Annotated in this window: 50 protein-coding genes and 1 pseudogene (2 of these 51 cut by a window edge); 23 read left to right on the top strand and 28 right to left on the bottom strand. The window is 69.9% G+C overall.

Annotation, left to right across the window (positions count from 1 at the left end; all coding sequences use genetic code 11):
• The 3 genes from OG709_RS28360 to OG709_RS28350 form a co-directional block, all read right to left on the bottom strand.
• Positions 1–5,695: the 5' portion of an SDR family NAD(P)-dependent oxidoreductase gene (locus OG709_RS28360; RefSeq protein ID WP_329168059.1), read on the bottom strand. The gene continues 3,779 nt to the left of window position 1, outside the view; only the first 5,695 of its 9,474 coding nucleotides appear in the window; it begins with the start codon at positions 5,693–5,695; the stop codon falls past the left edge of the window.
• A 114-nt stretch (positions 5,696–5,809) separates the two neighbouring features.
• Positions 5,810–6,895, bottom strand: coding sequence for an arylcarboxylate reductase (locus tag OG709_RS28355; RefSeq protein WP_329168058.1), 1,086 nt, complete (start codon positions 6,893–6,895; stop codon positions 5,810–5,812).
• A 152-nt stretch (positions 6,896–7,047) separates the two neighbouring features.
• Positions 7,048–8,703, bottom strand: a complete 1,656-nt coding sequence (locus OG709_RS28350) for a beta-N-acetylhexosaminidase (protein WP_250304676.1) — start codon at positions 8,701–8,703, stop codon at positions 7,048–7,050.
• 143 nt (positions 8,704–8,846) lie between these two features.
• Between OG709_RS28350 and OG709_RS28345 the strand changes: the two genes are divergently transcribed.
• The 5 genes from OG709_RS28345 to OG709_RS28325 are packed head-to-tail and all read left to right on the top strand — an operon-like array spanning position 8,847 to position 14,779.
• Complete coding sequence (locus tag OG709_RS28345) at positions 8,847–10,139, top strand: macrolide family glycosyltransferase (RefSeq protein ID WP_250304677.1); 1,293 nt, start codon at positions 8,847–8,849, stop codon at positions 10,137–10,139.
• On the top strand, positions 10,136–11,017 hold the full coding sequence (rfbA, locus tag OG709_RS28340) for a glucose-1-phosphate thymidylyltransferase RfbA (protein ID WP_266640334.1): 882 nt from the start codon (positions 10,136–10,138) through the stop codon (positions 11,015–11,017). The genes OG709_RS28345 and rfbA overlap by 4 nt, the downstream gene beginning before the upstream one ends.
• Positions 11,014–12,234 carry a macrolide family glycosyltransferase gene (locus tag OG709_RS28335; protein ID WP_329168055.1) on the top strand — a complete coding sequence of 407 codons (1,221 nt, stop codon included), beginning with the start codon at positions 11,014–11,016 and terminating at the stop codon, positions 12,232–12,234. Before rfbA ends, OG709_RS28335 begins: the two co-directional genes overlap by 4 nt.
• Positions 12,231–13,451, top strand: a complete 1,221-nt coding sequence (locus OG709_RS28330) for a macrolide family glycosyltransferase (RefSeq protein WP_329168054.1) — start codon at positions 12,231–12,233, stop codon at positions 13,449–13,451. The genes OG709_RS28335 and OG709_RS28330 overlap by 4 nt, the downstream gene beginning before the upstream one ends.
• Complete coding sequence (locus OG709_RS28325; RefSeq protein WP_329168052.1) at positions 13,448–14,779, top strand: cytochrome P450; 1,332 nt, start codon at positions 13,448–13,450, stop codon at positions 14,777–14,779. Before OG709_RS28330 ends, OG709_RS28325 begins: the two co-directional genes overlap by 4 nt.
• Before the next feature lie 72 nt (positions 14,780–14,851).
• Here OG709_RS28325 and rfbB read toward each other — a convergent pair whose 3' ends face one another.
• The 5 genes from rfbB to mqnE are packed head-to-tail and all read right to left on the bottom strand — an operon-like array spanning position 14,852 to position 19,498.
• Positions 14,852–15,814: a dTDP-glucose 4,6-dehydratase gene (gene rfbB / locus OG709_RS28320; protein ID WP_329168050.1), complete on the bottom strand. Its 963-nt coding sequence runs from the start codon at positions 15,812–15,814 to the stop codon at positions 14,852–14,854.
• A 15-nt stretch (positions 15,815–15,829) separates the two neighbouring features.
• Positions 15,830–17,026 (bottom strand): cyclic dehypoxanthinyl futalosine synthase, encoded by a 1,197-nt coding sequence (gene mqnC, locus OG709_RS28315; protein ID WP_250304682.1) that lies wholly within the window; start codon positions 17,024–17,026, stop codon positions 15,830–15,832.
• Between the two features lie 56 nt (positions 17,027–17,082).
• Positions 17,083–17,988 carry a menaquinone biosynthetic enzyme MqnA/MqnD family protein gene (locus tag OG709_RS28310; protein ID WP_250304683.1) on the bottom strand — a complete coding sequence of 302 codons (906 nt, stop codon included), beginning with the start codon at positions 17,986–17,988 and terminating at the stop codon, positions 17,083–17,085.
• On the bottom strand, positions 17,988–18,281 hold the full coding sequence (locus tag OG709_RS28305) for a ferredoxin (protein WP_250304684.1): 294 nt from the start codon (positions 18,279–18,281) through the stop codon (positions 17,988–17,990). Before OG709_RS28305 ends, OG709_RS28310 begins: the two co-directional genes overlap by 1 nt.
• Before the next feature lie 53 nt (positions 18,282–18,334).
• Positions 18,335–19,498, bottom strand: coding sequence for an aminofutalosine synthase MqnE (mqnE, locus tag OG709_RS28300; protein ID WP_250304685.1), 1,164 nt, complete (start codon positions 19,496–19,498; stop codon positions 18,335–18,337).
• Between the two features lie 322 nt (positions 19,499–19,820).
• On the opposite strand from mqnE, the gene OG709_RS28295 reads away from it, so the two are divergent.
• The 6 genes from OG709_RS28295 to OG709_RS28270 all read left to right on the top strand — a co-directional run bounded on the left by OG709_RS28295 (position 19,821) and on the right by OG709_RS28270 (position 25,744).
• On the top strand, positions 19,821–20,249 hold the full coding sequence (locus OG709_RS28295) for a DUF6069 family protein (RefSeq protein WP_250304686.1): 429 nt from the start codon (positions 19,821–19,823) through the stop codon (positions 20,247–20,249).
• Between the two features lie 4 nt (positions 20,250–20,253).
• Complete coding sequence (locus OG709_RS28290) at positions 20,254–20,730, top strand: hypothetical protein (RefSeq protein WP_329168047.1); 477 nt, start codon at positions 20,254–20,256, stop codon at positions 20,728–20,730.
• Between the two features lie 224 nt (positions 20,731–20,954).
• Positions 20,955–22,691 (top strand): thiamine pyrophosphate-binding protein, encoded by a 1,737-nt coding sequence (locus OG709_RS28285; RefSeq protein ID WP_329168045.1) that lies wholly within the window; start codon positions 20,955–20,957, stop codon positions 22,689–22,691.
• The gene (locus OG709_RS28280; protein WP_250304689.1) at positions 22,663–23,340 is read left to right on the top strand and encodes an SRPBCC family protein; all 678 of its coding nucleotides are present in this window, start codon (positions 22,663–22,665) and stop codon (positions 23,338–23,340) included. The genes OG709_RS28285 and OG709_RS28280 overlap by 29 nt, the downstream gene beginning before the upstream one ends.
• Positions 23,337–24,335, top strand: coding sequence for a 3-oxoacyl-[acyl-carrier-protein] synthase III C-terminal domain-containing protein (locus OG709_RS28275; protein WP_250304690.1), 999 nt, complete (start codon positions 23,337–23,339; stop codon positions 24,333–24,335). Before OG709_RS28280 ends, OG709_RS28275 begins: the two co-directional genes overlap by 4 nt.
• A 53-nt stretch (positions 24,336–24,388) precedes the next feature.
• Positions 24,389–25,744, top strand: a complete 1,356-nt coding sequence (locus tag OG709_RS28270) for an aminotransferase family protein (protein WP_250304691.1) — start codon at positions 24,389–24,391, stop codon at positions 25,742–25,744.
• Between the two features lie 117 nt (positions 25,745–25,861).
• Here the strand turns inward: OG709_RS28270 and OG709_RS28265 are convergent, their stop codons facing one another.
• From OG709_RS28265 to OG709_RS28255, 3 genes are all read right to left on the bottom strand, one after another.
• Positions 25,862–26,581, bottom strand: coding sequence for a 4'-phosphopantetheinyl transferase family protein (locus tag OG709_RS28265; RefSeq protein ID WP_329168043.1), 720 nt, complete (start codon positions 26,579–26,581; stop codon positions 25,862–25,864).
• Between the two features lie 12 nt (positions 26,582–26,593).
• Positions 26,594–27,421: a metallophosphoesterase family protein gene (locus tag OG709_RS28260; RefSeq protein WP_266640343.1), complete on the bottom strand. Its 828-nt coding sequence runs from the start codon at positions 27,419–27,421 to the stop codon at positions 26,594–26,596.
• Positions 27,422–27,560: 139 nt separating this feature from the next.
• Positions 27,561–28,241, bottom strand: a complete 681-nt coding sequence (locus tag OG709_RS28255) for a DUF4232 domain-containing protein (RefSeq protein WP_266640344.1) — start codon at positions 28,239–28,241, stop codon at positions 27,561–27,563.
• A 215-nt stretch (positions 28,242–28,456) separates the two neighbouring features.
• Between OG709_RS28255 and OG709_RS28250 the strand changes: the two genes are divergently transcribed.
• Both OG709_RS28250 and OG709_RS28245 read left to right on the top strand, forming a co-directional pair.
• The gene (locus OG709_RS28250; RefSeq protein WP_266640346.1) at positions 28,457–30,019 is read left to right on the top strand and encodes an acyl-CoA carboxylase subunit beta; all 1,563 of its coding nucleotides are present in this window, start codon (positions 28,457–28,459) and stop codon (positions 30,017–30,019) included.
• 35 nt (positions 30,020–30,054) lie between these two features.
• Complete coding sequence (locus OG709_RS28245; RefSeq protein ID WP_250304696.1) at positions 30,055–30,270, top strand: DUF5988 family protein; 216 nt, start codon at positions 30,055–30,057, stop codon at positions 30,268–30,270.
• Between the two features lie 503 nt (positions 30,271–30,773).
• On the opposite strand, the pseudogene OG709_RS28235 reads toward OG709_RS28245, so the two are convergent.
• A pseudogene (locus tag OG709_RS28235) lies at positions 30,774–30,986 on the bottom strand (metallophosphoesterase); the annotation flags it as partial.
• Between the two features lie 414 nt (positions 30,987–31,400).
• Here OG709_RS28235 and OG709_RS28230 point away from each other — a divergent pair.
• Together OG709_RS28230 and OG709_RS28225 are read left to right on the top strand one after the other, a co-directional pair.
• Positions 31,401–32,360, top strand: coding sequence for a sensor histidine kinase (locus OG709_RS28230; RefSeq protein ID WP_326693835.1), 960 nt, complete (start codon positions 31,401–31,403; stop codon positions 32,358–32,360).
• The gene (locus OG709_RS28225) at positions 32,344–33,021 is read left to right on the top strand and encodes a response regulator transcription factor (RefSeq protein ID WP_329168040.1); all 678 of its coding nucleotides are present in this window, start codon (positions 32,344–32,346) and stop codon (positions 33,019–33,021) included. Before OG709_RS28230 ends, OG709_RS28225 begins: the two co-directional genes overlap by 17 nt.
• 53 nt (positions 33,022–33,074) lie before the next feature.
• Here OG709_RS28225 and OG709_RS28220 read toward each other — a convergent pair whose 3' ends face one another.
• From OG709_RS28220 to OG709_RS28205, 4 genes are all read right to left on the bottom strand, one after another.
• Entirely contained in the window at positions 33,075–34,805 is a 1,731-nt protein-coding gene (locus tag OG709_RS28220) for an endonuclease/exonuclease/phosphatase family protein (protein WP_250304698.1), read from the bottom strand.
• 72 nt (positions 34,806–34,877) lie between these two features.
• On the bottom strand, positions 34,878–35,993 hold the full coding sequence (locus tag OG709_RS28215; RefSeq protein WP_284349455.1) for a transglycosylase family protein: 1,116 nt from the start codon (positions 35,991–35,993) through the stop codon (positions 34,878–34,880).
• Positions 35,994–36,166: 173 nt separating this feature from the next.
• Positions 36,167–37,531, bottom strand: a complete 1,365-nt coding sequence (locus OG709_RS28210; protein WP_329168037.1) for an FG-GAP repeat domain-containing protein — start codon at positions 37,529–37,531, stop codon at positions 36,167–36,169.
• Positions 37,532–37,940: 409 nt separating this feature from the next.
• Complete coding sequence (locus OG709_RS28205; protein ID WP_250304702.1) at positions 37,941–38,135, bottom strand: cupin-like domain-containing protein; 195 nt, start codon at positions 38,133–38,135, stop codon at positions 37,941–37,943.
• A 220-nt stretch (positions 38,136–38,355) separates the two neighbouring features.
• Between OG709_RS28205 and OG709_RS28200 the strand changes: the two genes are divergently transcribed.
• Together OG709_RS28200 and OG709_RS28195 are read left to right on the top strand one after the other, a co-directional pair.
• A complete protein-coding gene (locus OG709_RS28200; protein WP_329168036.1) occupies positions 38,356–39,729 on the top strand; it encodes a hypothetical protein in 1,374 nt (457 codons plus the stop codon).
• Between the two features lie 223 nt (positions 39,730–39,952).
• Positions 39,953–42,190, top strand: a complete 2,238-nt coding sequence (locus OG709_RS28195) for a LamG-like jellyroll fold domain-containing protein (RefSeq protein WP_401278001.1) — start codon at positions 39,953–39,955, stop codon at positions 42,188–42,190.
• A gap of 43 nt (positions 42,191–42,233) precedes the next feature.
• Here OG709_RS28195 and OG709_RS28190 read toward each other — a convergent pair whose 3' ends face one another.
• The 3 genes from OG709_RS28190 to OG709_RS28180 form a co-directional block, all read right to left on the bottom strand.
• Positions 42,234–43,157 (bottom strand): MBL fold metallo-hydrolase, encoded by a 924-nt coding sequence (locus OG709_RS28190; protein WP_329168034.1) that lies wholly within the window; start codon positions 43,155–43,157, stop codon positions 42,234–42,236.
• Between the two features lie 160 nt (positions 43,158–43,317).
• Entirely contained in the window at positions 43,318–44,445 is a 1,128-nt protein-coding gene (locus OG709_RS28185) for a hypothetical protein (protein WP_266640354.1), read from the bottom strand.
• Positions 44,446–44,698: 253 nt separating this feature from the next.
• Positions 44,699–45,289, bottom strand: coding sequence for a cysteine hydrolase family protein (locus OG709_RS28180; RefSeq protein WP_329168032.1), 591 nt, complete (start codon positions 45,287–45,289; stop codon positions 44,699–44,701).
• Positions 45,290–45,449: 160 nt separating this feature from the next.
• On the opposite strand from OG709_RS28180, the gene OG709_RS28175 reads away from it, so the two are divergent.
• Positions 45,450–46,442 (top strand): GlxA family transcriptional regulator, encoded by a 993-nt coding sequence (locus tag OG709_RS28175; protein ID WP_250304708.1) that lies wholly within the window; start codon positions 45,450–45,452, stop codon positions 46,440–46,442.
• 81 nt (positions 46,443–46,523) lie between these two features.
• Here the strand turns inward: OG709_RS28175 and OG709_RS28170 are convergent, their stop codons facing one another.
• The 4 genes from OG709_RS28170 to OG709_RS28155 all read right to left on the bottom strand — a co-directional run bounded on the left by OG709_RS28170 (position 46,524) and on the right by OG709_RS28155 (position 48,113).
• Entirely contained in the window at positions 46,524–46,733 is a 210-nt protein-coding gene (locus OG709_RS28170) for a DUF397 domain-containing protein (protein ID WP_266640356.1), read from the bottom strand.
• A gap of 94 nt (positions 46,734–46,827) precedes the next feature.
• Complete coding sequence (locus OG709_RS28165) at positions 46,828–47,037, bottom strand: DUF397 domain-containing protein (protein WP_266640357.1); 210 nt, start codon at positions 47,035–47,037, stop codon at positions 46,828–46,830.
• A 39-nt stretch (positions 47,038–47,076) separates the two neighbouring features.
• On the bottom strand, positions 47,077–47,289 hold the full coding sequence (locus OG709_RS28160; RefSeq protein ID WP_266640358.1) for a DUF397 domain-containing protein: 213 nt from the start codon (positions 47,287–47,289) through the stop codon (positions 47,077–47,079).
• Positions 47,271–48,113, bottom strand: a complete 843-nt coding sequence (locus OG709_RS28155; protein ID WP_250304711.1) for a helix-turn-helix domain-containing protein — start codon at positions 48,111–48,113, stop codon at positions 47,271–47,273. The genes OG709_RS28160 and OG709_RS28155 overlap by 19 nt, the downstream gene beginning before the upstream one ends.
• Before the next feature lie 175 nt (positions 48,114–48,288).
• Here OG709_RS28155 and OG709_RS28150 point away from each other — a divergent pair, with 175 nt between their 5' ends.
• Positions 48,289–48,648: a hypothetical protein gene (locus OG709_RS28150; protein ID WP_329168031.1), complete on the top strand. Its 360-nt coding sequence runs from the start codon at positions 48,289–48,291 to the stop codon at positions 48,646–48,648.
• Positions 48,645–48,932, top strand: a complete 288-nt coding sequence (locus OG709_RS28145; protein WP_323136661.1) for a hypothetical protein — start codon at positions 48,645–48,647, stop codon at positions 48,930–48,932. The genes OG709_RS28150 and OG709_RS28145 overlap by 4 nt, the downstream gene beginning before the upstream one ends.
• Positions 48,933–49,127: 195 nt before the next feature.
• On the opposite strand, the gene OG709_RS28140 is transcribed toward OG709_RS28145, so the two are convergent.
• The 5 genes from OG709_RS28140 to OG709_RS28120 all read right to left on the bottom strand — a co-directional run bounded on the left by OG709_RS28140 (position 49,128) and on the right by OG709_RS28120 (position 52,984).
• Entirely contained in the window at positions 49,128–49,928 is an 801-nt protein-coding gene (locus OG709_RS28140) for a serine protease (RefSeq protein ID WP_329168030.1), read from the bottom strand.
• Positions 49,929–50,032: 104 nt separating this feature from the next.
• On the bottom strand, positions 50,033–50,935 hold the full coding sequence (locus tag OG709_RS28135; protein ID WP_250304714.1) for an SDR family NAD(P)-dependent oxidoreductase: 903 nt from the start codon (positions 50,933–50,935) through the stop codon (positions 50,033–50,035).
• On the bottom strand, positions 50,935–51,438 hold the full coding sequence (locus OG709_RS28130; protein WP_250304715.1) for a carboxymuconolactone decarboxylase family protein: 504 nt from the start codon (positions 51,436–51,438) through the stop codon (positions 50,935–50,937). Before OG709_RS28130 ends, OG709_RS28135 begins: the two co-directional genes overlap by 1 nt.
• On the bottom strand, positions 51,435–52,643 hold the full coding sequence (locus OG709_RS28125) for a cytochrome P450 (protein WP_329168027.1): 1,209 nt from the start codon (positions 52,641–52,643) through the stop codon (positions 51,435–51,437). Before OG709_RS28125 ends, OG709_RS28130 begins: the two co-directional genes overlap by 4 nt.
• Positions 52,644–52,789: 146 nt before the next feature.
• Positions 52,790–52,984, bottom strand: a complete 195-nt coding sequence (locus OG709_RS28120; protein WP_250304717.1) for a ferredoxin — start codon at positions 52,982–52,984, stop codon at positions 52,790–52,792.
• Between the two features lie 167 nt (positions 52,985–53,151).
• On the opposite strand from OG709_RS28120, the gene OG709_RS28115 reads away from it, so the two are divergent.
• The 3 genes from OG709_RS28115 to OG709_RS28105 all read left to right on the top strand — a co-directional run.
• Complete coding sequence (locus tag OG709_RS28115; protein WP_329168025.1) at positions 53,152–53,802, top strand: TetR/AcrR family transcriptional regulator; 651 nt, start codon at positions 53,152–53,154, stop codon at positions 53,800–53,802.
• Positions 53,803–54,090: 288 nt separating this feature from the next.
• Positions 54,091–57,015, top strand: coding sequence for a LamG domain-containing protein (locus tag OG709_RS28110; protein ID WP_329168023.1), 2,925 nt, complete (start codon positions 54,091–54,093; stop codon positions 57,013–57,015).
• Between the two features lie 76 nt (positions 57,016–57,091).
• A protein-coding gene (locus OG709_RS28105) for a GH92 family glycosyl hydrolase (RefSeq protein WP_329168021.1) crosses the window boundary here: on the top strand, positions 57,092–57,671 show its 5' end (the start). 2,216 nt of this gene lie beyond the right edge of the window; only the first 580 of its 2,796 coding nucleotides appear in the window; it begins with the start codon at positions 57,092–57,094; the stop codon falls past the right edge of the window.

The following is a 57,671-nucleotide window of genomic DNA, read 5'->3' as shown; positions in this document are numbered from 1 at the left end:
CGTCGGCCAGGGCGGGCAGCTGCGCCGACGTCCGGCGCTGGGCCGCGACGAAGCGGAGCTCCCCGGCGGGCTCCACGTCGGACAGGCAGTCCTGGGCCGCCGCGGTGAGCGGGCCGTCGGGGCCGATTTCCAGGAAGGTGCGTACGCCGTCCTCGTAGAGGCTGCGGACGCCGTCGGCGAACCGGACCTCCTGGCGGACGTGCCGGACCCAGTGGTCGGCGGAGCAGATGTCGTCGCCGTCGACGAACCGGCCGGTCACGTTCGACACGATCGGGATGCGCGGCGGACGGTAGGTCAGGCCGTCGGCGACCTTGCGGAAGTCGGCGAGCATCGGCTCCATGCGGGCGGAGTGGAAGGCGTGCGAGACGCGCAGCTCCTTGACCGCACGCCCGGCCCCGGTGAACCGGGCGGCCAGCGACAGCACGGCGTCCCGGTCACCGGCGAGGACCACGGCGCGGGGGCCGTTGACGGCGGCGATGTCCACGCCCGCGCCGAGCAACGGCCGGATCTCCGCCTCGGTGGCCCGGACCGGGACCATGACACCGCCTGCGGGCAGCGCCTGGATGAGCCGTCCGCGCGCGGCCACCAGGGTGGCGGCGTCCGCCAGGGTGAGCACGCCCGCGACATGGGCGGCCGTCAGTTCGCCGACCGAGTGCCCGCAGACCGCGTCGGGGCGCAGGCCCCACGAGGTCAGCAGCCGGAACAGCGCCACCTCGTGCGCGAACAGTGCGGGCTGGGTGTACGCGGTCAGGTCCAGGAGTCCGGACCCGTCGGCGATCACCTCGCGCAGCGGCCGGTCCAGATGGCGGTCCAGCGCGGCGCACACCTCGTCGAAAGCGGCGGCGTAGGCGGGCTGCGCACCGCACAACTCGCCCCCCATGCCGGGGTGTTGGGCGCCCTGCCCGGTGAAGAGCACGGCGAGGCGACCGGCGTGCGCCCGGCCCGTGCGTATCCGGCTGAAGTCCCCGCCGACGACGGCGGCCCGGTACTCCAGCCCGGCCCGCCCGGTGGCCAGGGAGAACGCGGCGTCCCACGGGTCGAGTCCGGCCGCTGCCTCGCGTACCCGCTCCACCTGGGCGTGCAGCGCGGGCTCGCTCCTCGCGGACAGCACCCACGGCACGGCGGTGGGACGGGTCCGGGCCGGACGCGGGGCGGACCGCGCCGGGTCGGTGCGCGGCGCCTGTTCCAGGACGAGGTGGGCGTTGGTCCCGCTGACTCCGAACGAGGACACGGCGGCCCGGCGGGGACGCCCGGTCTCCGGCCAGGGCGTCGACTCGGTCAGCAGCCGTACGGACCCGGCCGACCAGTCCACGTGCCCGGTGGGCTGCTCGACGTGCAGGGTTCTCGGCAGCATCCCGTGGCGTATCGCCATGACCGTCTTGATCACGCCTGCGACCCCGGCGGCGGCCTGGGTGTGACCGATGTTGGACTTCAGGGACCCCAGCCACAGCGGGCGGTCGGCGGGGCGGCCCTGACCGTACGTGGCCAGCAGGGCCTGCGCCTCGATGGGGTCGCCCAGGGTGGTGCCGGTGCCGTGTCCCTCGACCGCGTCCACCTCGCCCGGGGTGAGCCGGGCCGCCGCCAGGGCCTGGCGGACGACCCGCTGCTGGGAGGGGCCGTTGGGTGCGGTCAGCCCGTTGCTCGCACCGTCCTGGTTCACCGCGCTCCCCCGGATGACGGCCAGCACCGGATGTCCGTTGCGGCGGGCGTCGGACAGCCGTTCCAGCAGGATCAGGCCCACGCCTTCGCCGAAGGCGGTGCCGTCGGCGGTGGAGGAGAACGCCTTGCAGCGGCCGGTCGGCGAGAGGGCGCGCTGGCGGCTGAACTCCACGAAGGGCGACGGGGTGGACATCACCGTCACCCCGCCGGCCAGCGCGAGCGAGCACTCGCCGGAGCGCAGCGAGCGGGCCGCCAGGTGCAGCGCCACCAGCGAGGAGGAACAGGCGGTGTCCACGGTGATCGCGGGCCCCTCCAGGCCGAAACTGTAGGAGATGCGGCCCGAGGCGACGCTGCCCGCGCTGCCGTTGCCGAGGTAGCCCTCGACCCCTTCGGGGATCCGCCGGTGCAGCCGGGTGCCGTACTCGCCGAACATCACTCCGGCGAACACCCCGGTCCTGCTGCCCTTCAGCGAGGTGGGGTCGATCCCGGCGCGTTCGAAGGTCTCCCAGGAGCATTCGAGCAGCAGCCGCTGCTGCGGGTCCATGGCCAGGGCCTCGCGGGGGCTGATCCCGAAGTGCGCGGCGTCGAACCGGTCCGCGTCGTGCAGGAATCCGCCCGCCGGCGCGTAGCTGCGGCCCGCCCGGTCGGGGTCCGCGTCGAAGAGGTTCTCGGTGTCCCAGCCCCGGTCCTCGGGGAACGCGCCCATCACGTCGGACTCCGCCATCACGAGACGCCAGAGGTCCTCGGCGGACGAGACCCCGCCGGGGAAGCGGCAGCCCATCGCGACGACGGCCACCGGCTCGTCGGCCTCCGCGGCTGCCTGCCCCGACGCCCGGCTGTCGTCGGCCGGTGGCGCTTCGTGGCCGAAGAGTTCCGTCAGCAGGTGCCCGGCGACCGCGGCGGGGGTCGGGAAGTCGAAGGCGAGGGTCGCGGGCAGCCGCACACCGACCGCGGAGGCGAGCCGGTCCCGCAGCCGGACGGCGGTCAGCGAGTCGAGGCCCAGATCCTTGAAGGCGGTGTCGGTCGTGACGTCGTGCAGGTCCTGCGGGCCCCGGACCGGCCCCAGGACGGCCGTGATCTCGGACCGCACCAGCTCCAGCAGGATCCGCTCGCGCTCGGCCCGCGACGACTCGGCCAGACGTCGCGCGAGGAGTTCCGCATCGGGGCCCGCGGCGTCCTGGCGCGGAGCGACCAGGGCGCGCAACAGACCAGGAACCGGGCCGGTTTCGGTGCCAGGGCGGGTGCCGGTGCCGGTCAGGTCCAGCCGGGCGGCCACCAGCGCGGCGTCGGCGCCCGTGAGCGCCCGGTCGAACAGCGCCGCGCCCTGCTGCGTCGACAGCGACACCCGGTCGGCCCGCGCGGCCCACGGCCCCCAGGCCACCGAGACCGCGGGCAGACCACGGGCCCGCCGCTGCTGGGCCAGCGCGTCGAGGTACGCCGTGACGGGCGCGTGTTCGCTCTCCTCCGCGCTGCCCGGCTGCGCGGCGGCGGAGGCGTACACGAGGTGTGCCTCCGGCGCTTGAGTCAGCATCAGTTCGTGGAGCTGGGCCGCGGCGGCCATCCGGGAGGGCAGGGATCCTGGTCCGGTGGCCGCGTCCACCTGGACCACGGCGGTCAGCGGCCGGTCGAGGCTGCCGAACAGTGCGGCCAGGGCGTTCCGGTCGGCCGGGTCGCACTCCGCCACGGTGGCCCCGGCGCCGAGTTCGGCCAGTTCGGAGCGGAACCGCTCGACGGACAACTCCGCCCCGGATCCCGCGGGTTCGGCGGGTTCGGCCGGGCCGTGGCCGGTCAGCAGCAGGTGCCGTGCTCCGTACGCGGTGACGAGGTGCCTGGCCAGATCCGCACCCGGGGCAGTGGTCCACCCGGCGACCCACACCAGCCCCTCGGGATCGAGTACGGCGGCATCGCCGGCCTCACCCTCCCGGGCCGGGACCCGGGCCAGGCGTGGCACGAGCACCGCACCCGCGCGGAGGGCGAACTGCGGTTCCCGGGCTCCGGAGACCTCGGCCGCCTCGACCGCCTCGACCGCCCGGCGGGCGTCGAACCCGGAATCGGAACCGGAACCGGAACCCGCATCGAGGTCGGGGCCGGGTTCGGCATCGACATCCGCAGCCACATCCGTGTCCGGGTCGAGGTCGACCAGTACGATCCGGCCCGGATGTTCGGCCTGGACGGACCGCAGCAGGCCCTGGACCGGCGCATGCGCCACATCGCGCGGCTCCGCGCCCGGAGCCGCCGCCACCGCACCCCGAGTGACGACCAACAGCCGTGCGGGCAGCGGGTGTTCACCGGCCAGCCAGTCGGTCACCCGGGAGCGCACCCGCTCCGTCGCCTCGTAGGGACCGGTCGCCGGATCCGGCGGACAGGCCAGTACGTCGAAGCCGGGCAGCGCCTCACCGTCGCCCCCGCCGCCGTCCGCGCCCTCGTCCCGGGCCGTCGGCACCGGAACCCACTCGGTGCGCAGCAGCGCGTCGTGGTGGCTCACCCCGCCCAGGCGCACCCGGGCCGGGAGGTCGAGCAGCGACTGGCGCACGACCTTGCCGATCGCGGTCCGCGGGATGCGGTCGACCTCGTAGACCTCCGCGGGCACCTTGAAGTACGAGAGCCGTGCCCGGCAGGTGGCGAGCAGCCGGTCCGGGTCGACTCCGCCGGGGCCCGGCACCACGAAGGCGACCGGTACCTCACCGAGCAGTTCGTGGGGCTTGCCGACGACCGCGGCCTCGACGACGCCCGGCACCTCGGACACCACGTCCTCGACCTCGCGGGGGTGGATGTTCTCGCCGCCGCGGATGATCAGCTCCTTGATGCGGCCGGTGATGGTGAGGTAGCCGTCGTCGTCCCGGCGGGCCAGGTCCCCCGTGCGGTACCAGCCGTCGGCGAGCACCTCGGCGGTGGCCTCGGGCCTGCCGTGGTAGCCGAGCATCAGGGCCGGGCTGTCGACCCAGATCTCCCCCTCCCGGCCCTCGGCGGCCTCGGCGCCGGTCCGCGGGTCGGTGAGCCGTACGGTGAGCCCCGGTACGGGCAGCCCGCAGGAGCCCGCGATCCGCGGCCCGGTCGGCGAGTTGGTGGTAATCGGGCCGCCGGTCTCGGTGCTGCCGTAGCTGTCGAGCAGCCGTACGCCCAGCGCCTCCTCGAAGGAGTGGTGCAGCGCGGCCGAGCAGCCCGATCCGGCGACCATGCAGACCCGCAGCGCCGATGTGCCGAGGACCGTGCCGCGGGCCGATTCGAGTATGTGCTGGTAGAGGGTGGGGACACCGCAGACGAAGGTGGACTGTTCCTCGCGGAGCGCCGTCACGATCTCGTCGACCGCCAGGCCGTCCATGATGCGCGCGGTGGCACCCACGGCGACCACCCCGAGCACGCAGAGGTTGTGCGCCACGGTGTGGGAGAGCGGCAGCGGCCACAGCACCCGGTCGGACTCGTCGAGGCCGAGCACCGGCGCGTAACAGGCCGCGACGCCCCACATGGACTTGCGGTGGGTGGAGAGCACTCCCTTGGGGGTGCCGGTGGTGCCCGAGGTGTAGAGCATCCAGGCGGTGTCGTCCAACTGGGCGTCATCGCGGGGCGGTTGGGGCGCATCGGTGGCCATCAGCGTGTCGAAGCGGGCGACACCGTCGGGCAGCGGCCCGTCCCCGGTGACCACCACCCGCAGCCGCTCGTGGCGTGGCAGTACCCGGAGCACCTGGTCCAGATGGGCGGGGTCGGTGACGAGGACCACCGCCCCGCTGTCGGTGAGCAGATGCTCCAGCTCCGCGTCGGTGGCGTGCGGATTGAGCGGCACGCCGATGGCGCTCGACCGGGCGACGGCCAGGTAACTCTCCACCATTTCGAGGCAGTTGCCGAGGAGCAGGGCCGCGCACCGGCCGCGCTCCAGGCCCAGCCCGGCCAGCTGCCCGGCGAGCCGTCCGGTGCGCTGGTGGAGTTCCGCGTAGGTGACACCGCGCCGGTCGTCCCGGAAGGCCGTCTTGTCACCGAGCCGGGCGGCGTGCTCCGCGATCAGTTCGTGCAGCGGTCGGATCAGCTCGGTGCGCAACATGCCGCCATGCCTCTCGGGAGGGTTTCGAGGTGAGGCGGGTGCGTCGGCACCGCCCGACCGCTGAACTGCCCGGCGGCGGGCGCCGGCCGGTGCTGCCGTACGAGGACCGGTGGCTCAGTACAGGCCCTCGGGCTTGTCGGCGGTGACCTGGAGGGGCTGCACGTTGGCCACCCCGTCGCAGGGCCACTGGTCCGAGGTCCGGAACCGGATCGCCTGGTCGCGCTCCAGGACGTTGGGCAGGAAGAGGTCCTCGTGCAGCACCATCAGCCGCACCCGGCCCACCTCGCCGTACTCCACGACCCGGGTGGGGTCGGTCTTGTCGACGACGGTCATCGTGGTGTGCGGGAAGTTCGGCACGTAGGGCAGGGTCGCGCCGCCGTCGGGTGACGGCAGGCCGTTGCCGTTGCCGAAGGTGTTGCCGTACGTGGTCCCGATGACCCCGCCGGGCATGGCGTCGGCGAACTTCCGGTAGGCGTCCGGGGTGAACTGGGTGCCGCCCAGGTAGACGCCGGAGAGCTTGGCCATCAGGTCGGGCCTGCGGTTGATCAGGGCCTGCACGGTGGCGGGGGTGGTCCGCAGGTAGTCCACCGGGCGGGTGTCCATGATGTCGACGATCTGCTCGATGACATGGCCGATGTACTCGTCCATCTCCAGGAGGCGCCCACCCCGGATGAGGTGCTTGATCCATCGCGGGTCGAGGTCGATCGAGTACACCGTGGAGCCGTACATGTCGGCCAGGTGGTCCGCCTCCTCGCCCACCAGGTGCGGGCCGCTGGGGCAGGCGTCGACCCAGACGCCGCCGGGCCTGAACCCGGCCATCTGCCGTCCGAGGTGGCGCCAGGCGGCCCAGTGCCGGCTCATCGCCTCGGTGTAGAAGGCACGGCACGGCTTGCCCGTCGTGCCGCCCGACTCCCAGACCCGCCCGGCCAGTGGGCGGGCCACGCTCGCCGGTACGAAGTCGGCGGGGTCACCGTCGCGCAGGACCGCCAGGTCGAAGTGGTCGAACTGCGCCAGCTCCTCGTAGCGGGTGATCGCCAGGGGGTCGAAGTCGAGTTCGGTCCGCTTCTTCAGCCAGTAGGCGGACCCGTCCTCCGGGTCGAAGTGCCGCCGCAGCACGTGCCGCGTCCATGCGTCGAGGTCCTGGGCCAGCCAGCCATCGGTCAGCCCCTTCAGCTCATCCGTACTCAACTTCACCGACATGGCCGCAGTATCGGCCGGATCGTAGTGAGGAAGTCCCTAGGACCTGGTCCCCGGGACCTGTCCGGCACGGGGCGCCGGTCACGCGGGGAGGCCCCGGCGGCACACGCCGGGGCCTCCCTCGGCAGAGCGGCCACCGGGCCGCCCCGCATCGCTCAACTGCCGGACGGCCAGGGGATCTCGGGCGCGATGTAGTAGTTCACCCGGGCCTCCCGCAGCCGGGGTCCCTGGGCGGCGAGACGCGTCTTGAAGCTGTCCCAGTTGTGGCTCGACTCGGGCGACCAGCCGATCTCCGCGATGGAGAGGAGTCTCGGGAACGCGAGGTTCTCCAGCTGGTCCATACCGAAGACGGTCTCCGTCCACAACGGGGCTTCCACTCCGGCGATCGCCGACTCGGGCAGCCCCTTGAGCACCGTCTTCGGATCCCAGTTGTACGAGTCCGGCACATCGGTCGTACCGGCCCAGGTGTTGCCGACGGGGTACTCGGGCTTCTCCGCGTTGTACTTCATGTCGATGTACGCGTGGTCGGACGGGGCCATGACGACCTTCGCGCCGCCCTTGGCCGCGGCGATCACCTCGTCGTCGCCGATCCCGACGCCCCAGAGCTCGGTCGTCGTGGTCGCCGGGTCCAGGCCGACCGCCGACTCCTGCCAGCCGTACACCTTCTTGCCGTACTTCTGGACGAGGGGTCCGACCTTGTTGTAATAGGTCTTCAGCTCGGCGGCCGACCGGTTCTGCGTCTCGTCACCGCCGATGCCGATGTACGGCCCCGGGGTCATCTCCGCGACCTCCTTGATCACCTGGTCCATGAAGGTGTAGGTGATCGGCTTGTCGACGCAGAGCAGGCCCTCGTCGCTCTTGAGGAAGCCGGTGTACAACTCCCGCGCCTTGCCGTCGCAGTTCAGCTCGGCGTACGAGGCCAGCGCCGCCTGCTGGTGGTCGGAGCCCTCGATCTCGGGAATCACGGTGACGCCGCGCGACCAGGCGTACCCGACGATGTCCTTGTACTGGGCCTTGGTGTAGTAGCCCTTCGATATGCCGCCGACCCCGGTGCTGCCGCCGATCTTGGTGAGATTCGGCCAGGAGTCGATCTGGATGCGCCAGCCCTGGTCGTCGACCAGGTGCAGATGCAGGTAATTGATCTTGTAGCGCGCGAGGTCGTCGATGTACCGCTTCACCCCGGTGTCGGGCATGAAGTTCCGCGCGACGTCGAGCATCGCCCCGCGGAAGCCGTAACGCGGCTGGTCCTTGATCGTGCCGCCCTGGATCCGCCAGGGTCCGCCGACGGGCTTCGGGCTCTCCAGCTTCGCGGGCAGCAGCTGCCGCAGTGTCTCGATGCCGTTGAACAGGCCCTCGCGCTTGTTCGCCCGGATCGTCACGGCCTTGGACGTGACGTCCAGCTGGTAACCCTCGGCGCCCTTCACCGAGTCGGCACCGCCCAGCACCAGCGCGACGCCGGTCGGCGTGGTGGAGGACGGCACACTGCGCACCGGCAGGGCGTACCCGGTCGGCTTGCGCAGCAGCCCCGCGAGGAAGTCCGCGGCGTCCTTCGCGTCGGCGGAACCGGCGGTCGCCTGGATCGCGGCGCCCGGCGAGAGGGTGTACGCCACACCCGGCTTGGTCTGCACGCTGGCCGGCTGGGGTACCACCCGGGTCAGCGGCACTGCGCCGCTCGCCGCCGGAGTGGAGGACGTGCTGCCCCACGCCGCCGCGGTGGAGACACCGACCGTGACGACCATCGCCACGGCGATGACCGAGGTCTTCGTGCGTCTGCTGAGGGGCCGTCCGGGCAGCCTTCCACTTACATTCATCTCGGACCGTGTCTCTCTCGCGAAGCTGGTCGGATTAGTAATGACTCTGTCAAAGACCACCTTCGCCGCTATGGACTAGCGGGAGCCCTAGTCTTCCCAACTCCGCTGTCGCGCTGGGCAATTCGCGGGTGCATACTCGCGCCGTGAATGGACAATCAGGTCTGAATCCCGCGCCTCACCCGCCCAGACACGTCGCCGTCCTCACCTTCCCCGCGTACGCGCACATCGCGCCCACGCTGCCGATGCTGGCCGAACTGGTCCGGCGCGGGAACCGGGTGACCTGCTTCGTCACCGAGCGTTTCGCCGACATGGTCCGCGCCGTCGGGGCGGAGGCCGTCGTGTACGCCTCCCGGTTCCCGTGGGCCGACGGACCGACCGGGTCCGCCGTGGAGAACATCCTGGAGTTCTTCGAGGAGTCGCTCGCCCCCCTGCAGGCGGTGGTGGACCGGTTCGGCGAAAGACACCCCGATCTCATCGCCCACGACCTCGCGGCGTCCGAGACCGGCCGGATCCTGGCCCGCGCCTGGGACGTCCCCGTCGTACAGCTCTGCCCGACCATCGCGTCGAGCCCCGGGTTCTCCATGTCCGACCGCCAGAGCCAGGAGGTCACCGGCCCGCCGCCGGAGCCGGTCGACCCGCAGGACCCCCTGATCACCGAATTCGTCGCCCGCCGGGACAAGCTGCTCACCTCTTGCGGGCTGGACCAGGTCCCGATCGACGGCTTCGGCGCCGAGCACGGCGACAACATCGTCTTCCTGCCGAAGGAATTCCAGATCGCCCCGGAGACGTTCGACGACCGGTTCGCCTTCGTCGGGCCGTGCCTGGCCGACGAGCCGGACGAGGCGGCCTCCACCAGCTGGTCGCCGCCCGCCGACGGACGGCCGGTGCTGCTGCTCTCGCTCGGCAGCTCCTACACCCCCGACCAGGGCAGCTTCCTGCGCTCCTGCGTCGAGGCGCTGGCCGGCTCACCGTGGCACATCGTGATGACCCTCGGCCACCGCGTCACCCTCGACGAGCTGGGCCCGCTGCCCGGCAACGTGGAGGCGCACCAGTGGCTGCGCCACCCCGAAGTGCTGCGGCACGCCACGGCGTTCATCACGCACGCCGGGATGGGCAGCGTCATGGAGTCGCTCTTCTTCGGCGTGCCCATGGTGCTCGTGCCGTTCCACATCGACCAGCGGGTCATCTCCGCCCAGGTGGCGGACCTCGACCTGGGCCGCGTCCTGTACCGGGAGGCGACCGGCCCGGACGCGCTGCGTGCGGCGGTCGACGAGGTCGCCACCAGTGCGCGGATCCGTGCCGCGGTCTCCCGGATGCGCCGGGACGTGCGCGAGGCGGGTGGTGCGGTGCGCGGCGCCGACGCGGCCGAGGCTCTGATGCGCCGTCCCCGACCGGCCGACCACCCAGCCCCGCCTACGGAAGTGACTCACCCATGAAGGGCATCATCCTCGCCGGGGGCGCCGGAACGCGCCTGCACCCCGTGACGCTGGCCGTCTCCAAACAGCTGCTGCCCATCTACGACAAGCCCATGATCTACTACCCGCTGTCGGTGCTGATGCTCGCCGACATCCGGGACATCCTGATCATCTCCACGCCCGAGGACCAGCCGCTCTTCCAGCGGCTGCTCGGCGACGGCTCGGAACTCGGGCTGAATCTGAGCTACGCCGTCCAGCCGGAGCCCGGCGGGCTGCCCGAGGCGTTCATCATCGGCGCGGACCATGTCGGCGACGACTCGATCGCGCTGATCCTCGGCGACAACATCTTCTACGGGCCCGGCCTCTCCGGCTTCCTCCACGACAGCCGGCAGACCCTGGACGGCTGTGTGCTGTTCGGCTACCGCGTCTCCGACCCGGAGCGGTACGGCGTGGGCGAGGTCGACGACGACGGGCGGCTGGTCGCCATCGAGGAGAAGCCCGCCCACCCGCGTACCGACCGGGCCATCACCGGTCTGTACTTCTTCGACAACACCGCCCTGGACATCGCGAAGAACCTCACCCCGTCGGCGCGCGGCGAGCTGGAGATCACCGATGTCATCCGGCCCTACCAGCGGGAGGGCCGGGCGAAGGTGATCGACCTCGGGCGCGGCTTCGCCTGGCTGGACACCGGGACCCACGACTCGCTGCTCGACGCGGGCCAGTACGTCCAGGTGCTGGAGCGGCGGCAGGGCGTCCGTATCGCCTGCATCGAGGAGATCGCGCTGCGACGCGGCTTCATCGACGCGGAGGCCTGCTACCGGCGCGGGGCCGCGCTGCCCAAGTCGGGCTACGGGCAGTACGTCATGGAGATCGCCACGACCGAAACGGAGCGCCGATGACCACCGGCCGCCACATCGCCTTCTTCAACTATCCGGCCCACGGCCACGTCAACCCGACCCTGCCGGTCGTCGCCGAACTCGTCCGCCGCGGCCACCGGGTGTCGTACGTGGTCGCCTCGCACTTCGCCGACGTCGTCGCGGCGACCGGGGCCGACGTCATCCCCTACGAATCGCTCGTCCCCAAGTCGTGGAACACCGTGGCCATCCCGTCGGAGATCACCGGTGACGACATGGCCCAGGCGGGCCTGGTGCACCTCTCGGAGGTCTTCACGCCGCTCGCCGAGGCGGAACGCCGTCTCGGCGCCGACCGGCCGGACCTGATGGTGTACGACTCGTTCGGCTACGCCACCGGCCGTCTGCTCGCGCGCAAGTGGGACCTGCCCACCGCGCTGACCGCGACCACCTTCGTGTCCAGCAACACGTTCTCCCCGTACGCCGCACTGGCCGCGTCCATGTCCCCGCCGGATCCGGACCATCCGGCGCTGCGGCAGGCGCAGGAGAAGATGCGCGGGACGCTGGACGCCCACGGGCTCACCGGTCTGTCGAACGAGGACTTCGCCGGGGCCGCCGAGGAACAGACCCTGGTGTTCGTGCCCCCCGAGTTCCAGCCCGGCATCGAGACGTTCGACGACCGGCACGTCTTCGTCGGCCCGTGCATCGGCGACCGTGCCGGGCAGGGCACGTGGCAGCCGCCGTCGGACGGCAGGCCGGTGGTGCTGGTCGCGCTCGGCAGCTTCGGGTACGAGAACCAGGCGGCGTTCTACCGGGACGCCCTCGCGGCGCTGGCCGACCAGCCGATGCACGTCGTCATGTCGCTCGGCGGCCTGGTCACACCGGACGACCTGGGCCCGCTCCCGCCGCACGTCGAGGCGCGGCCGTGGGTGCCGCAGCTGGCCGTGCTCGCGCACGCGTCGGCGTTCGTCTCGCACGCCGGGATGGGCAGCACCATGGAGTCGCTGTACTACGGCGTACCGCCGGTCGTCGTCCCGCGCACCGGCGAACAGGACCTGGTCGCAGCCCGGTTGACCGAGCTGGGGCTCGGCCGCTCCCTCACCCCGGACGCGCTGACGGCGGACCGGCTGCGGGACGCGGTGCTCGGTCTGGCCGAGGACGCCGCGGCCCGGCAGCGGGTGAAGGACCTGTCCGCGAGCATCGCGGGCCGGGGCGGGCCGGCGCTCGCCGCCGACACCGTCGAGGCCCGGCTGGCCGCCTCATGACCGGGCCGCGCAGACATCTGGCGTTCCTGCCCTATCCGGCGTACGGGCACATGATGCCGGTGCTGCCGGTGGTGGCCGAACTCGTCGCGCGGGGGCACCGGGTGACCTGTTTCGCCACCGAGGACTTCGAGGAGCGGGTGCGCGCCACGGGCGCCGAGGTGCGCCCGTACGATCCGCCGCTCTCCTCGGACCCGCCGCCGGAGAACATCGACGCCGACGAGTGCGCCCGCGCCCCGCTCAAGCTGCTCGACGCGAGCACCGCGGTGCTGCCGACGATCGAGTCGTGCTTTTCCGGGGGGCCGCCGGACGCCGTCGTGTACGACACGACGCTCTGGCTGACCGGACGGCTGCTGGCCGCCCGCTGGCAGCGGCCGAGCATCCAGCTGTCCCCCACCTTCATCTCCAACGAGCACTTCGACCTGTCCGCGCAGCACCAGGAGTACGCCGGTCGGGTCGATCCCGCGCACCCGGCCATCGTCGAGTTCGCGGCCCGGCTGACGGAGACCGTCGGCAGCAGTGGGCTGCGGGACGAGCAGAAGGCCGAACTGTTCTACGGGCGGCGGGAGTTCACCCTGGCGTTCCTGCCCCGTGAGTTCCAGTTCGCGGGTGCGACCTTCGACGAACGGCACGCCTTCGTCGGACCGACCTGCGACGGGCGGCAGGAGGACGGCTGGCAGCCGCCCGCGAGCGGCGCTCCGGTGCTGCTGGTCTCCCTGGGCACCACGGTCAACAACCGGCCCGACTTCTTCCGCCACTGCGCGAAGGCCTTCGCCGACCTGCCCTGGCACGTCGTGCTGGCGCTCGGTGACCGGGTCGCCCCCGGGGAACTGGGTGAGCTACCGCCGAACGTGGAGGCGCACCGGTGGGTCCCGATGGGTGCGGTCCTCGCCCACGCCTCGGTCTTCCTCTGCCAGTCCGGGATGGGCAGCATCATGGAGTCGCTGTACGCCGGGGTGCCGATGGTGGTCGTCCCGCACCACCCCGAGCAGCACGTCAACGCCCGGCGGCTGACCGAACTGGGCCTGGCCGAGGTGGTGCAGCGCGACGAGGTGTCCCCGGAGGCGCTGCGGGACGCGGTCGCGCGGGTCGCGGGTGACAGCGGAATGCGGGAGCGCGTACGGGACATGCGGCAGCACGTCAGGGCGGCGGGCGGGGCGCGCAGGGCGGCCGATGTGATCGAGGAGCGGCTGCGCACCGCTTCCTTGGAGGTCCGGTGAGCGAGCCGCGTACGCACCCGGAGGGCGACCGCACGCAGGGGGCGGTGCCCGGATCGGGGCCGGTGCCACGGCAGGTATCACCGCCGGTGTCGCCGCCCGTGTCGCCGCCCGTGTCGCCGCCCGTGTCGCTGCCCGTGGAGCGGGCCTGTCCCTTCGACCCGCCGGCGGAGTACGCCGCGCTGCGGGAGCGCTGCCCGGTCGCGCCGCTGGAGCTGACGGTGGGCCCCGGCGAGGGCTCCGGCTGGCTGGTCACCCGGCTCGCCGACGCGCGGGCCGTGCTCAGCGACGCCCGGTTCAGCCATCGCAACGAGCTGATCGGCCTGCCGATCCCGCCGCCGTTCCCGATGACCGCGTACACACCGCCACCCGCGGCGCCCGGCGCCTTCATCAAGATGGACCAGCCCGACCACTCGTACTACCGGCGCTTCCTGACCCGCAGGTTCACCGTGCGCGGGATCGCCGGACTCACCCCGATGATCACCGGGATCGTCCGGGAACAGCTGGACGCGATGGCGAGGGTCGAAGGCCCGGTGGACCTCGTCGGCACGTTCGCCGAACCGGTGGCCGTCCGCGTGATGTGCGGGATGCTCGGCATACCGGATGCCGCCCGGGAGCGGTTGAGCACGCACATGGCGGTGCTGTCGCGCATGACGTACACGGTGGAGGAGCTGATCGCGTCCTGCACCGACATCGCCGAGGTGCTCCAGGAGCTCGTCGAGTCGAAACGGTCCGGATCCGGACCGGATCTGCTGAGCGAGCTGGCCCGGGACGGCAGGCTGACCGTCGAGGAACAGACCAATCTCGCCTGGGCGTTGATCGGCGGCGGATTCGACACCACCGCGAACATGCTCGCCCTCGGCACCTTCGCGCTGCTCACCCACCCGGAACAGCTCGCCGCGCTGCGGGCCCGGCCCGAGCTGATCGACAACGCGGTCGAGGAGCTGCTGCGCCACCTGACCATCTCGCACCTCGGGGCCAGCCGGGCCGCGCTGGAGGACGTGGAGCTGAACGGGGCGCGGATCAGGGCGGGCGACACGGTGGTGGTGGCACTGCCCGCGGCCAACCGGGATCCCGCGCACTTCCCCGACCCCGACCGACTCGACATCACCGGGGACCCGCAGGGGCATGTGGCCTTCGGGCACGGCGTGCACCAGTGCATCGGCCAGAACCTCGCCCGCGCCGTGCTGCGCATCGCCTATCCCGCGCTCTTCGACCGTTTCCCCTCGCTGCGCCTGGCGAAGGCGGCCGGGGACGTGCCGATGCGCGCGGACATGCTGCACTACGGCGTGCACGAGCTGCTGGTCGGCTGGGACAGGAACGACGCATAGGGGTGTGCCGAAGGGCGGCTGCCGGATGCTTCCGGCAGCCGCCCTTCGGCGTACCCCTATGACTCCGTGACGTCAGCCGGCGTCCGGCGCCCACCAGGACGGGTGGTCGCGGTACCAGCGCACGGTGGACTCAAGACCGGCGGCGAACTCGTACGCCGGAGTGAAACCGAGCTTGGTGATCTTCCCCAGGTCCAGCGCGTACCGCAGGTCGTGGCCCTTGCGGTCGGCGACGTACCGGATCAGTCCCGGGTCGGCGCCGCAGAGTTCGACGAGCCGGTCGGCGATCGAGGCGTTGGTCACCTCGACGCCGCTGCCGATGTTGTAGATCTCGCCCGGACGGCCGTCGGTGAGGACCAGTTGCAGCGCCGCGCAGTGGTCGGCGACGTGCAGCCACTCGCGTACGTTGGCCCCGTCGCCGTACAGCCCGACCGGCCGTCCGCGCAGCAGGTTGGTGATGAACAGCGGGATGAGCTTCTCGGTGTTCTGGTACGGGCCGTAGTTGTTGGAGCAGCGGGTGATCCGCACGTCCAGGCCGTGGGTGCGCCAGGCGGCCCTGGCGACCAGGTCGCTGCCCGCCTTCGACGCCGAGTAGGGCGAGTTGGGCAGCAGCGGCTCGTTCTCGTCCCAGCAGCCGGAGTCGATCGAGCCGTACACCTCGTCGGTGGAGACGCACAGCACCGTACGGACCCCGGCCGTCAGGCAGCTGTCCAGGAGCTGCTGGGTGCCCAGCACGTTGGTGGAGGCGAACGGCACCGCGCCGACCAGTGACCGGTCCACGTGGGACTCCGCCGCGAAGTGCACCACGGCGTCGTGGCCCGGCAGCACCGAGGCGAGCAGGTCCGCGTCCCGGATGTCGCCCCGGACGAACGTCAGCCGTTCCTGGTCCATCGGCAGGTTCGCCATGTTGCCCGCGTAGGTGAGCAGGTCGACGACCGTCACTTCGGCGTCCTCGTACCCGGCGTACTCGCCGGCCAGCATCGCCCGCACGTAGTGCGATCCGATGAAGCCCGCGCCGCCGGTCACACATACCTTCATGTCGACCGTGTCCCCTCAGCCGACCGGCAGGACCTTGAGATTCCGGCGGGGTGCGCCGGAGTCCGCGGTCGACGACAGGTGCGAGACGACCCGCTCGTCGACCGGGTCGTTGGCCGGGTCGTCGTGCACCCGGAGGATCTCGTACGAGGTGTTGCGCTGGGCCGGTACGCGGTCGGAGCCGCGGATGAGGTCGATCAGCTCGGGCAGGTTGGAGCGGTGCTTGGCACCGGCCGACGAGACGACGTTCTCCTCCAGCATCACCGAGCCGAGGTCGTCGGCGCCGTAGTGCAGGGTCAGCTGACCGAGTTCCTTTCCGGTGGTCAGCCAGGAGCCCTGGATGTGGGCGACGTTGTCGAAGAACAGCCGGGCGATGGCGATCATGCGCAGGTACTCCAGCGACGTCGCCTGCGTCTGACCCTTCAGGTGGTTGTTCTCCGGCTGGTAGGTGTACGGGATGAACGCGCGGAAGCCGCCCGTCCGGTCCTGCACGTCGCGGATCATCCGCAGGTGCTCGATGCGCTCGGCGTTGGTCTCGCCGGTGCCCATCAGCATCGTCGTGGTGGACTCGACGCCCAGCCCGTGCGCGGTCTCCATGATCTCCAGCCAGCGCTCGCCGGACTCCTTGAGCGGCGCGATGGCGGTGCGCGCGCGGGCCGGGAGCAGCTCCGCGCCCGCGCCCGCGAACGAGTCGAGACCGGCGTCCCGGATCCGGCCGATCGCCTCGGCGGTCGACACCCCGGAGATCTTCGACATGTGCGCGACCTCGGAGGCGCCGAGGGAGTGGATCACGAGCTGCGGGTAGGCCTTCTTGATCGCGGAGAAGGTGCGCTCGTAGTACTCGACGCCGTAGTCCGGGTGGTGGCCGCCCTGGAACATGATCTGCGTGCCGCCGAGTTCGACGGTCTCGCCGCAGCGGCGCAGGATGTCGTCGAGATCGCGCTCCCAGCCCGCGTCGGACTTCGGCGGGGCGTAGAAGGCACAGAACTTGCACGCCGTCACGCAGACGTTGGTGTAGTTGATGTTCCGCTCGATGATGTACGTCGCGAGGTGCCCGCTGTCCGCGAAGCGGCGCCGGCGTACGGCGTCCGCGGCCGAACCGAGCGCGTGCAGCGGGGCGTCGCGGTACAGCTCCAGCGCCTCGTCGGGCGTGATGCGGCCCCCGTCGGCGGCGCGGTCCAGAGCAGCGGTGAGATGACTGTTCGGCTGGGCCACTTCGGGCCGCCTTTCTTGGGGTGGGGTGGCGGTGCTTCGCACGGGTCGGGGCGGCGTCAGACCGTCCGGCCGGTGTCCATCAGCCGGAGTGCGACGTCCGGGCGGAAGCCCGCTCCGGCGCCGCCGACCCGGCGGGCGAATTCCCGGAGACCGGCCAACTGCCGTTCTCCCAGGCTGAAGTCGAGCGCGGAGAGGTAGTAGCGCTTCAGGGTCTCGGCGTCGAACTCCTCCCAGCGGGCGGCCTTGGTGCAGACCTCGTCGATCTCGGCGAGGAACAGTTCACGGGAGGCGAGGAATCCGGCGTGGACCTCGCGGACGAGGACGTCGTTGCGGGCCAGGAAGTCGCGGCGGGCCGCGAAGACCGCGAAGACGAAGGGCAGGCCGGTCCACTCCTGCCACATCTGGCCCAGGTCGTGCACTTCGAGCCCGAGGGTGCCCGCTTCGAGGAGTGAGGCGCGCAGAGCGGCGTCGCCGATCACCACCGCGGCCGGGGCGCCGGACATCATGGTCGGCAGGTCGGGCGGGCAGCTGAAGTACTCGGGCCGCACGCCCACGGATTCGGCGAGCAGCAGCTCGGCCAGGCGTACCGAGGTACGGCTGGTGGTGGTGCAGGCGACCGGGACGCCGTCGAGCTCCTTCAGCGGCACCTTGCTGACCAGCAGGCAGGACATCACGGGCCCGTCCGCGCCCACCGCGATGTCCGGCAGGACGACCAGGTCGTCGGCGTTGCGCAGATACTCCATGACGCTGATCGGGCCGATGTCCAGCTCGCCGGAGACCAGCGCGTCGCTCAGCCGCTCCGGGGAGTCCTTCCGCAGGTCCAGGTCGAGCAGGTTCCCGGTGCGGGCGAGGCCCCAGAACAGCGGGAGGCAGTTCAGGAAGTCGATGTGCCCGACGCGCGGGCGGCGCAGGGCGGCCCGCGGTCCCTGCCCGGCGGGGCGCCGGTCGGTGGTCTCCAGCATCAGGCGTCGACCGCGTTCGGTCCGTACACTTCGACGCCGTCGCTCACCCGGCGCACGTGGATGCACTCCCCCGGGCACTCGGTGACGGAGTCGGTGACGTCGCGCAGGGCGGGCACCGGGACCGGGACCGCCGAGCCCTCCTGCTGCCGCAGTTCGCCGTCGGCGCCCTTGACGTAGGCGAGCCCGTCGATGTCCAGCTCGAAGACATCGGGGGCGTACTGGCAGCAGATGCCGTCTCCCGTACACAGATCCTGGTCTATCCAGACCTCAAGGGTCTCGTCCCGCGCAGTCATCTCACACCTACCGGTCGTTGGGTGATTCCGGGCATGGTCGGATCCGTCACGGGTCAGACCCGCATGGGCTGCGGGGACTCCCGGCGGTCGGCGTCCGGGCCGTCGAACTCGTTGACGATCTCGTAACGGGTGTTGCGCTCGACGGGCTTGAAGCCGGCGTCGCGGATCAGGTCGAGCAGACCTTCGCGGGACATCTTGTCCGGTGTGCCGTAGGCGTCCGCGTCGTGCGTGATCTTGTACTCGACGACCGAACCGTCGATGTCGTCGGCGCCGTGGTTGAGGGCGAGCTGGGCGGTGCGCAGCCCGTGCATGACCCAGAAGACCTTGACGTGCGGGACGTTGTCGAAGAGCAGCCGCGAGACCGCGAAGGTCTTCAGCGCCTCGGCGGACGTCGCCATCTTCGTCCGCGCCATCAGCTTGTTGCGCACCACGCCGTCCATCGAGTCGTGGAAGTCGTGCTGGTAGCGCAGCGGGATGAAGACCTGGAACCCGCCGGTCTCGTCCTGGAGTTCACGCAGCCGCAGCACGTGGTCGACGCGGTGGCGCGGCTCCTCGACATGGCCGTACAGCATCGTGCAGGGCGTCTTGATGCCCTTCTCGTGGGCGAGGCGGTGGATGCGCGACCAGTCCTCCCAGTGGGTGGCGTGGTCGACGATGTGCTGCCGGACCTCCCAGTCGAAGATCTCGGCGCCGCCGCCGGTCAGCGACTCCAGACCGGCCTCGATCAGCTCGTCGAGGATGTCGGAGGCGGAGAGCCCGGAGATCGTCTCGAAGTGGTGGATCTCGGTGGCGGTGAACGCCTTGAGGGAGACGTTCGGGAGCGCCTTCTTGAGTTCGCTGAGCGAGCGGGGGTAGTAGCGCCACGGCAGGTTGGGGTGCAGGCCGTTGACGATGTGCAGCTCGGTGAGGTTCTCGCCCTCCATCGCCTTGGCGAGGCGCACCGCGTCCTCGATGCGCATCGTGTACGCGTCCTTCTCGCCCGGCTTGCGCTGGAACGAGCAGTAGGCGCACGAGGCGGTGCACACGTTCGTCATGTTGAGGTGACGGTTGATGTTGAAGTGGACGACGTCGCCGTTCTTGCGCGTACGCACCTCGTGGGCGAGGCCGCCGAGCCACGCCAGGTCGTCGCACGCGTACAGCGCGATGCCGTCCTCACGGCTGAGCCGTTCGCCGGCCCGGACCTTCTGCTCGACCTCGCGCTTGATCCCTGCGTCCACCCGTGCCAACTCCTCAGGTATGTGTTCTTCGGTGCCCGATGGGGAACAACGGCCTGATGTGCGCGGACGTGCGGAGGGACGCTGCGACGAACTGTCGGTACGCGTCCGCCCCTCGGGCGTGATGTGACATTCCCGCGAAGCACAACACCCCAGGCGAGTGAGGCTCAATCATGGCGGACACGCCCCTAAGGAATTCCCTACAGGCCAACGGCCGGACAGTGACCGGGACCTGCGGAACGCAGCCCTTCGCTACTGTCAACTCCCGTTAACCGCTGGATGGTTCAGAACCGGGCACACGCACCGGTGCAAGGAGGCTTGACGCATGTCGAACACGAGTACCGCGACCGGCGGCACGGCGACCCGCAGAGGTGCCGGAAGACAGCGGATCGTGACCGTGGTGGTGGCGACCCTCGCCACGGTGGTGGTCTGGCTCCTCGCCCACTCGGCCTTCGGCGTCGACATCGAGGTGAAGACGAACGGGTCCGCATCCTCGGTGCAACTGCCCGCGGTCATCTTCGCCACGCTCGTTTCCGGGCTGCTCGCCTGGGCATTGATCGCTCTGCTGGAGCGCAGGCCGTCCGGAGGACGCAAGGCCTGGGTGATCATCGCCGTGGTGGTGTTCCTGCTGTCGCTGGTGGCCGGACCGGGCAGCGGAGTCACCACGTCGGCGAAGATCGCCCTGGCCTGCCTGCACACGGTGGCAGCGCTGGTACTCGTTCCCGGCCTCGCACGAACCGTCAGGAAAGGCTGAACCCATGCCCCCCACACTCACTCTGACGAAGAGTCATGGATCGTACGTACTGGAGGGAACCGCGGGCGACGCCTCGCTGGAGACCGGAAAGTCGATGCGGCGCGGTGAGATCACCGTGAGCGGCCGGACCCTGCCGGTCGAGGTCAACAACCCCCGGCGGACCGGGATAACGGTCGGCGGCAGCTCGCCGGTCCTCCGCCTCGACCACCAGGACAGCTTCCTCCCCGGCAGCGGCAAGGCGGTGCAGTGGGAGCTGTCGAGGAGCTTCCGCGGCTACCGCGCCGCGGTCGTCAGCGGCGGCGACCGGATCGACCTGTGGCTGCCCAAGTTCCACGGCAAGTCCGTCGAGGTGAAGGTCGACGGTGACTGGGACCAGCTCGAACTGGTCGCGCTCTCGGCGTGTTTCGCGGTGCTGTCCCGGCGCCGGGGCGACGCCTTCCGGGCGATGGCCGTGGCCGGCGCGACCGGACACGGTCACTGACCCGAGGCCGCCGCTCGACGGAGCAACAGGGGGAAAGATACCCGGGCCGGACCGCTCCGGCCCGGGTGTCTTTCCCGCCGCCCCGAAGAACTAGTACAACAACTAACCACTTGCTCTCCGCCATGGCCGCCCGAATTCCGGCTGGCTAGTCTGCCGCGTACACCGACCCGCTCGAAAATCCTCCGTCCAGCCATGAGGTGGGTCACCGGCTCCTGGGGAGAGCAATGCGGAACGGTCATACACGCGTCGCCGACTACATCATTTCCTCGCTGGCGGAACTGGGCGTCGACCACGTATTCGGGGTCGGTGGCGCAAACATCGAGGACATGTACGACGCCGTCCACCACGGCGACGGGCGGGTGAAAGCCGTCGTCGCCAAACACGAATTCTCAGCCACCTGCATGGCCGAGGGAAGTCACCGGACGGTCGGCGGACTGGGTGTCGTCATGGCGACCTCGGGAGCGGGCGCGATGAATCTGGTGCCGGGCGTCGCGGAGGCGTACGCCGCCCGGGTCCCGCTGCTCGCCCTGGTCGGCCAGCCGCCCCGCGACCTGGAGGGCCGCGGCGCGTTCCAGGACACCAGCGGACGGTCCGGCGCCTTCAACGCGGTCGAACTGTTCGGCTCCATATCGCGCTTCTGCGCACGGGTCGACGATCCGGCCGACACCGGCAAGCTGCTCGCCGCGGCGGTCGACGCCGCGCGCTCACCACGTGGCGGGCCCGCCGTGCTGCTGCTGCCCAAGGACGTCCAGCAGGCTGCCGCCGGGGCGCTCCGGCCGCTCGACGAGCTGTTGACGCCCACCACCGTCCCGGCCGCCGCCCACCGGCAGGCCGCCGCCGATCTGCTGGCCGACGCCGCGCGCGGCGGCTCCGGCATCGTGCTGATCGCCGGGGACGGCGTGGGACACCAGGACGCGCGGGCCGAACTCGCCGCACTGGCCGACCGGTTGGGCGCGTCGGTGGCGGTGACACCGGACGGCAAGGACGCCTTCGACAACCGCGAACCGCGCTATGTCGGCGTGGCGGGCGCGATCGGGCACCCGACGGTGCGGCGCCAGCTGGAGGAGGCCGCGGTCTGCGTACTCGTGGGCACCCGGCTGCCGGTGATGGCGCGGGCCGGACTCGACGGGGTCCTCGCGGACACCCCGCTGATCTGCTTCGACCCGGAGCCACCCTTCATCGGCCCGCAGCCCGACGGCCCGCCGGTGGTGCACGTGGACGGCGATCTGCGGGCCGAACTGCGGGCGGTGTCCGCCCTGTTGCCCGTGCTGCCCGCCCGTCCGGCGCCCGCGCGGGGCCCGGAGTACCTGGTCACGCCGCGGCCCGACAGCCCGGGAGTGCGGCTCTCCGACGCCGTGGAGGCGATCGGGTCCGCGCTGCCCGACGACGCCCCCGTGGTGTCCGACGCGGGCAATGCCAGTTCGGCGGCCGTGCATTACCTGACCGCCCCGCACCGCGGGAAATTCATCATCGCGATGGGCATGGGCGGAATGGGCCACAGTTTCGGTACCGGAATAGGCGCCGCGTTCGCCACCGGCCGGCGTACCTATGTGCTGGCGGGCGACGGGGGTTTCTACGCGCACGGCATGGAGATTCATACCGCCGTCGAATACGACCTGCCGGTCACCTTCATCATCTTCAACAACAACGCACATGCCATGTGCGTGACGCGTGAGCAATTGTTCTACGAGGCGGACTACTCGTTCAACACATTCAAACCCTCGTCCATCGCGGCCGGTGCCGGTGCCATGTTCCCCTCACTGAACGCGGTGCGGGCGACCACGGCCGGAGAACTCCGTACCGCCCTGACCGAGACGAATTCCACCCCCGGTCCCGCACTTGTCTGCGTCGAGGCCGACCCGGCCGAGATGCCGCCGTTCGTGCCGTTCCTCCGTCAGCTCGAATCCCTTACCACTCCTTCAGGAGCGACTCATGTCGACTACGTCACCCCAGTTGGCTGACATTCCCGATCTGCTGCGCTGCGAGACCACCAGCACGGACGAGATCCTCGCGCGGGCGAGCGAGCGGACCGAGGCCGCATACCCGCACGACCTGGTGTACGGCGACTTCTGCACCATCCAGGACTACATCGACTGTCCGCCGGAGGAGGTCTTCGACTACCTCTGCAACATCAACAACCTCGACGAGTACACGGTCAGCACCCGTGGCTTCGCGCCGACCGCGACCCCCGATCTCTATGTCGGCCGGGACACCCTGGCACCCGACACCAAGATCTACATGACGCTCAAGCCCAACCGTGAGGCGCTGACGCTCGACTACCACTGCGCCTGGGACCAGGGCGAAGAGCTCTGGATGATCTATCTGTTCCGGATCGTGCCGGCCCAGCAGGTGCTCGGCAAGCCCGGTTCGGTGGTCATCTGGTCCAACTGCCACCACCCCAACTACGACAAGAACCCCTACCCGGAGCTGGCCCCGAGTCCGGACCGGATCTGGGTGGGCGACCTGTGGCCGCTGTTCTACGCCGGCCACCGCATCGAGCTGGACAACCTCAAGACGATCCTTGAGTACCGCCACAGCAACGGCCTGCCCATCTCGGTCGCCCCCGCCCCCGAGGCCACCCCGAAGACCGGCCCGGAGGCCGCCCGGTGACCCCCGTCAGCCTGGTCGACGTCGGCAGCTACCTGCCCGAACGCACCGTCGGGACCGACTTCTATGCCAACGGGGACACGGAGACCGCCGAGGGGCTCATGTTCCGGGCGCCCGCCTTCCGCCGTCACGCCGCGCCGGACGAGACCGCCACCGACATGGTGGAGAAGGCCGCCCGGCCGATGCTGGAACGGCTGCGCGCACAGGGCGATGCCCAGGTGGACATCGTGCTGACCAACGTGGCGCTGCCGGAACGTGCCTTCACCGGGGCGGGCGCCGACATCGCGGCCCGGCTCGGACTCGACCCGGTGCCCGAGTGGATCATCGACGTGCACAACAGCGGCTGCGCCTCCTTCGTCTACATGATGAAGATCGCCCGCCGGATCATCGAGGGCGGCGGCGCCCGCAGCGCACTGATCTGTTCGGTGCAGAACATGGCGGGGCAGCTCTTCGCCCGCCCGGACGTACGGACCCGCAAGCACGCTCCCGTACCGGGTGACGGCTGCGGCGTCGGGTTCCTGCGGGCGGGCGACGAGTCGCCGATCCTTGACGTGGTGAGCTACCAGGGCGTCGAGTACGCCAACGACATGAACCTCTCCGTGGAGACCCGCAAGTACTGGGAGCCCGGCGAGGGCGAGATAGACATCGGCTTCAGCGACGGGAAGGTGGCGCAGATCGTCGCGCGCGGCAACCAGCTGGTGCCTCAGGTCGCCACCGAACTGTGCGAGCGCATCGGCACGCCGACCTCCGACATCGACGTGTTCATCACCAACCAGCCGAACCAGATGTTCCTGCAGAACTGGCGGGAGGCGCTGGGCGTCAAGCCGGAACGGCACCTCGACACCTTCCACCAGTACGGCAACCTGTTCGGCGCCGGTATCCCGGTGACCCTGGCCCAGGCCCGCGACGAGGGGAAGCTCCGCAAGGGAGACCTCGTCGTGCTGTCCGGTTTCGCGCACGCGGGCGACTTCGCCGCAGCCGCCGCCGTCCGGTGGTAGCGCGTGTCCCGTGAGCAGCGCCGTCCGTCCGATCTCTCTCTGGAGTTGCGCCGATGACCGATCTCTCCGTTGCACCGTCCCCTGCCCCTGCCGCACCGGCCCTCACCGGTGACGAGCTCGCCGAGCTGGACCGCCGTCATCTGCTGCACCCGTGGACCCCGATGGGCGACCCCGAGCAGCTGTTGATCGTCTCCGGCGAGGGCTGCGACGTCACCGACTCGTACGGCCGCACCTATCTGGACGGGCGCAGCGGCCAGTTCAACGCCACTCTCGGGTACGGCCACCCCCGGGTGCTGGCCGCCCTCCAGGAGCAGGCCGGCAAGCTGATGACGTACGCACTGCTGGGCTCGTCGAACGAGCCCGCGGTGCTGCTCGCGGCCAAGCTGGCCGAACTGCTGGGTGAGCCGCTCAGCCGTACGCTCTTCTGCAACTCCGGTTCGGAGGCGTCCGAGGCGGCGGTGCGGATCGTCCGGATGTACCACACGCTCCAGGGGCAGCCGGAGCGGACGACCGTGATCTCGCTGGCCGACGGCTACCACGGGACGACCAGCGGGACGACGGCGATGTCGGCGTCACCGATCGCCTGGGCGGGCTGCGGTCCGCGGCCAGGCGGGTTCGTCCAGATCGCCACGCCCCGGTGCGCGCAGTGCGCGTCCGGTGCCGCGCACGATCCCTGCGCGGTGCCGGGACCGGAGGCGCTGGAGGAGGCCGTCCTGGCGCAGGGCGCGGAGAACGTCGCGGCGTTCTTCGTGGAACCGGTGCTCGGTGTGGGCGGTCTGCTGCCCCTGCCCGCCGGTTACCTGCGCGGTGTGCGGGACATCTGCGACCGGTACGGGGTGCTGCTGGTCGTCGACGAGGTGACCACGGGACTGGGCCGTACGGGGGCCTGGTTCGCCCACCAGCGCGAGGGCATCACGCCCGACATCGTCACCACCGCCAAGGGTCTGACGAGTGGGTACGCCCCGCTCGCCGCGGTCACCATGACGACCGCCATCGCCGATGTGTTCGCCACCGACCCGATGCTCGGCGGCCTGCGGCACGGGCACACCACCAGCGGTCACGCGATGGGCGCCGCCGCGGCGCTGGCCGTGCTGCGGGTGATCGAGGAGGACGGTCTGATCGAGCACGCGGCGGCGGTCGGTGAGCGGCTGTGCGGTCAGCTGACGGCGCGGCTCAAGGGGCTCGACGGCGTACGCGACGTCCGTGGGGTGGGGCTGCTCGCCGGGATCGAGTTCGACTCCTTCCCGCGCGCCTCCCAGGTGGTAGCCGCCTGTCGCCGGGCCGGGGTCGTCGTCCGCAGCGAGGGCCCGGTGCTCTTCGTCTCGCCGCCGCTGATCGTGACCGAGGAGCAGGTGGACCGGATCGTCGACGCGCTGTACGCGGGCGTGGTCGCCACCGGCGCGGCGTAGGCGGCAGCCGACCGGCGACGGCGGTCGGGGGCAGCGGTCGGGAGCAGGTGAGCAGCGGCAGGGCCAGGTCCTCCGGGACGCCGGGCCCTGCCACCGACTGCCGCCGACTGCCGCTGCTCAGCCGGGCGTACGGGCACCCGGCACCGCGATCGCGGTGATCACCAGCCCGTCCCGGACCAGCCACCGGCCGGGCAGGCTGTCGAACCCGGCCGGGCCCCGGACGCCGGCCGGGACCTTCCAGAGTCCCGGCCTCGTCGGCCGGGCGGTGAAGGTCCCGGCGGACCGGACGTCCGGCCCCGGCTCGATGCCCTGATGTCCGAAGCTGATGTCGGCGTCCTCGAAGTCGAGCCGCTGCCCCCCGTACATGTACCAGGCCTTGTAGACGGCTTCCTTGGCGCTGAACAGCAGCCGGTCCATGTGCAGTGCGGGCCGCTCGGCCCGCTCGGCGGACAGCCGGTCCCGCTCCTGCGGCAGGGCGACGACCTCCTCCACGCCCTCCGGCAGCGGGCCGTGCGGCTCGGCGTCGATCCCGATCATCAGCACGTCGTCCCGGTACGCGAGCGCCGCCGCCCGGTACCCCTCGCAGTGCGTGAGGCTGCCGACCACCGAATCGGGCCAGCGGGGCGCACCGTGCGCGTCCGGAAGCACCGCCATCGCGGGCAGACCCAGCTCCGCGAGCGCCGTTCGCGCGCAGTGCCGCACCGTGGTGAACTCCCGGCGGCGCACCTCGACGGCCCGCGTGATCAACCGCGCTTCCTCCGGGTACAGTTCAGCCCTCGCCGGGTCGCCGAACGCCTCGCTCACGGCAACACCGGCCGGCAGGATCCCCTTCAGCATCGTCCGGCCCCTCTACTGAAGGACGCGTCGGGGACGGAGCGTGCTGGGGTGCCCCGGCCGTTTCCACTCCCGCGGGTAGCCGACCGACACCTCCTCGAACCGCACCCCGTCGTGCCAGGTCGTGCGCGGGATGTGCAGATGCCCGTAGACCATGGCGGCGACGTTGAACCTCCGGTGCCAGTCGGCGGTCCCCTCCGTTCCGCACCAGAGCCCGAACTCGGGGTAGCGCAGGATCCGGGTCGGCTCACGCACCAGCGGATAGTGGTTGATCAGGACGGCCGGCAGGTCCGGGTCCATGGCGGCCAGCCGCACCTCGGTCTCCTTCAGCCGGGCCTCGCACCAGGCTTCCCTGCTCGGATACGGGTCGGGGTGCAGCATGAACTCGTCCGTACAGACGATGCCTTCGGCGCGCGCGGCGGCGAGGGCCTCCTCCTGGGAGAGTCCCGGGTCGGTGCGGAAGGTGTAGTCGTAGAGCAGGAACAGCGGGGCGACGGTCACCGGCCCGCCGTTCCCCTCCCACCGGGGGTACGGGTCCTCGGGGGTGACGACGCCCAGGCTCCGGCAGATCTCCACGAGGTGCTGGTAGCGCGCGACCCCGCGGAGCTGCAACGGATCCTCGCGCGGGGTCCACAGCTCGTGGTTGCCCGGCGTCCAGACGACCTTGGCGAAGGCCCTGCTGAGCGTGGTCAGCGCCCAGGTGATGTCCTCGGACATCTCCCCGACGTCCCCGGCGACGATCAGCCAGTCGTCGTCGGACGCGGGGCGCAGTTCCTCGACGATGCTGCGGTTCTCCGCGTACGCGACATGGAGATCGCTGATGGCCAAGAGCTCTCCGGGCATCGCCCTGTCCTCTCCCGCGCTGTCGATGTGGATCCAACGAGCTTACGGGTGAGGCTACTTGCCTCCGTCATGGCCGAGCGGCCGAACCGCCTCCCGTGGCCTGAACTGCCGACCAGGGCCTGTTCCGCGCAACCGCCCACTAGTTGGTCGTGTGCGTGGGGTAGACCTGAACGTCGGTGTAGGCGCCCTTGATCGCCCCCGCGTTCGCAGGCCAGTCCAGGGTCACGGTGTGGGTCTCGTTCGGGGGCGTCACCAGGATGTTGGTCGGGGACGCGAGGCTGTTCCCGGTGGTGTCGATGTCGTAGGCGAGGTCGAAGACAGCGGCGTCGCCCGGCTTCAGGGTGGTGATACGGGGCTGGGCATGGCCGCGCTCGATGGGGTTCGAGGTGTGGTCGGCGTCCTTGATGTCGACGCCCGCGAAGCCGGTCGCCGAGCAGGTGGTCGAACCCCGGTTGATCATGGTGATGTTGATCCTGCCGGAGTCCGCTTCGTCGGGCGCGGCGTCTATGGCCAGGTCCTCCGTCTTGCAGAACGTGACCTTGCCGCCGGTCTCCGCTGCGCCGTTCGCGGCGTCCGTGGCTCCGGTGCCCTCACCGGAGCCCGACTTCGCGCTGTCGGCCTGCGTGCCACCGGAACCCGAGCCGCTCTCCGGCTTCGAGCCACCGTCCGAGGACGAACCGCCCTCCGAGGACGAGGAGGACGAGGACGAGGAGCCCTTGGCGGCCGAGTCCTTCACGGTGCCGTCGCTGTCACAGGCGGTGAGCGAGAGGGTGGCGGCGAGACTGATGGCGGCGAGAGCGGTGATGCGGGTGTACTTCACGGGGTTCCCCCAGGAGTTGCGCGGTGCAGGTGGTCGAGAACATTTGTATCTCGCACCGAGTTACAGACAGTCCTCCACGACGTCTTCGTTCTGTCACAGGGGGACCGGCCTCACGGCCCGTCGAAGTGCCACCGTCCGGTCATCCGCCTAGCACTCTCACCAGTCCTCCGGACGGCCACAATTCAACTGCGCGACCGGTGGACACACTTGGGGGCATGACCACGGTTGAGCCGGCACGAGTGAAAGCAGCGGAGCTGGCCGCGTTGCGGGATCGAGTCCGCGGCGGGCCCGGAGCCGAGGCGACCGACGCACAGCACAGGAAGGGAAAACTGACCGTCCGGGAGCGGCTGTGCCTCCTCTTCGACGAGGGGAGTTTCACCGAGATCGAGGGGCTGCGCCGGCACCGGGCGACCGGGTTCGGGCTGGAGGCGCGCAGGCCCCGCACCGACGGTGTGGTGACCGGCTGGGGCCTGGTGCACGGGCGGCGGGTGTTCGCCTACGCCCATGACTTCCGGATCTTCGGAGGTGCGCTGGGCGAGGCCCACGCGGAGAAGATCCACAAGCTCCTGGACCTGGCGGGTACGGCCGGATGTCCCGTCGTGGGGCTCTGCGACGGAGCCGGGGCCCGGATCCAGGAAGGTGTCACGGCGCTCGCCGGGTACGGCGGCATCTTCCGGCGCAACGTCCGCTACTCCGGTGTCATCCCCCAGATCAGTGTGATGCTCGGCCCCTGCGCGGGCGGCGCCGCCTACTCCCCCGCACTCAGCGACTTCGTCTTCATGGTCCGCGACATCGCGCAGATGTTCATCACCGGGCCGGACGTCGTCCAGGCCGTCACCGGCGAGGCCGTCTCGCAGAACGGTCTCGGCGGCGCGCAGGTGCACGCGACGGCCTCGGGGGTCGCCGCCTTCACCTACGACGACGAGGAGAGCTGCCTGGACGAGGTGCGGTACCTGCTGTCGATGCTGCCCGCCAACAACCGCGAACTGCCGCCCCCCGCACCGTCCGACGACCCGCCGGACCGCCGCACCGGGGCCCTGCTCGACCTGGTGCCGGTCAACCCTTCGCACGCCTACGACATGCGCGCCGTCATCGAGGAGATCGTGGACGACGGCGAACTGTTCGAGGTGCATCCGTCATGGGCGACGAACGTGGTCTGCGCGCTGGTGCGGCTCGGCGGGCGGACCGCCGGTGTCGTCGCCAACCAGCCGCAGTCGCTGGCGGGCGCGCTGGACATCGCGGCGAGCGAGAAGGCGGCGCGCTTCGTGCAGTTCTGCGACTCGTTCAACATCCCGCTCGTCACCCTGGTGGACGTGCCCGGCTTCCTGCCGGGCACGTCCCAGGAGCACCAGGGCATCATCCGGCACGGGGCGAAGCTGCTGTACGCGTACTGCAACGCGACGGTCCCCCGGATCCAGCTGATCCTGCGCAAGGCGTACGGCGGCGCCTACATCGTCATGGACTCCCGTTCCATCGGCGCCGACCTCTCCTTCGCCTGGCCGACGAACGAGATAGCGGTGATGGGCGCCGAGGGCGCCACCGACGTGGTCTTCCGGCGGGAACTCGCCGCGGCCGAGGACCCGGACGCGCGGCGTGCGCAGCTGGTCAAGGAGTACACCGCGGAGCTGATGCACCCGTACCACGCCGCCGAACGCGGTCTGGTCGACGACATCATCGACCCGGCCGAGACACGTCAGGTCCTCATCGACTCCCTGGCGATGCTCGCCACCAAACACGCGGACCTGCCGTCCAGGAAGCACGGCAACCCGCCCCAGTGAACGTACCCACACCTGCGAGGGAAGGCAGAAGGCACATGACCGTGACCCACTCCCCCAACGTCCTGCTGGTCGGCGGACCTTCGGAACTCGACGGCCACCGGACCCGCTACGTCGCCGACACCGAGGAGAAGGTGAAGGTGTTCCGGGGACACCGGTACGACCACTTCGAGCCGACGCCCGAGATCTCCGTACGGGACGGCCAGGAGTTCCGGGTCTTCGTCTGGACCCAGTGCACCTACGTCGCCGAGTGAGGGTGGGGCTGCCCTGACCGCCGCCTACGTCCTGACCGATGTGGCACGCCGCTGCCCGCGCGGTATCGCTTCGCACTGCCGTAGTTGCTTGTACCGTGCGCGCATGACCGGGACGCATTCCGACGAACAGAGAGTCGGGATCTTGGGCGGATCTTCTCCCGCTGTCCTCTCCCGTACGGGCACCGGATAGCCGGTGGGGGTTGCGGCGGCCTTCACCGCCTGCCAGTTTCTTTTCGTACGGCCGGACTTGGGTCTTGGCTGGGACGAGGCGGTCCATGTCAGCCAGGTGGGTTCGCACGCACCGGCGGCGTTCTTCAGTGCGCACGCGCGCCCGTGACATCTCGTACCTGGTGGCACCCCTCGCGGCGCTGACCTCCTCGACCGTGGTGCTCCGCCGCTACCTGGCCGTACTGTCCGGCGCCGGTCTGCTGGGGGTGCTCGGGGTCCGGCGCCGGTTCCAGGTCTGGCGGCCGGCCGCACCTCGGTCTCCTTCAGCCGGGCCTCAGCTCATGGTTGCCCGGCGTCCAGACGACCTCGGCGAAGGCCCTGCTGAGCGTGGTCAGCGCCCAGATGATGTCCTCGGACATCTCCCCGACGTCCCCGGCGACGATCAGCCAGTCGTCGTCGGACGCGGGACACAGCTCCTCGACGATGCTGCGGTTCTCCGCGTACGCGACATGGAGATCGCTGATGGCCAAGAGCTCTCCGGGCATCATCCTGTCCTCTCCCGCGCTGTCGATGTGGATCCAACGAGCTTACGAATGAGGCTCCTTGTATCGAATGCGACGGAGCGCCGAACCGCCTTCCACGGTCTTCACGGGAACCCCGGACCCACCCCACCGCACGCGCGGGAAGCCGTCCGGATGAACGCCGACGGTCCGCGCGGCGTCCTTCTGGCCACACTCCGGGGATCGTCACTCCCGGGCAGAATAGTGTTGAATGCAACAAAATTTGTGACGTCGCAGGAAACGTGCAGGTGGGGGCATCGCATGGCACGAACACGACAAGCACCAAGAGCAGTGGCCGACGAAACAGCCGGACTGATCTCATCTCTTCGGAAAGAGATCCTCGCGGCGTACGAGGACAGGGTCCGGCTCACAGGAGCACAGACCGCGAACAACCCTGACGCGATGGACAGGGCACTCGCCGACGCACACGGCATTCTCACGGAACTCACCCGCGCCCTCGGCGCAGGTCCCGCAGAGACCGGCCGGACGGACGGCGCGGGCGGAGGGGAGCACACCAGGATCGCGGCGGCGCGCGCGGACCCGTACGAGATCACCGAATCCATGTCACTGCTCTTCGACGCGGTGCTGTCGGTGGTCACTCCGTACATACCGGCGGAACCGATGGCTCCGCACGCATGGCAGGCGCTCGTGACGACCCTTCAGCGGATCCTCGCCGTCCGCATGCACGCGTCGTTCGCGGAGCACACGGGGGTGGCGCCGAGTGGTGTACCGAGGGCGCTGGCCGAGGAACGCCGCCGGATCGCCAGAGAGCTGCACGACCGGATGGGCTACTGCCTGAGCATGACGCAGCGGCAGCTGGAGCTGTACGACATACGCCGGGCCAGCGATCCGCCCGTCGCGGAAGGCCACTGGGAGGAGGCCTGGGAGGCGCTCCAGGAGTCGATGCGACATCTGCGCGTGGTGACGTCCACGCTGCACGATCAGCAGCCGCCGCGCAGTCTCGACGCGGCGCTACGCGCGTATCTGGGGGCCGCCGACACCGGCGATTCACTGGTGGGAATCCAGGTCAGCGGCGACGAGACCTGGGCGCCGCCCAGAGTGCTCGACGAATGCTTCCTGGTGCTGCGGGAGGCGGCCCGTAACGCGCTGGCGCACGCGCGGCCCCGCTCGCTCCGCATCACCGTGGCCATCACCCCCCACGAACTGCGTGGCACCGTCCTGGACAACGGTCGCGGCTTCGACACCACCGGCACGGCCCGCGAGGGTTTCGGCCTGATCTCGATGGCGGAGCGGACCGAACTGCTCGGCGGGCAGCTGGCCCTGGCGAGTGTGATCGACGTGGGCACCGTGGTCCGCTTCGCCGTCCCACTGAGAGGACGCAGCGTTGAGAACATCACGTGACGCCCGGATCCGGCTGCTGCTGATCGACGACCACACCCTGGTCCGCGACGGACTGCAAGAGATCCTGGACTCCTACAACGACCTGGTGGTGGTCGGCGGCGCCGCCACCAGTGGGGACGGGGTGGAACAGGCCAGGCGGCATCGCCCGGACATCGTGCTGCTCGATGTGGAACTGCCGGGGGGCGAGGTCACAGAGACGGTACGGAGGATCCGCACCGTCTCACCGGCCTCGCGGATCATCATCTTGAGCATGTTCGACGAACCGCGGCTGCTGCACCGGCTCGTCACCGCGGGTGTACGCGGCTACCTGGTCAAGAGTGTGAGCCGGCACGAACTGGTGTCCGCGATCCGTAGCGTGCACCGCGACGCGGAACGCCTGGTGCACGCCGTGTCCCGGGAGACCCTGGCCCGGATGCGGTCCGGTGCGTACGGACCCGGTCTGTCGGACCGCGAACTCGAAGTGCTGGAACTGGTCGCGCTGGCGCTGAGCAACAGTCAGGTCGCCGACCGGCTGGCCATCACCGAAGCCACCGTCAAGCGGCATCTGCGGAACGTCTTCGCGAAGCTCGGAGCCGTCTCGCGGATCGACGCGGTGAACAAGGCCGTCGCCGCATCGCTGATCGTGTCCGGCGCCCCGAGGCGTACGGCCGGCCACGGCTGACCGACTCCGCCCCGGACCGCCTGTGCGGGCGGCCCGGGGCGGAGGGACCGCTGCTACCAGCCGGTGCCGATGAGGACGCGCGCACCGCCGGCGAAACCCGGTCCCGAGTACCGGTACAGCTCACCGGTCGCCGCCTTGGTGGCGATGATGTCGGGTGCGCCGTCACCGGTCAGGTCGCCGACCCCGGTGATGTTGCTCATCGAGTTCCAGCCCGTTCCGGTCCGTGCCTTGCTGCTGTCGGCGTAGTCAGGACCCGAGAGGCGGAACAGGTCACCGTTGGCATCGACTGCCAGCAGATCCGACACGCTGTCACCCGTCAGGTCGCCGACCCCGGCGAGCTGGTTGTAGACGTTCCAGCCGGTGCCGATACCGACCCGCGATCCGCCCGGGAAACCGGGGCCCGTGTACCGGTAGAGAGCGCCCGTCGACCGTGCGACCGCCACGATGTCGGGGACGTCGTCCCCGGTCAGGTCGCCTACCGCGCTGATACCGGCCATGCCGCTCCAGCCGGTGCCGATCTGTACCTTGCTGTCGGCGGCGTAATCGGGGCCCGAGTAGCGGAACAGGCCGCCGTCGCCGTCGACGGCGAGCAGATCGGACACACCGTCACCGGTCAGGTCACCGACCCCGACGATCCGGTCGTAGACGTTCCAGCCGCCGCCGAGCGACACCCTGGAGGCGCCGCTGTAAGCAGGGCCCGCGTACCGGTAGAGAGTTCCACTGGCGCGGGCGATCGCGACGATGTCGCCGGCCGAGTCGCCCGTCAGGTCCCCCACGCTCGCAGCACCCGACATGCCGGCCCATGACACGGCGCCGCGGTACAGCTGGTGGTCGGAGACCGTTGCGTCGCGGGGCAGGACGTCACCCTGCGCGGCTCTGAAGTACCGCTCGCCGAACATCAGGTAGTCGAGCTTGGAGACGGTGCTTCCGGTGAAGGTGGTCTCGCCCGACCGGCAGTACAGCCGTGCCGCCGGGTCGCACACCTGCTGGTTGAAGGAGTCCTTGTCGGTTTCGTCCGCCTCGATGAACCGGCCGTGTCCGCCGTCGTCGGCGCTGGGGCTGTAGAAGCTGCCCAGTGAGGTGCTGCGGGGCGTTGCGTTGAAGTCACCGCCGAGGACCACCGGGGTACCGGCGTCCTCCCAGGCCTTGGCCTGTGCCGCGAGTTTGACCGATTCGGCCTGGTTGAGGGCTGCGTCCTTCCAGTACAGATGGACCGAGCACGCCCAGGTGTCCCTGCCGTGGAGGGTGGTGCGCACACAGGGGACGAGGATCTTCTCCACTTCGTTGCCGACGGTCAGCGGCAGCACCGTCGAGGCGAGGATCGGCCCCTTGACGAACAACGCCACACCGTAGGCGTACTTCCCCTTGCAGGCGGTCGCGCTGCCGCCGGCGGCGATCGTCGCGGTGAACTTCCCGTGGTAACCGAGCGGCTGCAGACGGGTGTTGAACGTGTCGTACTGGTCCTCGCACACCTCCTGCAGGAAGATCGCATCGGTGTTCCATCCCTGCGGGGATGCCTGGGCGACCACCGCGTTCATACGGTTGGTGGCGCTGTCGGTGGCGCTCTTCGGGCATGCGCTGCCGCAGATGTTGTAGCTGACGAAGTGCAACGACTGCGGGGTGGTGACGGGCAGCGAGTCGGCCTGCGCATACGTCGGCAGCGCCATCAGCAGCAGAAGCAGCGAGCAGATCGCGGCCCACCGGCGGGTGAGGCGCGCGGTTCCTCGGGGCATCGGGACGGCGCCGTCGCGCCCGGCGCGGGTGATGCGGTGATGCGGACGCACGAAGGGTTCTCCTGTCGGACGGGAGGAGTGGTCGTTACTGGGCGGGCGCCATCGCGGCGGCGGCGCCCGGGACTACCAGCCGGTACCGATGCCGGTACGGGTCGCGCCGCTGAAATCGGGACCGGCATAGCGGTAGAGAACGCCACTGACCACGTTCACGGCCAGCAGGTCGGGGACGGCGCTGCCGGTGATGTTGCCGGGTCCGACGAGCTCGGCCATGACGTCCCAGCCGGTGCCGATCTGCACCCTTCCGCCGCCGGAGTAGTCGGGGCCGGTGTAGCGGTAGAGCTTGCCGCGGGCGTCGGCGGCCAGGATGTCGGCGACCCCGTCGCCGTTCTGGTCACCGACCGCGGTCACGTCGGTCATCGATCCCCAGCCGGTACCGATCTGCACCCGGGTGTCACCACTGAAATCAGGACCCGAGTACCGGTACAGAACACCGGTGGACCTCTTGACGGCGATGAGGTCCGGCACACCGTCACCGGTCAGGTCGCCCACCCCGGTGGCGTCGGTCATGGATGTCCAGCCGGTGCCGATCTCCACCCGGGCCGGACCGCTGTAGTCGGGACCCGAGTAGCGGTACAGCGTTCCGTCGGACGCGGTCGCCAGGATGTCCGTGACCCCGTCGCCGTTCTGGTCACCGACCGCGGTCACGTCGGTCATCGATCCCCAGCCGGTACCGATCTGCACCCGGGTGTCACCACTGAAATCAGGACCCGAATAGCGGTACAGAACACCGGTGGACCTCTTGACGGCGATGAGGTCCGGCACACCGTCACCGGTCAGGTCACCCACATTCGTCAGATTCGCCATCCGCGGCAGCGGATACGGGTCCGCGGTGTCCGTCGACAGGCCGGTACCGGGACTGCACGTCCAGGCACCGGCGCCCTGGTCGGCGAGGATCTTCTCGGCGATGAGGATCTGCTGTTTCTTGGTCGCCTGGTAGGCGTGGGGTGCATAGGCGGTGCCGCCGTAGTGCTGCCAGTTGTAGCCACTGATCTGCAGGCCGCCGGTGTAGGTGGTGCCGGTGTCGATGCTCCAGTTGCCGCCGCTCTCACAGCGGGCGACCTTGTCCCAGGTGCTGACCGAGGCAGCCGACGCGGGAGTGACGACGGCCAGGCTCAGGGCGAAGACCGCGGCGGCGGCCGACGAGCGCAGTGCGGACGGGAAACGGCGTACGCGTGTCACGAGGCTCCTTCGTCGGAGAATCGAAGTCGGGAAGTCGGGAAGTCGGAAGTCGGGGAGTCGGAGGTCGGGGAGTCGCAGAGGGGTGGACTTCGCCGTGCGGGCCGGAACGCCCGGGGCCTGCTCCCGAGCCGGCCCGCATGCCCCGGCCCGCACGGCGAAGTCGGTGGCCCGGACTACCAGCCGGTGCCGATCTCGGTGCGGCTCGCGCCGCTGAACGCCGGACCGGTGTAGCGGAAGAGCTGAGAGGTGGACAGCTTGACGCCCAGCAGGTCGGGAATGCCGTCACCGTTGAGGTCGCCCGGACTCACCAGGTTGTTCATGGAGTCCCAGCCGGTGCCGATCTCCACCCGGGCCGGACCGGTGTAGTCGGGACCCGAGTAGCGGTACAGCGTTCCGTCGCCCTTGGCCGCGATGATGTCGGTCACCCCGTCACCGTTCAGGTCACCGACCGCCGTGACGGAGTCGAAGGAGTTCCAGCCGGTCCCGATCTGCACCCGGGTGGCACCGCTGTAGTTGGGGCCGGAGTACCGGTACAGGGCCCCGCTCGACTTCTCGACGGCGAGAAGGTCCGGTATGCCGTCACCGGTCAGATCGCCCACTCCGGTGATGCTGGTCATCGCCGCCCAGCCGGTGCCGATCTCCACCCGGGCCGGACCGGTGTAGTCGGGACCCGAGTAGCGGTACAGCGTTCCGTCGCCCTTGGCCGCGACGATGTCGGTCACCCCGTCACCGTTCAGGTCACCGACCGCCGTGACGGAGTCGAAGGAGTTCCAGCCGGTCCCGATCTCCACCCGGGTGGCACCGCTGTAGTCGGGGCCGGAGTACCGGTACAGCTTTCCGTTGGAGACCTTGGTGGCGATGATGTCGGGGATGCCGTCACCGGTCTGATCGCCCACTGCGGCGAGGTTCGTCATGCCCGGGTCGGACACATCGACGATGGCCTTGTTGTGGACCGGGTGGAAGGTGCCGTGGCCCGAGAAGTACGGGTACGGGATCTTCCGGTGGTGGACACCCGATCCGCTGAACTCGTAGCCCCAGTAAGCGGACTTGGAGGAGTCGGTCCACTTCTCGAACAGGGCGATGTGGCCCTGCGCACCGGCGGCGGGGTTGTTGAGGGCGTCCCCGGCCTTGAGTTCGGCCTTGGTGATGTCCTCCGTGACGCCCGAGGAGTTGAACGTGCCGGTCACCAGCGACGTGCCGAGCTTCCAGGCCATCGACGCATAGCCCGAGCAGTCCATGCGGTAGCCCTGGTAATACGCGGTGTTGCTGTAGACCAGGCCGAGGTCGACCCAGCTCGCCGCCCGGGACATGACTTCGGTCCTGGTGAGCGCAGGCGGGGTGAGCTGGGCCGACGTGAGTGTGTTCGGATCGGTCCGGAGTGCCTGGCCCGCCTGGCCCTCGGGTCTCTGACCGGATCCGCTCTGCGTGACGGCCCCGAGGACAGAACCCCCACTGTCCGCGCTCGCGCTCACCGGCGCGGTCACACCGACGCACAGCGCCACTCCCAGCGCCGACAGGGCGAAGCGACTTCCGAGCAAACGAAAATGCACCAATACCTCCACAGAAGAAGAAGGCCGACGTGTATCCGTACGTAGAGCGGCCCGGAAAAGGACGCACTCGTTCCGCTGCACAGGACGCGTCGGATTCGAGGAACGCCACTGCCGGAGACCGCTCGTCAGCGGCCCGGCTCGGCGCACGTAACGTGGCACGGAAGACCGCCGCGAACAATTGCCGATGTCCGTTGTTGCCCAAGAAGAGCAAAAGGTCGCACCAGAAATCGCCTGTGAAGAGCAAAAGGAAACGCCACCGGTACAACCTTCGATACGCGCCGGCTCATCCGGCGGCTATCCGGCGCCACAGCGATGCGGTCGGCCGCGTACCGCACCGCGAGCGGTGCGAGGGTGGCGTCGATGTGCATCACATGAGGGTCGTCGACCTCGATCGTGGTCACTCCGAAGCCGGGCTGAAGAAGAACCGGGTGTCCTCCCGCCGGTGGAACAGGCCGTGCACAACGAAATCCCGGGCCCTCAGCGGAATGAAGAGGACATCACCGGGACGGACCCGCGCATGGAAGAATTTCGCCCCGCGCAGCCAGGGAAAACGCAGCAGGTCGGGGGTAGCGAGATCCAGCTGGCTGTTCACCAGATTTCCAGGAAAGGGGTAGGCGGCCCGGCACTCGTTCCAGGTCAGATCTCGTACTTGCTTGTACGGTGCGCGTATGACGGGGACACATTCCGAAGAACAGAGAATCGGGAACCTGGGAGAATCTTCCCCCGCGGTCCTGTCCCGCGCGGGAACCGGATGGCTGGTGGGGGTCGCTGTGGCCTTCACTGCCTGCCAGTTCCTTTTCGTACGACCGAATTTGGGTCTTGGCTGGGACGAGGCGGTCTATGTCAGCCAGGTGGGTTCGCACGCGCCTGCGGCGTTCTTCAGTGCGCCGCGCGCCCGTGGCATCTCGTACCTGGTGGCGCCCGTAGCGGTGCTGACCTCCTCGACCGTGGCGCTCCGCTGCTACCTGGCCGTACTGTCCGGCGCCGGTCTGCTGGGGGCGCTCTGGGTCTGGCGCCGGTTCCAGCCCGCGCTGCGGCTGGCGCTCGCGGGCGTGCTGTTCGCCGGGCTGTGGATCACCCAGTTCTACGGGCCGCAGGCGATGCCCAATCTGTGGGTCGCGCTCGGCGCACTGGCCTGCGCCGGTTTCTTCCTGCGGGTGGTGACCACCGCGCACTCCGGCCCGCAGGACCGCTGGGCCCTGCTGGGTACCGCGCTCTGTCTCGGCGCGGTGGTGCTGCTGCGCCCGCCGGACGGATTCTGGCTCGCCCTGCCGCTGGTCCTCGCTGCGCTCCTGGTCCGTGAGTGGCGTCGCCCGGCCGTGTTCGCCGCCCTCGCCGCCGGGCTGGTGGCGGGCGGGGCGGAATGGGTCGTGGAGTCGTACCTGCGGTACGGGGGCGTGGTGGCCCGGCTGCACACCTCGGGCCTGGTCGAGGGCGGCATCAGCTGGAACCTGGCCTTCACCGACCAGTTGAGGGCGCTGAGCGGACGCACACTGTGCCGGCCGTGCGATGTTCCGTGGACGAACAAGGGAGAGTCGCTGTGGTGGTTCGCCCTGCCGCTGCTCGCCGCGGGCGGGGTGGCCGTCGCCCGGCGGGCCCGCCGCCTGCCGGCCGTGCTGTTGCCCACGCTGTGCGGGGTGTCGATGGCGGTGCCGTACCTGCTGCTGATCAACTACGCCGCACCGCGCTTCCTGCTTCCTGCATACGCCCTGCTGTCCCTGCCGGTCGCCGAATGCCTGTGGTGGCTGGCTGCCGGGGCGGGCAGGCCGCGGCTGCGGCCGGTCACGACCGGCCTGGTGACGCTGGTACTGATGGGGCATCTGGTGGGCCAGTACGTCGTGCTGTCCCACACGGTCACCCGCAATGCCGCCGCTCACGACGGCTACGCGCGGGTCGCGACCGGCCTGCACGGGCTCGGCGTCACCCCGCCCTGCCTGGTCACCGGGGACAACGCCATCCCCATCGGCTACTACGCGGGCTGCGCCTCCGCCGCGACCGCGGGCAACAACGCCAACACCACGGTCCGGGGCATCACCGGGACCGCCGCCCAGCGGCCGACCGCGGTTCTCGTACCGGTGGGGCAGCGGCCACCGGACTACGCCCGGGGCTGGACCCCGCACCGGCTCCCGGGCGCACAGCAGCTCACCGCGTACACGGCCTATGTGGCCCCGCTTCCTCCAGGGTGAACCGTCGGCCCGCCGTAAGCGGAAGTTCACCAACGGGATTGCTCAGTTTGTCGGTTGGGAGTGATTAATCCGTTCTAACCTCGTCAAGGTGCGGGATTCCTCCTCTCCCGGACAGCCCGTCCGCGGACTCCGGGACCGGACCGTCCGCGTCGAGGGCTTCCCGGCGTTCCGCTCTTCTCTCCCTGGGGGTTTCATGCGCACGGGGTTCAGGCACACGGGCTCGATGCACACGGGCTTGCTGCACAGATCGCGAGGGTTGGCAGGCGCCCTCGCCCTGACCATCGCCACGACCGGACTCGGCGTGGTCGCCTCGGCGCCCGAGGCCTCGGCGATCACGCCCCCCGTGGCGTTCACCGCGGACAACCTGCCGACCTGGCAGACCAACGGCATCGTCTGGGCGCTCGCCCAGAGCGACGGTGTGGTCTTCGCGGGCGGCACCTTCTCCGCGCTCCGGCCGCCGCAGGGCACCACGGGCGCCTCGCGGCCCGCGGTCAACTTCGCCGCGTTCGACGCCGCCACCGGCGCGCCCACCAAGTGCGTCCTGTCCTTCACGGTCAAGACCGGCACCGCCACCGTGCGGGCCCTCGCCGTGTCACCGGACAAGAAGACCCTGTACGCGGGCGGCTACTTCGGCGCGGTGAACGGCACCCAGGTGTCGTCGCTGGCCGCGATCGACATCGCCACCTGCAAGCCCCGGGCCTCGTTCCGGGCGAGCTTCCCCGCCACCGTCCGGGCGCTGGCGGTGACGAACGACACCGTGTACGCGGGCGGCGACTTCAGCACCGTCGACGGCAAGAAGCACCAGCGCTACGCCGCGGTCAAGACCTCCGACGGTTCGGTGCTGCCCTTCAAGGCCGACGCGGACGCGCCGGGCCGGGCCGTCGCGCTCACCCCGGACGGCAAGAAGGCCGTGCTCGGCGGTGACTTCTTCACCGTCAACGGGACCGACTCGCACGCCCTCGCCGTGGTGGACGCGAAGTCGGGCGCGGTGACCAAGTCGTACCCCGGCTTCATCGAGAAGAACTCGGTGGTCAAGACCATCGACACCGATGCCACCGGGATCTACACGGGCAACGAGGGCACCGGCTCCGGGGTGTTCGACGGCCGCATCGCTCTCAACACCAGCAATTTCGCCCAGCGTTGGCGTGACACCTGCCTGGGCGCCACTCAGGCCGTGAAGTCCTACAAGGGCGTGCTCTACAGCGCCTCGCACGCGCACGACTGCTCCGGTGTCGGCGAGTTCCCCAACGGCAGGCGCCGCCACTTCCTGGCGGAGCCCACCACGGGTACCGGCAAGCTCGGCTGGCTCCCCGACACCAACGACGGCATCGGTGAGGGCATCGGCCCCCGCGCGCTGACCATCGCCACCTCGGGTGCCACCTCGTACCTGTGGTCGGGCGGCGAGTTCACCACCGTCAACGGCTCCCCGGCCCAGGGCCTGACCCGCTTCGCCTCCACCGGCGACAAGGGCGCGCCGACCGTGCCGGTCGTCTCGGCCGCCGCCCTCAAGCCGGGTGGGGTACAGGTCCGTTGGCGGGCCTCCTTCGACACGGACGACTCGAAGCTGACGTACAAGGTGTACCGCAACGGCTCCAGCACCCCGCTGAAGACCGTGCAGGCCGACTCGCTGGAGTGGTCGCGCCCCCAGGTCGGCTTCACCGACACGTCTGTCGCCACCGGCAAGACGTACACGTACCGGGTCACCGCCGCCGACGCCGCGGGGAACACCAGCGCCCTGTCCGCGACCGCGAGCGTCACCGTGCCCTCTGCCACCGAGCACTACCCGGCCGCCGTACTGTCCGACGGTGCCAAGCTGTACTGGCGCTACGACGACCGCACCGCCCCGTTCGCGGCGGACACGTCGAGCTCCAACAGCTCGGGCGTCATGGTGAACGGCCCCTCGCTGCGCAAGACGCCCTCCGCCGTGAAGGGCCCGTCCACCGGGATCGGCTTCAACGGCAGCAACCAACTGGTGTACAGCGACCACCGGTACGCCCACCCGACCACGTTCAGCCTGGAGACCTGGTTCAAGACCACCAGCACCAAGGGCGGCAAGCTGATCGGCTTCGGTGACAACACCCTGAGCACCAGCAAGCAGTACGACAAGCACGTGTACATGACGAACGCGGGCAAGCTCGTCTTCGGTGTCCGCAGCGGCACGCTCAAGACCCTGGTCAGCCCGAAGACCTACAACGACGGCAAGTGGCACCAGGTCGTCGCGGCGCAGGGCTCGTCCGGCATGACGCTCTACGTGGACGGGCACCTCCTGACGTCCAACAAGATCACCACCAACCAGGACTACAGCGGCTTCTGGCGGGTGGGCGGCGACACCCTGACCGGCTGGCCCTCCAGGCCGACCAGCGACTTCTTCAACGGCCAGCTGGACGAGACCGCCGTCTACGCGCGGGTGCTCACCAGCGCGCAGGTCGCCGCCCACTACAAGCTGGCGAGTGCCACGTAGCCGCGCAGGCACCGACCGCCACGGTCCCGGACGGCAGCTGCCCCTACGCCAGGGTCTTCCTGGTGCCGTCCGGCTTCAGATCGACGAGCTTCCCTGCGATGCCCTGGTCCTGGAACGCCTCCACGAGGGAGTTCAGGTCCTCGGAGTAGATGTTCCAGCTGTCGGTGTGCACCGGAACCACCCTGCGGGGATCGAGGTCCTTCGCCACCAGGGCCGCGTTCCTGGAGGTGAGGGTCAGCGGGGCGTTGTGCAGGATCGCTGGGGTACGGGCGGCACCGGCGAAGAGGACCGCCGTGTCGATGGGGCCGATCTCCTTCTTGATGCGGTCGCCGACCTGCTCGGCGACCTCGACCGAGGCGTTGTCCCCGGAGATGTAGGTGACGGGGACACCCTTGCCGCTCAGCACGAAGCCGGTGACCTCGCCGTCCTTGCCGCGGTCCACCCCGTCGGGACCGTGCAGGGCAGGAACGGCGGTGATCTTGACGGTGCCGTGGGCGGTCTTCAGCTCCTTGGCGGACCAGCTCTTCATGCCCGTGACGTGATCGCCGAGGCGCTGCTGCGCACCGGGCGTGGAGAACACGACCGGCACGTGCTTGAGCAGTTCACGGCCCGTGTCGTCGAGGTTGTCGTCGTGCTGGTCGTGCGAGAGCAGTACGGCGTCGATCCTGCCGATCCTGTCGGTGCCGAGCGCGGGGGCGTGCGTCTTCTGCAGGCCGCTCTTGTACTTCTTGGGTGCGTCGAAGGTCGGGTCGAGCAGCAGGCGGGTACCGGCGACCTCCAGGATCGTGGTCGGGCCGCCGATGTGCGTCACGGTGAACGCGCCGGTGCCGGCGGACGAGGGCCCAGGGCTCGATGCGGCCGATGCGGCGTCGGCGGTGCTCCTGCCGCCACAGGCGGCGAGGAGGGTCACGCTCGCGACGGCTGCGACGGTCGCCGATGCGGCGTGGCGGAACGTCGAACGGTTCATGGGGAGTACCAGCTCTCTCGTTGGGGGGAGTGGGGCCGCCCCGAGGGCAGGTCGGCCCCCGAGGCGTACGGGACGGAACGAACGGCTCCCTCGCCCGGGGACGGCCTCCTTCGACCGGGGGCGGCGATCCGCACCGCCCCCGGCCGAAGGAAGCCACGCGTCACACCTGCGCTGCCGTCCTCTTCCGGAACGGGCAGGCGTCACCGGCGGTCGTGGCAGAGGCAGTTCGCGCCCCGGCGGCCACCGCGCCGAGCTGGTCCAGGATCTCGTCGGACAGCAGGTCCTGCTTGCCCTTGAGCGCGTCGGCTATCTCCTGGTCCACCGGGAAGACCATCTCGGCCGCGATGTTGTCCTGCACGATCCGGGCGAGATTGTCCAGAGCGACGAAGATCGGGTCCTTGGGCGTCTCGACGGTCGCCAGGTCGATCAGGTGGGTATCGACCTTGGCCGGATTCATGCACGGCTTGATGATGATCGAATTCTGATTCAGGACGGACGTCGTCCACTGCGACAGCACGACGGTGTACAGGTCCTGCCAGCCCTCTTCACCGATCTTGGCCCGCCATTTCTTCATGACGTCCTGCACACCGGCGATCTGCGCGTCGGCCGCATGCTTCATATTGGTGCGGATATTGCCGTACACACGGCCGGAGAAGTCCTCGAACGACTTCATGTCCAGTGACTTGCCCGCCACTGAAGCATTGATGAACTCAATTGCCGCATCGAGCAGTTCGCTGCACGACGTCACCAATTCCTGCGGGAGGTTCGCCTGGTCGAGCTGCCGACGGGCGGTGGTGAGGGTGGCGGCGAAGTCCTGGAGCGGGGCGATCCAGCCCGTGGTACCGGTCCCCTTGAACGCGACCATCTTCAGGTCGTGCGGGTCGATGCGGTCGGCATGGGGAAGGTTGGGAACCTTGTCGCTCAGGTACGGCGCGACGGTCGAGAAGATTCCCAGCGGCACATGGCTGATCGACTTCGCCAGCTCGAAGACCTCGGAGACCGGATTCACCGATTCCTGCGTGCCGTTGTGAACGAGGGTGAACTTGCCGCCCTTGGCGTCGTTCTGAACGACGACGACGGGACTCAGGTACGCGATCAGGTCGGATTTGAGCACGGCATAGTTCGATCGCATTCCGGCGTTGACCGCCAGCATCGCGTCGCGTGCCTGTCTCTCCGCGTCCGCCACGGTCGCGGCAGCCGGAACGGCGGCGGCCGAGGGTGTGGCGGAGAAAAGGGTTGCGGCGCCGACTGCGGAAGCGCTGCTGAGAAATACTCTGCGCGTGGCCATGATCTGTCTCTCCGTACAGGTTCGAAAGGCGTGCGTGCGGTCATGGCGTGGGGGAAATGAACGGCGTGGTGCATGGGGTCATTCCTTAGTGGGGGGGTGGGGGGTGTGGGGTTGAGGGTGTGGAATTGGCGGGCGATCTCGCCCTGAATCACCAGGACTTGGCCGAGCGCGGCTCCTGCGAGAATCCTTCAGCGTGGGAACTGACAGACCGGCAGAGACCGCGCTCAGCAACCAGGTGCCCCGGCCTCGGCGCTCAGGCCAGAGACTTCTCGGACTCGACGACGACCCCGTAGAGATCGGCGATCGTCGCGAGCGCGCTGTGATGGATCTGGCAGGCGGCCAGCTCGGTGCCCGCCGACTTCAGAGGCCGCGTCGCGCAGGCGTCGGCCACCACGGTGGGCCGGTTTCCCCGCAGGAACGCGCCCTCCACGGTGAACGTCACGCACATGTGCGTCATGAACCCCACGACGATGACGTCCTTGTGACCGGCGGCGTCGACGTGCCCGCCCAGGTCGGTGTCGACGAAGGCGTTCGGGGCCTTCTTGACGACGACGGCCTCGCCCTCGATCGGGGCGACGCTCGGGTGGATCTGGCCGATCTCCGCCCGGATGTCGTACGGGGTGCCCTCGCCGCCGTCGTTGATGACGTGGATGACCGTCGCGCCGGCGGTCCGGGCCCGTACCAGCAGCGCGGCTGCGGAGTCGAGTGCGGCCTGCCAGCCCTCCAGCTCCATCACACCGTCGACGTAGGTGTTCTGGTAGTCGACCAGGATCAGGGTCGCATCGGCGAGCGACGCAGGCGTCTCGTCGAACCCGTTGAGTTCGCGCAGAGTCGTCGTAGCCATGGGAGTTACCGCCTCAGGTTTCGTGCCGGATTCATGCGGGATGTCGCAGACTCACCCGTGCGGTGAGCTACGTCCACGACGCTACGGCCGGCGGTGAGTGTCGGCAATGACGTCTAACATGCAGATCCGGACATCGCTTCTACCGACGGGCGGAGACCTCATGAGCACGGTCGAACGACTCATCGTGATCGTTCTCTTCGAGGGCGTCGACCTGCTCGACGTCACCGGGCCCCCGGAAGTGTTCGCCCTCCTGGGACGCGAGACGGACGGTACGACCGGCTACCACGTCGTCCTCGCCGCCGAGACCATGGACCCCGTCACCACCTCGGCGGGCGTGCGCATCCTCCCCGACATCACCTTCGACGAGGCGTCCACGAAGAGCATCGACACGCTCCTGGTGCCTGGCTCGGTCGAGACCGACAGCCAGGGCCGCGTCCACGCCCTCACCGACCCGACCGTGGTCAGCCGGGTCAGGACACTCGCAGCCAGGACACGAAGGGTCACGTCCGTCTGCGTCGGCGCCCACATCCTCGCCGCCGCCGGGCTGCTCGACGGCAAACGCGCCACCACCCACTGGTCGACCGCGCAACAGCTCGCCGCCGAACACCCGTTGGTCGAGGTGGACGCCGACCCCATCTTCATCCGCTCGGGCGACGTCTGGACCGGCGCGGGGATCAGCGCCTGCCTCGACCTGTCCCTCGCCCTCGTCGCCGACGACTTCGGCGAGACCGTCGCGCTGCGCGTCGCCCGGCAGCTCGTGATGTACCTGAAGAGACCGAGTGGGCAGAGCCAGTTCAGCGTTCCCCTGGAGCCCGTTTCCACGACCCGGCGCATAGAGGACCTCCGCCACCACATCATGCGCAACATCGGCGAACAGCTCACCGTCGCAGACCTCGCCGCGTACGCCCACGTCAGCGAGCGCCAGCTCACCCGGATCTTCAAGTCCGAACTCGGCATGCCCCCGAGTGCGTACATCGAGTCGGTGCGCGTCGAATTGGCGCGCCACCAACTCGAATCGACCGATGTCACCCTCGAACGCATCGTTACGGCCTGCGGGTTCGGCACGATCGACACCCTCATCCGGGCGTTCCGCCGACGGCTGGACACGACGCCTACGGAGTACCGGCTCCGTTTCCGGACCAACTCCGGCTGAGAAGTGTCGGAGGGGGCGGATACGCCAACTGCCCCCGCTGACCTGCCTGGTCAGCGGGGGCAGCCTCGTACGGTCGACGTCTCAGGCGCCCAGCGCGCCATCCTTCACGGCGGAGACGAACGACGTCCAGCCGTCAGCCGCGAACGCGAGCGCAGGTCCCTTCGGGTTCTTGCTGTCACGCACCGGGACGACGGCGGCGAAGTCGTCGGACACCTCGATGCACGCGCCACCGTCCTGGTTGCTGTAACTGCTCTTGCGCCAGAACGCGGTGCTCAGGTCGATGGATCGCACGTCACTTCCTCCAGAATGTGCAAGATGAACCTTCACGACTCGGCAACTGCCCCCGCTGGCCTGCCAGCTGGGGCAGTGTCGTGCAGCTGGCACATCAGGCGGGCAGGTTGCCGCCCTTCACGGCGGAGACGAACGACACCCAGTCGTCTGGCGCGAACGTGAGCACCGGGCCGTTCGGGCTCTTGCTGTCACGCACGGGGACGACCTCCATGAAGCCGTCACAGACCTCAACGCACTGACCGCCATCAGAGTTGCTGTAGCTGCTCTTACGCCAAGCGGCAGCGCTCAGATCGATGGATCGCACGGAACTTCCTCCAACAGGCTCAAGACGAACTCCCGCGACTCAGCAGGCGCCCAGCGCGCCATCCTTCACGGCGGAGACAAACGACACCCAGTCGTCTGTCGCAAACGCAAGCGCGGGGCCATGCGGGTTCTTACTGTCACGCACGGGAACCACAGCGGCGAAGCCGTCAGCAACCTCCAGGCACTGGCCGCCGTCCTGGTTGCTGTAGCTGCTCTTGCGCCAATTCGCTGCGGTCAGGTCGAGTGATCGCACGGTACTTCCTCCAGAATGCGCAGAATGAACTTTCGCGACTCGGCCGGTGGGAGCGCCAGGTCACGCACCGAATCGTACGCACGTTGCAGCCGATCAACTGCCACAGTTTCCTCGATGAGTTCACCTCGGTATCCGTTCTCGGCATAGGCCACGGTACGCCCATCGGACAAACGAAGAAACATCACGTCAGCATTGGTCAGGCCGTGCAACCCGACGCTGAACGGAGCCACCTGAACGGTCAGCTCATCCCGCTGCCCCGCCTCCAGCAGGTACTCCAGCTGCTCCCTCCAACGCCCCCGGTCCCGCAACGGTGTCCGTAGCACTGCTTCCGACAGGATCGTCCGAAACTGCGGTGGATCTTCACCCGCCAGCAGTTCCCGTCGCCCCATCCGGGCTTCGACCTGTTGGTCCAGAGCCTCGCCTTTGATGCCACCCGCTGCCAGAAGCTCCCGCGCATAGTCGGGCGTCTGCAACAACCCCGGCAACACGCTCACCGCGAAGTGCCACAAGCTCGTAGCTTCCGACTCCAGCGTCATGAACCGCCGGTACCGTTCCCGGAACTGCGTCTGGTCGCTCACCGCCAGCTCCCACAACGCCAGCAGCAGCCCCGGCGTGCCGTAGTGCTGGTCCAGCGCCTCGACCACCTCCGGGCCGCCGACCGTCTCGCCCTTCTCCATCTTTCCGAACAACGACCAGTCCCAGCCCAGCCGGTCGCCCAGCTGCCGCAGACTCTGGCCGCGCCCGGTACGCAGCACCCGCAGCTCCTCCGCGAACCGCGCACGCGGTTCCCTGCTGCGGCCTGTGACCGTCCGCCTCGTCGGCATCGCACCCTCCGTGGAACGTGTGGAACTTGATTCTCCCGCCGGGGCAACAGCCCCAGCCGTCGGTGAGCCGCGCCCCCGACCAGGCCATTCTCGTAATGAGCCCCTCACGCACGGTAGTTCACGACCCGTGGCCGGGGCAGCGGATCCGCGCTACGACCAACCGAAGGAAGTCACCATGACGCCCAGGCCGCCCCTCCCCCGCAGGACACCGCAGGGCAGCCTCACCCGCGCCGCCGACGTTCCCGTACCGCCGGTCGAATGGCGGGAGGAGACGGACAGGACCAAGGAGGCACTCGATGCCCGCGACACACTCGCCGCCGCCCTCAGCCAGGCCGGCATCCAGCTCCCCGCCATGGACGTGCGTACCCCCTGGAACGACGTCGTCCACGGGCACGGAGCAGCCGCCCCGCACGACGAGGAGCGCGAGGCCGAGCACAGAAGGGAGGCCCGGTACGCCCTCGTACACCTGGGGGTCTGCTCCGCACCCGTCGCGCTGGCGCTCGCCGCCGTCGTCGTGAAGGGAACCGGTCGGTGACGAACTGCCCCGGACCGGGGCCGGGGCCGGACACGCCCCGCCCGGCCCCGGCAGTGGGCCCGGCGGTGGCCCCGGCGGTGGGCGACACCGTCCACGACCCGGTTCGCGGCCGTGTCGGCGTCGTCATGGGCCGGGTGGGCCCGTACCTCCAGCTGCGTCCGCTCGGCGGCGGCCGGGAATGGGATGCCGATCCGGACCGGGTCAGGACGCTGAGCCCCGCCGAACTGCTCAGCGCCCGCGTTGCGTTGACCAACGCCCGCAGCCACACCCGCATAGGACTGTGACACCGGGCCGGAGCAGCCACAACAGCGCCTGAGGGAACGCCTACTTCGGCAAGAGCGCGACCTGGTACCAGGTCTGCCTCAGCAAGGCAGGCCTGGACCCGTGCAGCGGCAGGGTCTACCCCTGACCGCGACGAGGGCCCGGCCGAACTGAACGTCCCGGGCCCGCGCCTGACCGGCGCGGGCCCGGGACAGCCCTCAGCCGGCGGGGAGCGAGCCGACGATCTGCTCGATCCAATGCCTGTATGCGGCAACGCGGGTGTACACGTCGGGATAACCGCCGGCGCAGCCCTGCCCGTAGGAAATGAGCCCGACGAGGTGCAGCCTGCCGTTGAGATGGATCACCAGGGGGCCACCGGTGTCGTACTGACAGGTGCCCGCTCTGGCTGCGAAGGTGCACATCTGGCTTGAGGCGTCCAGCTTGTCGCCGTACGTATTCCTGCACTGCTGCACGGAGATGACGCGCAGGGCGGCCTTCTGCACCTTGGTCGGCTGCGGTCCGCCGAAGATGCGAGTGCCCCAGCCCACAGCCTCCGCGGTCTGCCCCACATGGTCGGAGGGACCGCTCGTATCGAGCAGCACGGGGCTCACCCCCTGATTCAGCTCCGCCTTGCTGCCGAGTTGGATGAGGGCGATGTCGTTACGGTCGGTGGCGGCATCGAAGGCGGGGTTGACGGTCCATCGCCCGGACGGATAGAGACGCGCGTAGGGGGTGTCGGTACCGGTCGCGGTATCGACATCGCCGAGGAGGACAGCGGTGGTGGCCGGTGTCCTGCCCCGCAGGCAGCTCGCGGATGTCAGCACGTACTGGTCGCTGATCAGCGAGCCCCCGCAGAAGACCTGACCGGAACCCTTGTCCACCAGGCCCGCCATGTGCGGGAACTCGCCACGCCGGACGTCGGCGCCTCCGACGATTGCCTGCGCCGGCGCGATACTCGGACCGACCGCCGCCAGCGCGGCGGCCGACATGACTACCGCGAGCTTCCTGAACCATTTCACGGGCCCTCCCGGGACCATCCGCACTCAGCCGCCGTGGAGGGCTGTTCTACAGCCCTCCACCAACTCCCAACTCACGAAGCACAGTTCTGTCACTCGAATGAGGACTACAGGACTACGCGGAAGGTCCTGATCGGCGCGCTGGGCCGGTCCTGCCGGTCCCGGGGTGCCCCGGGCCGGTCCGACAAGACCGGCCGGACAGGTCCTAGTGGGTTCCCGCCCTGAGGATGAACCCGCCGTCCACCGGCAGCACGGCGCCGGGTGATGAACGCGGACTCGTCCGACGCGAGGAACAGAGCCGCGTTGGCGACGTCCTCGCTGGTTCCCTGGTGGCCCATGGGGACCATGGCCGCCCGTCCGGCCGCCACGTCCGCCCGGTCCACGCCGCTGGCACGGGCGACGGCGTCGACTCCCATGGGGGTGTCCATCATGCCGGGGGCGACGGCATTGACGCGCACGCCGTGCGGTGCGTATTCGAGGGCCAGGCTGCGGGTCATGGAGTGCACCGCGGCCTTGGACGTGCTGTAGGCAATGGCGTCCCCACCGGCGAGCAGCCCGGCCATGGAGGAGATGTTGACGACGGCCCCGCTCCCCCGCTCCCGCATGTGAGGCAGGACGTGTTTGCAGGTGAGCCACATGCCGGTGAGGTTGACCTCGAAGCCGCGGCGCCACTCCTCGACCGGCAGGATCTCGGTCCGGCCGAACGGCACGACGCCGACGTTGTTGTGCAGGATGTCGACGTGCCCGAGGCTGTCGAGGGCTGCGGTGAGGATGGCGGCGCAGTCCTCCTCGACGGTGATGTCCGCCCGGTGCGCAACAGCACTGCCACCGGCCTTACGCACCAACGCGGCCGTCTCCTCGGCCGATTCGAGATCCCGGTCGACGACCAGGACGCGGGCCCCTTCGCGGGCGAAGGCCAGGGCGACCGCGCGGCCGTTCCCGGTGGTAAGGCCGGGGGTCTGGCCGCCACCGACCACCACGGCGGTCCTGTCGTACAGGCGTGGGGTCATCAACGGCCGTCCTCGGTCTGTCCGTCAGGGCCGGCCGTAGCGCGCCCGGCCGGGCCGGTTGCCAGGTCTCGCACCGCGTCGGAGGTGCCGGACCGCCCGGTGGCCTCGTCGACGGCCCAGCCGAAGGAAGTGGCCAGGGGCCAGCCCGCGTAGTACGCCATCTGCACGCTCATCTCGTGCAGTTCGGCCTCGGTGAGGTCACCGCTGGCGAGTGCCGCCTTGATGTGCAGCGATGCGTGCGGACCGCCCTGACCGAGCGCGGCCAGCAGGGTCAGGGTGACGATGCGGCGCTCGCGCCGGGACAGGCCCGGCCGGTCCCAGAGATCGCCGAAGATGTGTCTGGCGGCCAGGTCCCCGAGCGAGCCCGGCTCGCCCACGGAGTCGGGCACTTCGGCGCACATGACCTCGGCCATCACCGCCCGGCCGCGCTCGGCGAGGTCTGCCGGCGGGTCGGGGGTGTTCCCGTCGCCGGGGCCGGCCGTCCCTGTGCCCTCGCGGGTCACCACGTCACCGGCAGGCGTTCGAGGCCGTACGTGAGTGCGTCGTCGTGGAAGTGCAGTTCGCTCACGTCGACGGCGAGCCGGAGGCCGGGCAGGCGCCGGAAGAGGCGCGGCCACGCCTCTTGCATCTCCACCCGGGAGAGGTTCTGGCCCAGGCACTGGTGGACACCGAATCCGAACCCCATGTGCCGCCGGTCGGTACGGGTGATGTCGAGCTTCTCCGGCTCGGCGAAGACCTCGGGGTCCCGGTTGGCGGCCGGCAGGTTGCAGATGATGCCCTCACCGGCCCTGATCAGGACACCGCCGACCTCGGTGTCCTCCAGACACACGCGGCGGGGCTCGGTCTGGACCATGCTCCAGTAGCGCATCATCTCCTCGGTCGCGCCGCTCGCGTACTTCGCCGGGTCCGACATCAGGACGGCGCGTTGTCCGGGCTCGCGGAGGAAGGCGAGGATGCCCAGGCCGATCATGTTCGCGGTGGTCTCGTGACCGGCGCCGATCACCAGGGTGCCGAGCCGGACGGCCTGCTCGAAGGTGAGGTCGCCCCTTTCGTCGACGTGGGTGTTGACGAGAAGCGAGAGCAGTCCGCTGTCCGGGGAGGTCCGCTTGTGCTCCATGTTCCGGGCGAGGTTCTCGTGCAGCGACTGGTGGGCCGCGAGCTTCTCCTCCATGGGCAGGCTCAACTGCACGAGCTTCTTCGAGGACTCGTGTACGGCATGCCGCTCACCGTAGGGAACGCCGAGGACCTCGCAGATGACGACGGTCGGCACCGCGAGGGCGAAATCCTCGATGAGGTCGACCGGTTCGCCCTTCGCCTCCAGCTCGTCGAGGAGCTGCTCGGTCAGCTCGGCGATGCGCGGGCGCAGTGCCTCGGCGCGCTTCACGGTGAAGTCGGCGTTGAGGATGCGGCGGATCGGCAGGTGTTCGTCGCCGTCCTTGCGGAAGAAGATCTCGCCCTCGACGGTGGGCTGAGCGCTGGAGGTGTTGGGGAAGCCGGGGTCGGTGACGTCCGCACCGAACGCCCCACGAGCGCCCAGCACTTGCTGGATCTGGTCGTGCCTGGTGATCAGCCACGGCTCGCTGCCGTCCCAGATGGTCACCCGGCGCGGTGTGCCGCTCTCGCGGAACGCACTGGCGGTCTCGGGCGGGGCGAACGGGCAGCCGCGCTGCAAGGGGAAGGCGGGCACCTCGGGCGATGGACTTTCCATGCTCATGAAGTCTCCCTGTGGGGGCGGGTTGCTGTGCCTGCCGAGGCGGTGCTCGCGCGTCGCACTCCCGCTCCGCGGGAGGTCGCGAGGGACCGGCGGGGGCCCCGAAGCGTGCGGTCCGCCGACGACGCATCCGGGCGGCTGCGTCAGGCGTGGACCTCGATGGCGGCTGCCGGACAGACGGCCGCTGCCTCGCGGGTGGCCGCGTGCTGCTCGGCCGGCGGTTCGGCGTCGAGCAGGATCACGACGCCGTCCTCGTCACGCTGGTCGAAGACTTCGGGGGCGACCAGCACGCACTGACCTGCTCCGCAGCACTTCTCTTCGTCGATCGTGATGCGCATGGGGGGCTCCTGTCCGGGCGGCGTGCGGCGGTCGGCCGCCGCGCGACATTAAGTTAACGCTCGTATATTTACATGCGTTTAGCTGAGTTGGCCAGACAAGACAGGCCCCGTTCCTAGGAGTTGGCGCGTACCCCGGCCGACCGTGCCCCCTGTGCAAGGCTTGAGGCATGCCCGAAAGCCCAGACCCACCCGCACCGCACGCTCCGGCACCGGCCGAACGCAGACCCCGCAACGCCCGCGGCGAGGGCGACCGGCTCCGTACCGAGATCCTGGAGGCCATGCTCCGGCTGATCGCCGACGACGAGCGCATGCGGCCGATGCCCCTGTCGCTCCGGGAGGTGGCACGGGAAGCGGGCATCACCGCCCCGGCCATCTACCGGCACTTCGCCGACAAGGAGGCCCTCTCGGAGGCCGCGCTGAAGTGCCTCTTCGAGCAGCTGCTGGACGAGATGGACCGGGCCGAAGTGGCCTCGGCCGGCCAACCGGCCGGACGACGCCTCGCGGAGCTCGCCCATGCGTACTGCGACTTCGCCCAGCGCAAGCCGTCGAGCTTCCGCGTGATGTTCACCGACCGGGCGCTGCACGAACAGGAGACCGCACGGGTCGCGGCACGCTGGCGCAGCGCGGTGGCGCGGCTCGCCGAGACGGGGATGCGGCTGACGCAGACGCCGGAAGCGGCTGCCATGTCGGTCTGGTCCTCGGTGCACGGGCGCCTGCTGCTGGACCGGACCGGGGGCCAGGTCTGGGAGCTCGGCGACGTACACAGCTTCGTCGAGGAACTCACGCGCTCGCTGTCCACGGTCGACGGGGCGAAGTGAGGGCCGGGGAAGGCCGTCGCGGCTGAACAAGGGCGGGTGCGAAAAGGACCTACGGCGGCTGAACACCACGAGACGGCGGCCGAGTTGAACCTCGGCGGCAACCTATTGACGCCTTCACCAAGTGGCACCAGAATGCGACACGTTCGACAACGTTGTCACAATTCCCAACACGCGGGGGGTACCGCCCGGTGACGGCGGTGGTCCTCGACATGCGGACGTGGAACAGACGCAAGACCGGTTCGTCATCCCCCGTCATTCGTCATCCTCCGTCAAAGGAGTCGCACAGGCATGAGTACCACCCGACGTACCGTCCTCGCCGCCTCGGCGGCTGCCGGGATCGCCGCCGTCACGGCGGGCACGGCACACGCGCACACGCCTGCTCCGAAGACCGGGAATCCCCCGCTGCCCGGCGGGAGTTCGGCGGCGCCCGGCCGGCCGCCGGAGCTCGACTCGCTGGCCGGCGACTGGCTGTCGGCACGGGAAGTACGGCACTGCCCCGCGGTCAGCAACTTCTGGGGAGCCGTGGGCACCTCCCCCAATGTGCTGGGAATCAGTTACTTCACTCTTCCGCCCTATCTGGACGACGGTGGCGAATCCTGCGTACTGAGCGTGGACGGTGTCCCGGTCACGGCCGGTGAGTCGCGCTGGTCGGCCTACGAGATCATGCGCAGGGCGACCACCGACTCGGGGGTGACCGTCCGGACCGCGACCCGACTCGCCTTCGAGCGCAACGAGTTGCTGCTGCACATCACCGTCTCCAACCCCACCGCGGCGCCGGTCACGGTGTCGGTCGAAGCGGGTCCGCGCATCGCCAACGGGGCCCTTCCGGCCCATTGGGAGTGGGACACGCCACGGCCCGGCGACGACCACACCTTCACCGCACGCAAGATCTCCGGTTCGACCCTGCTGATCTCCGACAGCGCCTCTTCGGCCGTAACCGCATTCGCGTTCGCCCCGGCACCCGCACTCACCACCGCATCGGGCGGCGGACGCGCCCAGTGGTCGGTCACCGCCGGGAAGTCGGTGACGATCAGCATCGTCATGGCGGTGGGCCAGACCTCGACAGGGCTCCCGTTGAAGGACGCCGACGAGGCCAACGGCGTGGTGGACGCCTGCACCACCACGCTGCGCGCCTTCCGAGCGGCCTTCGACACGGCCGCCGAGAGCTGGAAGAAGCGCTGGTACGACGCCTTCACACCCGGGAACGATCACTACTCGGGCTCGCTGCCCGTCCTGCGGACCAAGACCGGGGACTCCGCCGTCGCCCGCCTGTACTACATGAGCATCCTGTCGGTGCTGGCGTGCGAGCGCACCAACCTCGGCCCCGAGTTCTCCACCGTGCTCGGCAGGCCCGGCGGACCCGGCACCTTCCAGGGGCTCGACCGCATCTACGTGACGGCGGCGCCCGAGTTCGCGGTGACGACCACCTACTACTGGGACACCTCGTACGTCTCCGCCGTCCTGGCACTGCTCGATCCGCGAATGCTCAGGGACAAGGTCAGCCACTGGCTCACCAAGGACCTCCTGGTCGGGTACGCCGTCGAATGGATCACGGGCAACACCGTCGGCCCCTGGTACAGCGCGAACGACCTCAGTGTCTTCACGACGGTCCTCAACTACGTGAACTACAGCGGCGATACGTCCTTCCTCAAGGCCACGGTCGCCGGCCGGACCGTCCTCGCGCATCTGAAGTCCATCGCCACCAACTGGGAACGCCTGGTCCCGGAGGGACAGTCGCTGGCGGACTACGGCGAGAACCACAACCTCATGGAGGTCCTGCCGAAATACGTCCACCAGGTGGCGTCGTTCAACGCGGGCAATGTGTGGATGATGCAGCAGGCCGCCGGCCTGTTCGCCCGTGCCGACGACGCGGCGACCGCCGAGGACCTCACCGCCAGGGCCGAGGCCCTGCGCACCGAGGTCCTCAAGCTGTACGTCGACGGCACGGGCGTCTGGAACTGCAGGCACGAGGACGGCACCACCGTCGCCGTACGCTTCGTCCTCGACTTCTGCATCGCCGGAAACCTGCTCGCCGCGTCGCTGCCCGAGGAGCAGAAGACCGACATGAAGCGCTTCGTCACCGACGAACTGCTGGCCGGGGACTGGATGCGCGCCCTGTCCCTCTCCGACTCCCAGGCGCCGGTCGCCCGTACCGACCACGGCACCAGCGGCGCCTACGACGCCTGGCCGTCCCTCACCGCCCAGACCTTCGCCCGGTTCGGCGATTACCCGGCGTTCCTGTCGATGCTCGAACGGTGCGCGGGCGTGACCAGGAACGGTCCCTTCAGCCAGTCCCACGAGCTACTCCAGTACGCGGGGGTGCGGGTCACCGACCGGCCCGCCCTGAACCCCGCCGGAGCGGTGACGGTCTCCGCATGGATCAACCCCTCCAGCTGGCCGGAGAACCCCTGGGAGGGCAGCATCATCGCCAAGGACTCCTGGGACGGCGGCCGGGACGCGGGCTACGCGCTCCGCGGCGGCGCCGACGGCACGATCTCGTTCGTCCTCGCCCTCGACGGCCATTTCGTCGAGACGCTGACCACCACCACGGTCCCCCCGTCGGGGTGGCACCACGTCGCGGGTGTCTACGACGGCGAACAGGTCCGGATCTACATCGACGGAACGGCCCACGCCACCCGGTCGGCCACCGGAGGCATCACGTCCTCCACCAACACCCCGGTGGTTGTGGGGAATTGCCCCGCCGACTCCTCCCGCCGTTTCAGTGGCAGCGTCGACGAGGCCCGTATCTACGCGCGGGCGCTGTCGGCCGCCGAGATCGACGCCCAGTACCGGGCCGCCACCCCCGCCACCGGCGCCGACGACAGCTCCCTGGTACTGCGCCTGCCGTTCGCCGAAGGCAACGGCACGAAGACCACCGAGTCGGCCACCTCCCGGGCGTTCGACATCGAAGGGGCGGCTTGGAGCGGCAGCCGCACCGGATTCGGCTCCGCCCTGACCCTCTCCGACGCAACGACCGACTACCGCGCCGCCATCGCCCCGGTCGACCAATGGCAGACGTTCAACTCCATGGCCAGCGGGAATTTCTCACAAACCGTCATCAGTGACCTGTTCGGCTACGCCCCCGAGGACGCCACCGCCGAGCTGCGGAGCGCGACGATGCCCCGGGGAATCACCGCGACGCTCTCCGGAGTCGTCCTCAACGGCAGGAACCACACGATCACCAGCCGTCCCGAAGGCCTGTCGCTCACCTGAGCCGTCCGGCAACGGCCCCCCGCACCGAGAGACTCCGTCCGGTTTCCGGCGGCAACGTCATAGAGGGAGATGTGCCATGCACCTTGTCAGACCCGGTCTTTCCGGGGCCTCGTCGCGCCACCGGCTCCCCCGGTCGGCGCCCCTGGCCTGGGCCGTCGTGCTCGTGATCGCGCTCGTGGCCCTGTTCACCCCTCCGTTCGCCGCCACCAGCCGGGCGGCCCGCACGGTCTCGTCCGCCACCGGCCGGGCGGCCCACACGGTGTCGAACGTCGGCCTGGTCGACCCGCTCATCGGGACGACCGGCGGCAGCAGTACGGAGTACGGGGGCATGATCCCCAGCACGGCTCCGCCGTTCGGTATGACCAGGTGGTCACCCATGACCCGCGACAATTCCGTCGGCCGTACCCCGTACCACCACGACGACACAAAGATCACGGGCTTCATCGGGACGCACCAGCCGGCGATCTGGATGGGCGACTCCGGCTACGTGGTGGGCATGCCCGGGGTCGGTGCCGTGAAGACGGCCACGGCCGAGCGCGGGCTGGCGTTCAGCCATGCCGACGAGACCACCTCACCCGCGCTCTACACGGTGAACATGCAGGCCGGAGCGGGGCAGACGCTCCGGACGGAGATGACGGGGACGTCGCGGGTCGGGT

Source organism: Streptomyces sp. NBC_01267, assembly GCF_036241575.1.
In the GTDB taxonomy this organism is placed as follows: domain Bacteria; phylum Actinomycetota; class Actinomycetes; order Streptomycetales; family Streptomycetaceae; genus Streptomyces.
Note: the sequence above shows the minus strand (reverse complement) of the source record. Positions and strands in the feature narration are given on the sequence as shown.

Excerpts from the sequence above, each read along its gene's own strand:
- OG709_RS28355 (WP_329168058.1), bottom strand. The coding sequence starts at position 6,895 with ATGTCGGTGAAGTTGAGTACGGATGAGCTGAAGGGGCTGACCGATGGC.
- OG709_RS28350 (WP_250304676.1), bottom strand. The coding sequence starts at position 8,703 with ATGAATGTAAGTGGAAGGCTGCCCGGACGGCCCCTCAGCAGACGCACG.
- rfbA (WP_266640334.1), top strand. The coding sequence starts at position 10,136 with ATGAAGGGCATCATCCTCGCCGGGGGCGCCGGAACGCGCCTGCACCCC.
- OG709_RS28335 (WP_329168055.1), top strand. The coding sequence starts at position 11,014 with ATGACCACCGGCCGCCACATCGCCTTCTTCAACTATCCGGCCCACGGC.
- OG709_RS28330 (WP_329168054.1), top strand. The coding sequence starts at position 12,231 with ATGACCGGGCCGCGCAGACATCTGGCGTTCCTGCCCTATCCGGCGTAC.
- rfbB (WP_329168050.1), bottom strand. The coding sequence starts at position 15,814 with ATGAAGGTATGTGTGACCGGCGGCGCGGGCTTCATCGGATCGCACTAC.
- OG709_RS28310 (WP_250304683.1), bottom strand. The coding sequence starts at position 17,988 with ATGCTGGAGACCACCGACCGGCGCCCCGCCGGGCAGGGACCGCGGGCC.
- OG709_RS28305 (WP_250304684.1), bottom strand. The coding sequence starts at position 18,281 with ATGACTGCGCGGGACGAGACCCTTGAGGTCTGGATAGACCAGGATCTG.
- OG709_RS28295 (WP_250304686.1), top strand. The coding sequence starts at position 19,821 with ATGTCGAACACGAGTACCGCGACCGGCGGCACGGCGACCCGCAGAGGT.
- OG709_RS28290 (WP_329168047.1), top strand. The coding sequence starts at position 20,254 with ATGCCCCCCACACTCACTCTGACGAAGAGTCATGGATCGTACGTACTG.
- OG709_RS28285 (WP_329168045.1), top strand. The coding sequence starts at position 20,955 with ATGCGGAACGGTCATACACGCGTCGCCGACTACATCATTTCCTCGCTG.
- OG709_RS28280 (WP_250304689.1), top strand. The coding sequence starts at position 22,663 with ATGTCGACTACGTCACCCCAGTTGGCTGACATTCCCGATCTGCTGCGC.
- OG709_RS28270 (WP_250304691.1), top strand. The coding sequence starts at position 24,389 with ATGACCGATCTCTCCGTTGCACCGTCCCCTGCCCCTGCCGCACCGGCC.
- OG709_RS28265 (WP_329168043.1), bottom strand. The coding sequence starts at position 26,581 with ATGCTGAAGGGGATCCTGCCGGCCGGTGTTGCCGTGAGCGAGGCGTTC.
- OG709_RS28260 (WP_266640343.1), bottom strand. The coding sequence starts at position 27,421 with ATGCCCGGAGAGCTCTTGGCCATCAGCGATCTCCATGTCGCGTACGCG.
- OG709_RS28250 (WP_266640346.1), top strand. The coding sequence starts at position 28,457 with ATGACCACGGTTGAGCCGGCACGAGTGAAAGCAGCGGAGCTGGCCGCG.
- OG709_RS28245 (WP_250304696.1), top strand. The coding sequence starts at position 30,055 with ATGACCGTGACCCACTCCCCCAACGTCCTGCTGGTCGGCGGACCTTCG.
- OG709_RS28230 (WP_326693835.1), top strand. The coding sequence starts at position 31,401 with ATGGACAGGGCACTCGCCGACGCACACGGCATTCTCACGGAACTCACC.
- OG709_RS28195 (WP_401278001.1), top strand. The coding sequence starts at position 39,953 with ATGCACACGGGCTTGCTGCACAGATCGCGAGGGTTGGCAGGCGCCCTC.
- OG709_RS28190 (WP_329168034.1), bottom strand. The coding sequence starts at position 43,157 with ATGAACCGTTCGACGTTCCGCCACGCCGCATCGGCGACCGTCGCAGCC.
- OG709_RS28185 (WP_266640354.1), bottom strand. The coding sequence starts at position 44,445 with ATGGCCACGCGCAGAGTATTTCTCAGCAGCGCTTCCGCAGTCGGCGCC.
- OG709_RS28180 (WP_329168032.1), bottom strand. The coding sequence starts at position 45,289 with ATGGCTACGACGACTCTGCGCGAACTCAACGGGTTCGACGAGACGCCT.
- OG709_RS28175 (WP_250304708.1), top strand. The coding sequence starts at position 45,450 with ATGAGCACGGTCGAACGACTCATCGTGATCGTTCTCTTCGAGGGCGTC.
- OG709_RS28155 (WP_250304711.1), bottom strand. The coding sequence starts at position 48,113 with ATGCCGACGAGGCGGACGGTCACAGGCCGCAGCAGGGAACCGCGTGCG.
- OG709_RS28150 (WP_329168031.1), top strand. The coding sequence starts at position 48,289 with ATGACGCCCAGGCCGCCCCTCCCCCGCAGGACACCGCAGGGCAGCCTC.
- OG709_RS28135 (WP_250304714.1), bottom strand. The coding sequence starts at position 50,935 with ATGACCCCACGCCTGTACGACAGGACCGCCGTGGTGGTCGGTGGCGGC.
- OG709_RS28125 (WP_329168027.1), bottom strand. The coding sequence starts at position 52,643 with ATGGAAAGTCCATCGCCCGAGGTGCCCGCCTTCCCCTTGCAGCGCGGC.
- OG709_RS28120 (WP_250304717.1), bottom strand. The coding sequence starts at position 52,984 with ATGCGCATCACGATCGACGAAGAGAAGTGCTGCGGAGCAGGTCAGTGC.
- OG709_RS28115 (WP_329168025.1), top strand. The coding sequence starts at position 53,152 with ATGCCCGAAAGCCCAGACCCACCCGCACCGCACGCTCCGGCACCGGCC.
- OG709_RS28110 (WP_329168023.1), top strand. The coding sequence starts at position 54,091 with ATGAGTACCACCCGACGTACCGTCCTCGCCGCCTCGGCGGCTGCCGGG.